54 protein-coding genes (2 of these 54 cut by a window edge) are annotated in these 57671 nt (G+C 53.0%); 17 read left to right on the top strand and 37 right to left on the bottom strand.

The annotated features are described in order from the left end of the window. The 5 genes from O3S85_RS15725 to O3S85_RS15705 form a co-directional block, all read left to right on the top strand. Positions 1–1744: the 3' portion of a copper resistance system multicopper oxidase gene (locus O3S85_RS15725; protein ID WP_269541643.1), read on the top strand. 104 nt of this gene lie to the left of the window's left edge; the window shows 1744 of its 1848 coding nt (coding positions 105–1848); the start codon falls outside the window, past its left edge; it ends in the stop codon at positions 1742–1744. A 39-nt stretch (positions 1745–1783) separates the two neighbouring features. After that, complete coding sequence (locus O3S85_RS15720) at positions 1784–2674, top strand: copper resistance protein B (protein WP_269541641.1); 891 nt, start codon at positions 1784–1786, stop codon at positions 2672–2674. A 143-nt stretch (positions 2675–2817) separates the two neighbouring features. Then, positions 2818–3369 (top strand): DUF3347 domain-containing protein, encoded by a 552-nt coding sequence (locus O3S85_RS15715; protein ID WP_269541639.1) that lies wholly within the window; start codon positions 2818–2820, stop codon positions 3367–3369. Then, positions 3341–4219, top strand: a complete 879-nt coding sequence (locus O3S85_RS15710; protein WP_269541637.1) for a DUF2231 domain-containing protein — start codon at positions 3341–3343, stop codon at positions 4217–4219. The genes O3S85_RS15715 and O3S85_RS15710 overlap by 29 nt, the downstream gene beginning before the upstream one ends. Positions 4220–4317: 98 nt before the next feature. Then, positions 4318–4719 (top strand): hypothetical protein, encoded by a 402-nt coding sequence (locus O3S85_RS15705; RefSeq protein ID WP_269541635.1) that lies wholly within the window; start codon positions 4318–4320, stop codon positions 4717–4719. A 115-nt stretch (positions 4720–4834) separates the two neighbouring features. On the opposite strand, the gene O3S85_RS15700 is transcribed toward O3S85_RS15705, so the two are convergent. Further along, positions 4835–5371 (bottom strand): JAB domain-containing protein, encoded by a 537-nt coding sequence (locus O3S85_RS15700; protein ID WP_269541633.1) that lies wholly within the window; start codon positions 5369–5371, stop codon positions 4835–4837. Positions 5372–5733: 362 nt separating this feature from the next. Here O3S85_RS15700 and mobF point away from each other — a divergent pair, with 362 nt between their 5' ends. Continuing rightward, a complete protein-coding gene (gene mobF / locus O3S85_RS15695) occupies positions 5734–8562 on the top strand; it encodes a MobF family relaxase (RefSeq protein WP_269541631.1) in 2829 nt (942 codons plus the stop codon). 561 nt (positions 8563–9123) lie between these two features. Here mobF and O3S85_RS15690 read toward each other — a convergent pair. The 18 genes from O3S85_RS15690 to O3S85_RS15605 form a co-directional block, all read right to left on the bottom strand. Next, positions 9124–9339 (bottom strand): hypothetical protein, encoded by a 216-nt coding sequence (locus O3S85_RS15690; RefSeq protein WP_269541628.1) that lies wholly within the window; start codon positions 9337–9339, stop codon positions 9124–9126. Positions 9340–9377: 38 nt separating this feature from the next. Continuing rightward, positions 9378–10334: a cysteine synthase A gene (cysK, locus tag O3S85_RS15685; protein ID WP_343218960.1), complete on the bottom strand. Its 957-nt coding sequence runs from the start codon at positions 10332–10334 to the stop codon at positions 9378–9380. A gap of 598 nt (positions 10335–10932) precedes the next feature. Beyond that, a complete protein-coding gene (locus tag O3S85_RS15680) occupies positions 10933–11730 on the bottom strand; it encodes a cation efflux transmembrane domain-containing protein (RefSeq protein ID WP_220622086.1) in 798 nt (265 codons plus the stop codon). Between the two features lie 4 nt (positions 11731–11734). Continuing rightward, complete coding sequence (locus O3S85_RS15675) at positions 11735–12163, bottom strand: ArsR/SmtB family transcription factor (protein ID WP_220622085.1); 429 nt, start codon at positions 12161–12163, stop codon at positions 11735–11737. 27 nt (positions 12164–12190) lie between these two features. Next, positions 12191–15301 carry an efflux RND transporter permease subunit gene (locus tag O3S85_RS15670; protein ID WP_220622084.1) on the bottom strand — a complete coding sequence of 1037 codons (3111 nt, stop codon included), beginning with the start codon at positions 15299–15301 and terminating at the stop codon, positions 12191–12193. Between the two features lie 21 nt (positions 15302–15322). Continuing rightward, entirely contained in the window at positions 15323–17248 is a 1926-nt protein-coding gene (locus O3S85_RS15665) for an efflux RND transporter periplasmic adaptor subunit (RefSeq protein ID WP_220622083.1), read from the bottom strand. A gap of 16 nt (positions 17249–17264) precedes the next feature. Then, positions 17265–18590, bottom strand: coding sequence for a TolC family protein (locus O3S85_RS15660; protein WP_269541622.1), 1326 nt, complete (start codon positions 18588–18590; stop codon positions 17265–17267). Positions 18591–18931: 341 nt separating this feature from the next. Further along, positions 18932–19891, bottom strand: a complete 960-nt coding sequence (locus tag O3S85_RS15655; RefSeq protein ID WP_269541620.1) for a permease — start codon at positions 19889–19891, stop codon at positions 18932–18934. A 150-nt stretch (positions 19892–20041) separates the two neighbouring features. After that, positions 20042–20968, bottom strand: coding sequence for a cation diffusion facilitator family transporter (locus tag O3S85_RS15650; protein WP_269541618.1), 927 nt, complete (start codon positions 20966–20968; stop codon positions 20042–20044). Then, the gene (locus O3S85_RS15645; protein WP_269541615.1) at positions 20934–21440 is read right to left on the bottom strand and encodes a hypothetical protein; all 507 of its coding nucleotides are present in this window, start codon (positions 21438–21440) and stop codon (positions 20934–20936) included. The genes O3S85_RS15650 and O3S85_RS15645 overlap by 35 nt, the downstream gene beginning before the upstream one ends. Continuing rightward, positions 21433–21816, bottom strand: coding sequence for a P-II family nitrogen regulator (locus tag O3S85_RS15640; RefSeq protein WP_269541612.1), 384 nt, complete (start codon positions 21814–21816; stop codon positions 21433–21435). The genes O3S85_RS15645 and O3S85_RS15640 overlap by 8 nt, the downstream gene beginning before the upstream one ends. Continuing rightward, positions 21803–22291, bottom strand: a complete 489-nt coding sequence (locus tag O3S85_RS15635) for a hypothetical protein (protein WP_269541611.1) — start codon at positions 22289–22291, stop codon at positions 21803–21805. Before O3S85_RS15635 ends, O3S85_RS15640 begins: the two co-directional genes overlap by 14 nt. An 8-nt stretch (positions 22292–22299) precedes the next feature. Further along, the gene (locus O3S85_RS15630; protein ID WP_269541610.1) at positions 22300–22566 is read right to left on the bottom strand and encodes a hypothetical protein; all 267 of its coding nucleotides are present in this window, start codon (positions 22564–22566) and stop codon (positions 22300–22302) included. Between the two features lie 38 nt (positions 22567–22604). After that, a complete protein-coding gene (locus O3S85_RS15625) occupies positions 22605–22931 on the bottom strand; it encodes a P-II family nitrogen regulator (RefSeq protein ID WP_269541609.1) in 327 nt (108 codons plus the stop codon). Position 22932: 1 nt separating this feature from the next. Beyond that, positions 22933–26040: an efflux RND transporter permease subunit gene (locus O3S85_RS15620; RefSeq protein WP_269541608.1), complete on the bottom strand. Its 3108-nt coding sequence runs from the start codon at positions 26038–26040 to the stop codon at positions 22933–22935. Between the two features lie 18 nt (positions 26041–26058). Beyond that, complete coding sequence (locus tag O3S85_RS15615) at positions 26059–27156, bottom strand: efflux RND transporter periplasmic adaptor subunit (protein WP_269541607.1); 1098 nt, start codon at positions 27154–27156, stop codon at positions 26059–26061. Between the two features lie 40 nt (positions 27157–27196). After that, the gene (locus O3S85_RS15610) at positions 27197–28468 is read right to left on the bottom strand and encodes a TolC family protein (RefSeq protein WP_269541606.1); all 1272 of its coding nucleotides are present in this window, start codon (positions 28466–28468) and stop codon (positions 27197–27199) included. A gap of 94 nt (positions 28469–28562) precedes the next feature. Further along, a complete protein-coding gene (locus tag O3S85_RS15605) occupies positions 28563–29006 on the bottom strand; it encodes a hypothetical protein (RefSeq protein WP_269541605.1) in 444 nt (147 codons plus the stop codon). 269 nt (positions 29007–29275) lie between these two features. On the opposite strand from O3S85_RS15605, the gene O3S85_RS15600 reads away from it, so the two are divergent. Together O3S85_RS15600 and O3S85_RS15595 are read left to right on the top strand one after the other, a co-directional pair. Continuing rightward, the gene (locus O3S85_RS15600; protein WP_269541604.1) at positions 29276–29650 is read left to right on the top strand and encodes a hypothetical protein; all 375 of its coding nucleotides are present in this window, start codon (positions 29276–29278) and stop codon (positions 29648–29650) included. A gap of 25 nt (positions 29651–29675) precedes the next feature. Then, a complete protein-coding gene (locus O3S85_RS15595) occupies positions 29676–31199 on the top strand; it encodes a type IV secretory system conjugative DNA transfer family protein (RefSeq protein WP_269541603.1) in 1524 nt (507 codons plus the stop codon). Between the two features lie 20 nt (positions 31200–31219). Here O3S85_RS15595 and O3S85_RS15590 read toward each other — a convergent pair whose 3' ends face one another. Further along, entirely contained in the window at positions 31220–32800 is a 1581-nt protein-coding gene (locus O3S85_RS15590) for a toll/interleukin-1 receptor domain-containing protein (RefSeq protein WP_220622066.1), read from the bottom strand. A 357-nt stretch (positions 32801–33157) separates the two neighbouring features. Beyond that, on the bottom strand, positions 33158–33946 hold the full coding sequence (locus tag O3S85_RS15585; protein WP_220622065.1) for a hypothetical protein: 789 nt from the start codon (positions 33944–33946) through the stop codon (positions 33158–33160). 146 nt (positions 33947–34092) lie between these two features. Here O3S85_RS15585 and O3S85_RS15580 point away from each other — a divergent pair, with 146 nt between their 5' ends. After that, positions 34093–34509, top strand: coding sequence for a hypothetical protein (locus O3S85_RS15580; protein ID WP_220622064.1), 417 nt, complete (start codon positions 34093–34095; stop codon positions 34507–34509). A 14-nt stretch (positions 34510–34523) separates the two neighbouring features. Here the strand turns inward: O3S85_RS15580 and O3S85_RS15575 are convergent, their stop codons facing one another. Further along, the gene (locus O3S85_RS15575; RefSeq protein WP_220622063.1) at positions 34524–35834 is read right to left on the bottom strand and encodes a tyrosine-type recombinase/integrase; all 1311 of its coding nucleotides are present in this window, start codon (positions 35832–35834) and stop codon (positions 34524–34526) included. A 591-nt stretch (positions 35835–36425) separates the two neighbouring features. On the opposite strand from O3S85_RS15575, the gene O3S85_RS15570 reads away from it, so the two are divergent. From O3S85_RS15570 to O3S85_RS15555, 4 genes are all read left to right on the top strand, one after another. Beyond that, positions 36426–36770, top strand: coding sequence for a helix-turn-helix domain-containing protein (locus tag O3S85_RS15570; RefSeq protein ID WP_269541599.1), 345 nt, complete (start codon positions 36426–36428; stop codon positions 36768–36770). Beyond that, a complete protein-coding gene (locus O3S85_RS15565; RefSeq protein WP_269541597.1) occupies positions 36770–38029 on the top strand; it encodes a type II toxin-antitoxin system HipA family toxin in 1260 nt (419 codons plus the stop codon). The genes O3S85_RS15570 and O3S85_RS15565 overlap by 1 nt, the downstream gene beginning before the upstream one ends. A gap of 51 nt (positions 38030–38080) precedes the next feature. Continuing rightward, entirely contained in the window at positions 38081–39562 is a 1482-nt protein-coding gene (locus tag O3S85_RS15560) for a sulfatase family protein (RefSeq protein ID WP_269541595.1), read from the top strand. A gap of 407 nt (positions 39563–39969) precedes the next feature. After that, the gene (locus O3S85_RS15555) at positions 39970–40338 is read left to right on the top strand and encodes a hypothetical protein (RefSeq protein ID WP_269541593.1); all 369 of its coding nucleotides are present in this window, start codon (positions 39970–39972) and stop codon (positions 40336–40338) included. Between the two features lies 1 nt (position 40339). Here the strand turns inward: O3S85_RS15555 and O3S85_RS15550 are convergent, their stop codons facing one another. Then, positions 40340–40672 carry a cupin domain-containing protein gene (locus tag O3S85_RS15550; protein ID WP_269541590.1) on the bottom strand — a complete coding sequence of 111 codons (333 nt, stop codon included), beginning with the start codon at positions 40670–40672 and terminating at the stop codon, positions 40340–40342. 118 nt (positions 40673–40790) lie between these two features. Between O3S85_RS15550 and O3S85_RS15545 the strand changes: the two genes are divergently transcribed. The 3 genes from O3S85_RS15545 to O3S85_RS15535 all read left to right on the top strand — a co-directional run bounded on the left by O3S85_RS15545 (position 40791) and on the right by O3S85_RS15535 (position 44396). Continuing rightward, complete coding sequence (locus tag O3S85_RS15545) at positions 40791–42941, top strand: LPS-assembly protein LptD (protein WP_269541589.1); 2151 nt, start codon at positions 40791–40793, stop codon at positions 42939–42941. A gap of 85 nt (positions 42942–43026) precedes the next feature. Further along, a complete protein-coding gene (locus tag O3S85_RS15540) occupies positions 43027–43488 on the top strand; it encodes a type II secretion system protein (RefSeq protein ID WP_269541587.1) in 462 nt (153 codons plus the stop codon). Between the two features lie 47 nt (positions 43489–43535). Then, positions 43536–44396 (top strand): segregation and condensation protein A, encoded by an 861-nt coding sequence (locus O3S85_RS15535; RefSeq protein WP_269541585.1) that lies wholly within the window; start codon positions 43536–43538, stop codon positions 44394–44396. Here O3S85_RS15535 and proB read toward each other — a convergent pair. From proB to O3S85_RS15495, 8 genes are all read right to left on the bottom strand, one after another. Then, positions 44393–45535, bottom strand: a complete 1143-nt coding sequence (gene proB / locus O3S85_RS15530; RefSeq protein WP_269541584.1) for a glutamate 5-kinase — start codon at positions 45533–45535, stop codon at positions 44393–44395. The genes O3S85_RS15535 and proB overlap by 4 nt on opposite strands. Before the next feature lie 110 nt (positions 45536–45645). Further along, positions 45646–46206, bottom strand: a complete 561-nt coding sequence (frr, locus tag O3S85_RS15525; protein WP_269541583.1) for a ribosome recycling factor — start codon at positions 46204–46206, stop codon at positions 45646–45648. 83 nt (positions 46207–46289) lie between these two features. After that, positions 46290–46556: a hypothetical protein gene (locus tag O3S85_RS15520; protein WP_269541582.1), complete on the bottom strand. Its 267-nt coding sequence runs from the start codon at positions 46554–46556 to the stop codon at positions 46290–46292. A 3-nt stretch (positions 46557–46559) separates the two neighbouring features. Next, positions 46560–47303: a UMP kinase gene (pyrH, locus tag O3S85_RS15515; RefSeq protein WP_269541581.1), complete on the bottom strand. Its 744-nt coding sequence runs from the start codon at positions 47301–47303 to the stop codon at positions 46560–46562. 76 nt (positions 47304–47379) lie between these two features. After that, positions 47380–48468 carry an ATP-binding response regulator gene (locus O3S85_RS15510; protein ID WP_269541580.1) on the bottom strand — a complete coding sequence of 363 codons (1089 nt, stop codon included), beginning with the start codon at positions 48466–48468 and terminating at the stop codon, positions 47380–47382. Next, entirely contained in the window at positions 48458–48928 is a 471-nt protein-coding gene (locus tag O3S85_RS15505; RefSeq protein ID WP_269541578.1) for a response regulator, read from the bottom strand. The genes O3S85_RS15510 and O3S85_RS15505 overlap by 11 nt, the downstream gene beginning before the upstream one ends. Beyond that, entirely contained in the window at positions 48921–51131 is a 2211-nt protein-coding gene (locus tag O3S85_RS15500) for an ATP-binding protein (RefSeq protein WP_269541576.1), read from the bottom strand. Before O3S85_RS15500 ends, O3S85_RS15505 begins: the two co-directional genes overlap by 8 nt. Next, positions 51128–51727 (bottom strand): biliverdin-producing heme oxygenase, encoded by a 600-nt coding sequence (locus O3S85_RS15495; RefSeq protein WP_269541574.1) that lies wholly within the window; start codon positions 51725–51727, stop codon positions 51128–51130. Before O3S85_RS15495 ends, O3S85_RS15500 begins: the two co-directional genes overlap by 4 nt. A gap of 278 nt (positions 51728–52005) precedes the next feature. Between O3S85_RS15495 and O3S85_RS15490 the strand changes: the two genes are divergently transcribed. Then, on the top strand, positions 52006–52431 hold the full coding sequence (locus O3S85_RS15490; RefSeq protein ID WP_269541572.1) for a hypothetical protein: 426 nt from the start codon (positions 52006–52008) through the stop codon (positions 52429–52431). A gap of 36 nt (positions 52432–52467) precedes the next feature. On the opposite strand, the gene guaA is transcribed toward O3S85_RS15490, so the two are convergent. The 6 genes from guaA to rpsM form a co-directional block, all read right to left on the bottom strand. Continuing rightward, positions 52468–54009, bottom strand: coding sequence for a glutamine-hydrolyzing GMP synthase (gene guaA / locus O3S85_RS15485; RefSeq protein WP_269541571.1), 1542 nt, complete (start codon positions 54007–54009; stop codon positions 52468–52470). A gap of 369 nt (positions 54010–54378) precedes the next feature. After that, on the bottom strand, positions 54379–54924 hold the full coding sequence (gene rplQ / locus O3S85_RS15480) for a 50S ribosomal protein L17 (RefSeq protein ID WP_269541568.1): 546 nt from the start codon (positions 54922–54924) through the stop codon (positions 54379–54381). A 40-nt stretch (positions 54925–54964) separates the two neighbouring features. Next, positions 54965–56011 carry a DNA-directed RNA polymerase subunit alpha gene (locus O3S85_RS15475; RefSeq protein ID WP_269541566.1) on the bottom strand — a complete coding sequence of 349 codons (1047 nt, stop codon included), beginning with the start codon at positions 56009–56011 and terminating at the stop codon, positions 54965–54967. A gap of 87 nt (positions 56012–56098) precedes the next feature. Beyond that, positions 56099–56707 carry a 30S ribosomal protein S4 gene (rpsD, locus tag O3S85_RS15470; protein ID WP_269541565.1) on the bottom strand — a complete coding sequence of 203 codons (609 nt, stop codon included), beginning with the start codon at positions 56705–56707 and terminating at the stop codon, positions 56099–56101. A 183-nt stretch (positions 56708–56890) separates the two neighbouring features. Beyond that, a complete protein-coding gene (gene rpsK / locus O3S85_RS15465) occupies positions 56891–57445 on the bottom strand; it encodes a 30S ribosomal protein S11 (protein ID WP_343218954.1) in 555 nt (184 codons plus the stop codon). Positions 57446–57462: 17 nt separating this feature from the next. Next, positions 57463–57671: the 3' portion of a 30S ribosomal protein S13 gene (gene rpsM, locus O3S85_RS15460; protein WP_269541564.1), read on the bottom strand. Its footprint extends 163 nt past the window's final position; only the last 209 of its 372 coding nucleotides appear in the window; its start codon lies off the right edge, out of view — the gene reads right to left on this strand; its stop codon occupies positions 57463–57465.

Raw genomic sequence — 57671 nt, 5'->3', positions numbered from 1 at the left:
CGCTTTCGCACAGGACACGTTTGGGCGGAGCATAATAGCCCCTGATTCCTCGGGAGTCATTGATTTGAATATAGCTGCGACCGAAATCATGATCGGCGGTAAGCGCGTGATTACCACGACGATCAACGGCACTGTTCCAGGGCCTCTTGTTCGCTTGAGGGAGGGCACTGAAGCGGTGATTCGCGTGACTAATAGTCTAAAGGAGGACACGTCTATTCATTGGCATGGCATAATCCTCCCCTATCAAATGGATGGAGTGCCTGGCCTCAGCTACGATGGCATTCAACCAGGAGAAACTTTTGAGTATCGATTTCCGGTTACGCAGAACGGCACCTACTGGTATCACAGTCACACTGGGCTTCAGGAACAAACCGGACTGTATGGACCGATTATCATCGACCCAGCTCAGCCTGAGCCATGGCCTTATGATCGCGAATACATTATCGTGCTGTCTGACTGGACCTTTGACGATCCACACACCCTACTAGCCAAGCTTAAAAAGCAGTCGGATTACTCGAACTATCAGCAACAAACACTAACGGGATTTATTCGCGATGCACAACGGGACGGTTTCGTGCCAACGGCAAAGGACCGTTTGATGTGGAGTGAAATGCGGATGATGCCAACCGATATTACCGATGTGACGGGCCATGACTACACATACCTAATGAACGGTCGGGCACCTGAAAGTAATTGGACGGGACTCTTCGAAAAGGGTGAGAAGGTTCGTTTACGCTTTATTAATGCAGCTGCGGGCACCTACTTTGACGTTCGCATCCCAGGCTTACCACTGACTGTGGTGCAAGCTGACGGCCAAAATATCACTCCAGTCGAGGTAGACGAGTTTCGCATTTCAATCGCTGAGACCTATGACGTCATCGTTGAGCCCAAAGCCGATCAGGCATACACTATTTTTGCTGAGACCATGGATCGCAGTGGCTTTGCGCGAGGCACATTGGCACCACGCGTTGGGATGACTGCGGCGATCCCACCGCAACGAGAGCCACCACGTCTAACCATGAAAGATATGGGCATGGATATGAGCGAAATGGAAGACATGGAGGGGATGCAAATGTCCTCTAAGGACGACAGTGAAATGGCGGGGATGGGTGCCGCGAATACAATGTCGGAACCATCAGCAGCCTCTTCACCTCACGAGGGCCATCGTTCCGAGCCAAGCATGCAACAAAACAAAGGTATGGTCACTGAAGAAGTTTATAGGCATGGTCCGAACACCCATGGGCCAGGGAACACAACCGTCGCCACGGTCTCGGAAAGCCGTTTGGCCGAACCGGGCATCGGCCTTGAGGATACTCCATGGAGAGTCCTCGTTTACACCGATCTCAAATCACCTCAACCAGGCATCGATCAACGTCCGCCACGCCGCGAAATCGAGCTCCATTTGACCGGTAACATGGAGCGGTATATGTGGTCCTTTGATGGTGAAGAATTCTCTGAAGGAACGAAGCCAATCCGCCTCGTTCACGGCGAACGGGTCCGTTTGACCTTTGTGAACGATACCATGATGAACCACCCGATACATCTACATGGCATGTGGATGGTTCTGAACAATGGCAATGGACAGCACAATCCGAGGAAACACACCATCAACGTGAAGCCCGCCGAACGACTTTCAGCGGACGTTACGGTCGATGCAACCGGTAACTGGGCCTTCCACTGCCACATTTTGTTTCACATGGAGATGGGCATGTTCCGAGTCGTCTCAGTTTCAAAGCCGGCCTAACGACTAATGCATACAAGCAAAAGTAACTTTATACGATCCATGAAAACGCCCCTGATCGCTTCATTTACACTTATACTTGGCAGCGTTTATGGCGAAGATCCAAGCTCGGCGATGCTGCACCACCATGCAGCCGAAGCCAACACTACGATTCCGGATGCCCATGAAGGACACACCTCCATGGCTATGCCCAGCCAGGTCAGTCCAGACCAAGAGACGCTACCCCAACCAACACTCGATCCAGAGGACGCGGAATACATCCCCTATGATCTCAAAAGCATGGATGCTGGGCTCTTCGGGATGTTGTTAGTTGATCAACTAGAAGCTCGTCTGAACGATAGTGAAGACTTGCTGCGCTGGGATATCGAAGGGTGGTATGGCGGCGATTTTAATCGATTTTGGTTTAAGACAGAGGGGGACCAGAGTATACAAGGGCCAAGCGCCGGTTATGCCGAATTCCAAGGCTACTACGGACGCTTAATCGCACCATTTTGGGACGCGCAGATTGGAGTGCGTTACGATCAGTTATGGGAACCAGGCAACGATCCCTCACGCTTCTTCGCGGCTATCGGACTTGAGGGTTTGTCACCCTACGAATATGAGGTGACGCCCACTTTGTTTATTAGCGAGGACGGTGATTTCTCGGCCCGGTTGACCGCAACTAAAGAATTACCTATAACCCAACGCTTGATCGCTCAGGGACGGTTTGAGACCGAAATTGCGGCACAGAGCGTTCCAAAGTTTGGCGTTGGGGAAGGGTTCAACTACGTCGAGCTTGGTTTACGGCTACGATACGAAATCCGACGCGAGTTTGCTCCCTATATCGGCGTTAATTGGGAACGTCAGCTTGGAGAGACAGCAAACCTCAGTCGTCAGGCTGGGGAAGACGCTGATGTGCTCTCGTTTGTCGCGGGCGTCAGGCTCTGGTTCTAGTTCTAGTTCTAGTTCAAGTTCTAGTCACACACCTGCAAAAAAAGCTGAGGGTTTTGAGCCGTTTCTGCGTTTAAATTAGTGAACTCTTCAAAAGCTCTGGAAGCGGGCAAAAAACCAAGGGCTTCCATAATCGAAAAAATAACATGAAAAAACTAGCAAGTATGGTCTTAGGACTGTCATTCGTGCTTACTGCTGCATTGCAGGCCCACAGTGAAGCATTCAAGCCAAACTTCGTCGACACGTTAGTCGATCCTTATCTGGCCATCCAAAAAGGATTGGCAGATGACAACTTGAAAGCCGCCCAAACGGGTGCGAATAGCTTCCTCGAAGCAATGAAGCAGGCCCCACATCAGGGAGAAGCCCATGAAGAAGCGGCGGATCTTACCACTCCAGCCAAAGCAATCGTTGGAGCCTCCGACATTAAGGCGGCGCGCACTGCATTTCTCGGTTTGTCCCAGGAAATGACGTCCCTAGTCAAGCACGTAGGAACGACCAAAGACACGCCACTATACGTAGCCTATTGTCCGATGGCATTTGGCAATAAGGGTGGGAGTTGGATGCAGTCCAGTAAGACTGTCGCCAATCCTTATTATGGCTCCATGATGCTCGGCTGTGGCAGTATCAAAGAGCAGGTTGCCGGGGTGAAGTCTAATTCCAATAACAGCCATGCCCACACTGACGGTCATCAGCATTGATTCACCTTTTATGCCGCCCGAGCCCACAAAGCCGGGCGGCTTTTATTTTCCACACATGAAAAGTAAAATTAATTCCGTATTGCAGCTCCTCTTTTTCATTACGTTGGTGGCAACCGCCTCCGCTTCTGAAGTCATCAATCAGTTTTGTCCAGTTACCCCGGAAGAACCAGCTGAATCTTCGATCACGACCGAATATAAGGGGCAAACGATTGGTTTCTGCTGCAAGTCATGTCTTCGCAAATTCAACGCCAACTCGGAGGCATACCTAGCCAATCTATCGCTCGCTAAAACAGACCAGCAAACCAGCAATGCGGAAATCGAAACTGTGCATCTAGATCTCCATGAACACAACGAGACAGCGACTCCGAAGCAAACTGGTGAGCATGACCACTCAACGGATCATGCTCATTCAGAGGAGTCGCCAGCAGTGATATTTCTCGGGAAACTTCACGTTTTAAGCGTTCACCTGCCAATTGCACTGCTTCCCATTGCGGCGATCCTGGAAATCTTGAGTATCGCCTTTCGATCCCACCGCATGAAATTCGCCGCTCGCACGAATTTCGTCCTTGGTGCTCTGTTTGCAATCGTTGCGGCAACGCTGGGATGGATCGCTGCAAGCCAAAGTAACTATCCCGGAGACTTGGCTGAAATCCTTACCTGGCATCGCTGGCTCGGTGTCTCGGTAGCCTCCCTCAGTCTGGTTGGACTTCTTGGAATACTCGTGATGCGTAAGTCGGAAACATGGGGCGTATATATTTACCGGGGCACTATTTTTATCTTGCTGGTTTTGGTTCCAATTGCCGCCCATTTTGGGGGATCGCTTATATATGGAAAAGATTATCTTTTCTGATTTATGGAGAAAAACTTTAAGGGTTATGCTTATGAGATGCGTTTAATTATTTGAATGTAAAACACAGCATTCGAAACCCTCGATAAAAAGGAATAGACATGAAAAAAATCGCATCAGTATTAGTAGCATTCATGACACTCGCCAGCGTAACACTTTTGGCTGGTCCACCCGCCGGAGGATGGCACAAGGAAAAGACCTTATCCACGCTTGATGACTTCGCAGCTCTTGTACCCGGCGACCAAGTCGCTCAGGTATGCAAGAAATGCGATACCGTTTCCGTGGTGGATATTCAGTCAAAGGAACAGGCAATGGACTTCTGCGAAGAAGGTGCAACTATCGACTGCCCGTCCTGCGGTAATGCCTCAAAGGTTGTTCGCTCTGCCCCCCCTTCTAGAGGGCTGCAAAAGATTAAGTTCGTTGATGATCACGGAGAAGCCTGTATGTTCATGGCAAAACTGGAGCCGAAGACTTCTTCCGATTTCCAGCATGGTCATAAGTAGTAGGTCAAACAATCTTTTGTTAGCGAAGCGATGGCTCGAAAGGCCATCGCTTTTTCTATTGAAATGGCAAATTTTGCGAGAATATGAAGTTTATTGCTGAGTCATTGACCAGCTTTCAGCATAGTCCATTCTCATTGAATGAGTAGTAACCGATTCCTTTGGGGTCGGATTTTGGATCACCGCAAATGATGTGGTCGAGCAAGGGAATCTGCATCAATTTTGCACACTCTCCGAGACTGCGGGTCATACTAATATCCTGCGTTGACGGATAGGGATCGCCACTCGGATGATTATGCGAGACGGCAAGGTTGGCGGCGTTCGCGAGAATCGCCACCCTGAATACTTCCGCCGGGCTGACTAGCGCTCCGCTGATCGTTCCGAGTGAAATCATGGTCCGGCTTGTCGGTTGATTTTTGCGGTTCATACAGATGACCCAAAAGCTTTCCTGCATGGGATAATTATCGAATGCCCCCTGCATGTATTGATAGATCATCGCCGGGCTGTCGAGTGGTGTGCTCTGGCATTCCGAGACCAGTGAATACTTGATCGAAGCTTCATAGATTTTCATTTTCAAACCTTTCTTTTGAAAGGCTTCCGGCCCCTCAGAACCAATGAGGGTTTGAACTGGAAACCGTTCGCGCTTCGCGCTCACGCGAGGTCAAGGTGGAGGCGCAGCACTACCTTGAGCCGTGTGACACCATTGGAAAAAACGGGGACAGTTTCTTTTCCGGCGCGGCCACGTGCGCCGCAATTTTCGCCAGATTTCGAGCGTCATTTTTGAGCGCGAATGCGCTCCGTTATTTTGCCCAATTTGAGGGCGATTCGCGCTCCGAAGGCTCCGGCGATGACAGGCGCCAGAATTGGGAAATCAGACCTTGGGCAACTTCCCTATTAAGCGGGCGAATCCTGCGATATCATAGCCTTAGCTCGTAAGGGGTAAGGCGTCCCCCACCTAAAGAAACGCCCCAATGCGTTTCACAACATAAATAACACCGGGAAATCCCGCCCATAACCGTGCTCAGTCCTAAGCCACAATACAACCTGCGCAATGCCAAGGAATACTTCCGGGAACACTTGCAGGTAGGCGACTACTACGCCCAAGAAAACGAGGTGCAAGGCGAGTGGTTTGGGCAGGGAGCGGAGAAATTGGGACTGCAAGGTACCGTAAAAGAACGCGAATTTGTCGCGCTATGTGAGGGCAATAATCCCGCCAATAATGAGCGCCTAACTGCGCGCAAAAACACGACGCGAACCAAGGACGGCAAGGAAGTCGCCAACCGGCGCATCTTCTACGACTTCACGATAAGCCCGCCGAAAAGCGTGTCGATTGCCGGGCTCTATCAGGACGTACGCATCGTCCACATTCACAATAAAGCAGTCCAAACAGCGATGCAAGAAATGGAGAAATTCGCCATGACCCGCGTTCGCAAAAACGGGCGCTCCGATGACCGGACAACCGGCAACGTGATCGGCGCGGCCTTCCGTCACGATACCAGCCGGGCGCTTGATCCGCACTTGCACACGCACTGCATCGTCATGAATGCGACCTACGATCCCGTCGAAAATCGGTGGAAAGCGTTACAAAATTACGAAATGCTTAAGGCGCAAAAATTCGTCGAAAATCTCTACTACCACGAGCTTGCTAAGGGGCTCAAACAATTGGGCTACGTGACCGAAAACAATGCGCGTGATTTTGAAATCCGAAGCATCTTGCCCGAACTGATTGAAAAATTCTCGAAGCGTCATCAGCAAATTGATGCGGGCGTGCGAGAGCATTTATCAAACGGAAATCGGCCCAAGAATTTGAAGGAATTGCGGGCGCAAATTGCGCACGAAAAACGGGACCGCAAAATCAAGGAATCGTCGGCGTCGAACCTGCACGCTCACTGGAGTGGGCAAATGACGCCTACCGACATCGCCTCGCTCGCGCCAGAAATCGCGCCTCATTCCGTCGATAAAACTACGCCGAATATGGGGGCCATTGTCAGTTGGGCCGATGAACGGGTATTCGAGCGCAAGTCTGTGGTCGAAGATTACCAGCTCAAGGCGGCGGCGTTGATCCGTGGTCGGGGCGAGGATTTCACCCTCGAAAAATTGAACGCCGAAATCGCTCGCCGAAACTACCTCAAAAATGAGCGCGATCATACCATTACCACCCACGTTGCACTCGACCGCGAATTGCAAATCGTGGAAACCGCCAAAAATGGGCGCAATCAGCACGCGCCATTTTGCGAAGATTATCAGCCGTCAATTGCGACGATAACCGGCGAACAAAAATCCGCGGTTGAGCGGATCCTTGGGAGCCAAGATTATGTGACGCTGTTCCGGGGCGGCGCCGGGACCGGCAAAACCTTCGCTTTACAGGAAGTCGCTAAGGGCTTGGAAAATGCCGGTCATTCCGTCGTCGTTTTAGCGCCGCAACGCCAGCAGGTTATCGACCTGCAAAACGACGGTTTTGCAGCGCAGACCGTCGCCCGGTTTCTGGCGAAAAGCGATCTGCCTTCCAATGCTGTCGTCGTGATTGACGAGGCTGGGCAGATTGGCGGCAAGCAAATGTCCGACCTTTTCACGACGCTGAAAGCGAGTGAAACGCGCATCATTTTGTCGGGCGACACGCGCCAACATGGCGCCGTGGAAGCCTCGGACGCGCTCCGAGCCATTGAAAAGCACGCCGGGCTTCATCCCGCCGAGTTGACCGCGATTCGTCGGCAAGACCCGGCCAAGGGTCGCGACGAAAACGAGCGCGTTTTCATTGGCGAATACCGCGAAGCGGTGAAGGCTGCTTCCAAGGGTGAAGTCGTCGAGTCGTTTGAACGACTCGACTCCCTTGACTGCGTGATCGAAGTCGATGAGGCGAACCGACAGGCGACTTTGGCCGATGATTATTTGCAGGCGCGGCAGGCCGGAGAATCGACGCTGATTGTCGCTCAAACTTGGGACGAAATTCACGCCGTTAATGACGCCGTACGTCAGCGCCTCAAGGAAGCGGACTTGTTGGGGGCGGAGTCCAAGCTGGCTTTCTACGAAAGCCGCGACTTGGATAATGCGCAAAAGCGCGACGCGCGTTTTTACGAGCCCGGCGACCACGTTTATTTCATCAAAAAGTACGGTCGTTTTGGTAAAGGCGAACTTGCGAAAGTCGAACGCGCCAGCGAGCAAGGTTTTTCCCTGCGTAAAGATGGCAAGGTGACGACGGTCGGCTTCAAGCAGTCCAAGCACTTCGTTGTCGCTCGCCAGCGCGAGCTTGAACTGGCGCCGGGTGATCGTCTCCAAATGAAGTTCAACGGCAAGTCCGTTGATGGCAAACCTATTGTCAACGGCGAGCTCGTCACCGTCAGCCGCATTGCCAAAAACGGCAACATTGCCGTCATCGATGACCGGGGCCAGCGCAAAACTTTGGCGCCTACGCAGCGCCTAGCCAATCTCGGTTACGCCGTCACCTCGTACGCCTCGCAAGGCAAAACCGTCGATACGGTTTTATTCTCCGACTCGCAAAACCGGGCGGCGACGAACCGCAACCAGTGGTACGTGTCGATTTCGCGGGCGCGGCGAAAGATCAAGATTTACACCTCGGACAAGGAAGCTTTACGCGAAAACCTACTGCGCCTCGGCGAGCGCACCTTGGCGATGGACTTTATGGAAGCCAAGCGAAAGGGCGGGCAACTGATCCGGCAGGGAATCGACCATGCCAAACGCGCCCGCGAAATCATTTTGCAGGAAGCCAGGCAGCAATTGCTCAAGAAGCAGCGCTTGGCACCGCCTGCACCGCGCCAAGCCATCAAGCCACTCCGCAGCCCATTAAGGCGGCGCCAACAAAGCAGAGGCATACGACAATCAATGTAAGGCTAATCGATTTGGAAACCGGGAACATCACTGAGGGAATGAGGACGCCGGAAGGCGTCCTCAGCGCGTCGCTCAGCGAAAGCGCTTCCACGCTGCTCATTAAGACGCAGGACGGGCTGCGCCAAATATTCCCTTAGATTCATTTCATTAATGGACTGGTGGGCGAAGGCAAAGCGCAAGCGGTAAGTGAATGTCATACTTACGATCAACGATGCCAACGTGCATCGTGGGCTATCTCAGCTACTTCACGAGTTCCAAAATTGCGGAGGTGTCCTGCTCAGAGGAGCCGTCAACGCAATGTAGCTGCCAAAGTTATATACTTTGCCTGTGATAGTTCAGAAATACAGATCGCCGTAACCTGCCTTTCAAGTTCACCTTTCTCGTGGCTAAGCGCAAAAAAAATCGGATCTTCATGGTGATAAACGAATCTGCTTATTCAATAATTCTGAGTAAGTCTCATCAAATTTTCTGTTGGAAACATTTCTTAAGAGACTCGGATTTTGCCATAAATTTAGATCAAATTCTATCCTCAACTCCTCCGAACGAGCTCTTTGAATCAAACTAAAAGCAAATCACATTGGCGGCCAAAGCCAAAGCAGCCACTAGAATCAACGTTTTGAAGTTCGGCATCACCTCCGAAAAGAAGAACCGCCGGACAACTTCCGAAAAGCCGACAAACGCCAACAGCATTTGGAAAAGGCCACTGATTTTAGCGACCTTCTTCTTGGTCGTAACGGCGGTGCCCACAGCCATCAAACTGAGAACGCCCCGGCTCAAGGCCGGGGCGTCGATAGACCCTATTGTGCGTAGACATTTTAGGCTGTTTTCGCAGCCATTTCTTCGCGGGCTTTTTCAGCTAGTGGTGTGCTTAGGTAGCGTTCGCCGAAGCTACAGCCGACAGTGACAATGGTCTTGCCAGCCATTTCCGGACGCTTCGCCAGTTCCATTGCGGCCCACACGTTAGCTCCGGTCGAAATGCCGCCCAGTATTCCGTCTTTTTCTGAGAGAGCTTGGGCTGTGGCGAAGGCGTTTTCGTTGCTCACTTTGATAATGTCGTCAATCACATCGGTGTTGCAGTTCTTCGGAATGAACCCGGCGCCGATGCCTTGGATTTTATGTGGCCCAGACTGTCCGCCGGAAATAACCGGGCTTGCCTCCGGTTCGACGGCCACGCTGTAGAGTTTTTTGCGAGATTTAATCACTTCCGAGACTCCAGTGATGGTTCCGCCCGTGCCGACTCCAGCTACAAATGCGTCGATTTTGCCTCCAGTCGCCGACCAAATTTCCTCGGCGGTCGTCTTACGGTGAATCTCTGGATTCGCCGGATTCTCGAACTGTTGCGGCATGAACGCACGCGTGCCTTGCTCCTCGACTAATTCAATTGCCCGGGCGATGGCACCCGACATGCCTTTGGGACCGGGAGTCAGGATGATTTCCGCGCCGAGCATACGTAGGAGCACACGGCGTTCGAACGACATTGTCTCCGGCATAGCGAGAATGAGTCTGTATCCCTTGGCCGCGCAAACGAAGGCAAGAGCGATGCCAGTGTTCCCCGAAGTCGGCTCAATGACAATGCTGTCCGGCTTGAGTTTTCCGTTGCGTTCAGCGGTCTCAATCATTGCCCTTCCGATGCGATCTTTTACACTGGCGAGCGGGTTGAAGAATTCGCACTTGAGGTAGATGTTTGCATCTATGTCCTCTGTAGTGCGGTTAATTTTGACGAGCGGCGTGTTACCGATGGTTGCCGTAATCGAATCGTATAATTTGTTCATAAATATTCTGTGGTTTGTTTTAAGAGAAAAGATAATTAGCGAATCACCGGACATGGTACGCGGTGAAACATGGCAACAGTTCGACTGAACCGCTGCCCAACTTGGCAAATTCATCTCCTCAAAGCCGCAGCACAATAACGCGGCTGACCAATTCAGCGGTGGACTCCACATGATTTAGTCTGCGGATAAGACCCCATGACCCCGGCATTTCAGGAAGGAAGCTCGTTACTGGAGTTATATGCCTCCCGCGAGTAACCTTCGTAAATAGCACATCTCCCGACTTTAGTGTTACGGGACGTACCAATAGCCAGTCCGCCGATTTCAGCAATAAGTCTGTGCAAGACGGATATTTCGATCCGAAGATTGGCATTTCCGGAACCACGCATTCCACACTAGCTTCAGAAGAATCATGGCTCAAAAGTTCGACAGGTGGCTGCTGATCTCCCTCAGGATAAAAGCAAATTACGACCCCATTGACCGTACCCAAAACAGAGCCTAAGGCGATCAGCAATGCCAAGCTGATTGCGGCTATATGTCGTGTATGTCGATGATGGGTCATGGATTAGGCTAGGTCAAATAACACACTCAATTGGAAAGTTTATTTCGATAATTTTAAGATGCGCATCGCTCCCCGCATGACGAATCCGAAAACAATACCGCCGACGATGAGGTCGGGCCAGGGGCTATCGAGCGAGTATACGAGTAAACCGGCGACGATGACGCCGCCGTTAACGATGATATCGTTTGAGGTAAATATGGCGGACGCCTGCATATGAGCCTCTTCCGAACTAGCTTTTTGAATCAACCAAAGGCAAATCACATTGGCGACCATGGCAAGAGAGGCCACGGCGATCATCGTCCTGAAGTCCGGCATCGCCTCTGAAAAGAAGAACCGTCGAACAACTTCCGAAAAGCCGATAAGCGCCAACAGCATCTGGAAAAGCCCGCTGGTTTTAGCTACTTTCTTCTTGGTCGTAACGGCGGTGCCTACAGCTATCAGGCTGAGCCCGTAGACGATGGTATCGGCCAGCATGTCGAGAGAGTCTGCAATCAGCCCCATAGAGTTCGATAACAAGCCGAATCCCATCTCGATGACAAAGAACGAAGCATTAATGCCGAGCACCCACCACAAAATCTGTTTCTGAGTGATCTGCTCTTCGCCGGCGTATTTTTCTACTTTCTCAGAAGCCTCAAAACGTGAGCCCAATCCCAACTCTGCGATTGCCTCAGTGATTAACTCCGCATTGCCCTGATGAATGACATGCACTGTTCGCTGAGGAATATCGAATGACAGACCAAGAACGCTCTCAAGCGGTTCGATTTTGAGACGCACCATCTGCTTTTCCGAGGGGCAGTCCATTTTTTCAATGTGGTATGTCGATTTAAATAGCAGCATTTGATTAGCCGTGAGAAACACGTGGGGAATCACTGCTCACAGTCCCTCCGTTTTCTGTCTGGACCAAACCAATTTTGCAGCGTCCATCCTCGCGTAACTGCATGCGCGCTTCGACCCGCTTTTGGTCGCTCGTGAATAGGTCAGCTTTGTCTTCGATCATCGCGACGCCGGTGTAGATAGAATCTAGAAGGCCTTTCTTATTTTGTTTGAGCCCATAGTAAATCCAGCGGCCTTCTTTGTTGCTTTCGAGAATGCCTGCCGACTCCAGAATCTTTACTTGTTTGGAGACGTTGTATTGTTTCTCATTGAGGGCATCGACTAACTCACAGACACACATTTCTGTTTGATTGACGACGAGTAGCCGGACGATTCGCAGTCTCGTCAGGTCGGACAAAGATTTGAAGATTGCGGAAGCGGATGTTGGATCAATCATGGGATGAAATTCGATTTAGAGGGTTTGTCATGCATCAGTGTCTTCGCGTTGGGGATCACCGCGACTACCGAACAGTTCATAGAGAAGCGGCAGAACAAGCAGAGTCAACAAAGTCGAAGTCAGGATGCCACCGACCACGACGGAAGCCAGTGGCCGCTGAATTTCCGAACCGACACCAGTGGATAAGGCCATGGGTAAAAATCCCGCAGCCGAGGTCAGTGCCGTCGCCAACACGGGGCGGAGGCGTTGGCAGGCGGCCTGTGTGACGGCTTCCCGCAGGTTGGCGGTGCGCTCGCGGTAGGAACGAATGGCCGAAATCAAGATCTGCCCGTTGAGAACGGCGATGCCACTTAAAGCGATAAAGCCGACGGCGGCACTCACACTGAAAGGGATACCTCTAAACCAGAGGGTGAGGATACCGCCAATGAGGGCGAGTGGGATGCCACTGTAAATGAGCAAAACATCGCGCATGTTCTTCAAGCTGAAGTAGAGCAGGAAGAACACAGCCGCTAATGTAACTGGCACCACAATGGCGAGGCGTGTCTGAGCGCGTTCGAGGTTCTCAAACTGACCGCCCCAATCGAGCACGTAGCCCTCGGGCAGTTCCAGTGATTCATTGATCTTGGCCTTAGCTTCGGCGACGAATGATGAAACGTCACGGTCGTCCACGTTGACCTGAATACGGATCAAGCGGCGGCCCCATTCACGGTTGATCGTGGCGGAGCCATCTTCGATCCGAATGTCAGCCAGCCGATGCAGGGGCAGCTGCTGGCCTTCGGCAGTCGGAATGATCGTGTTACGCAAGGCGTCGATATCCGTGCGCAAAGCGTCCGGCAGGCGCAGCACGAGGGGGAAGTTGCGTTGCCCCTCAAATACTTGCCCGGCCCGTGTCCCCCCCACGGATTCGACAATGCTCATGACATGGCGAGCGGAAATGCCGTGCTGTGCGATGACATCCTGCCGTATGTCGATCTTGAGGGTCGGCTGCCCGGTCAGTTGGTCGACGGAAATGTCGCCGCTACCTTCGACATCGAGCAGAATCCGCTGCACGTCGTCACTCAGTCGCACAAGTTCGTCAAACTCGTCGCCGTAGATCTTGATTCCCACGTCGGAGCGGATGCCGGACTCCATTTCGTTGAGCCGCATTTCGATGGGCTGGGTGAAGGCCATGTTGAGTCCGGGCAGTTCGGCCACGGTCGCTTGCATGGCGGCGACCAACTCCGTCTGGGTTTTGGCTTTCGTCCATTCTTCACGCGGATTCAGAGAGATGAAAATATCGGTCAGTTCCGTCCCCATCGGATCGGTGGCGACCTCGGCCGAGCCGATGCGGCTCCAGACGTGGCGGATTTCATCCGGGTAGTTTTCCAGTAAGAGCTGCTCGATGCGCGTGTTGTATTTGACGGATTCGGGAATCGAAATTCCGGCAAGTCGGATCGTATTGATCGTGACCGCGCCTTCACTCAGTCGAGGCACGAATTCGCCGCCCATTTTCGCACCAGCCCATAGCGTCAGCGCGAAGACAACGGCCACCGCCGTCAAAACAAACACGCGGGCGCGCATGGCGAAGCGCAAACAGGCCGCGTAGGCCTTGGTCAATGTCCCCGCAAACCAGCCCGCCTCTTCTTTCGCACTGGGCTTGATGAAATAATAGTTGAGCACGGGCGTGACGGTCAGCGCGTAGATCAGTGCGCCTGCGAGGGCGAAGATGAAGGTCAGCGCCATCGGGCGAAACATTTTACCCTCGGTGCCTTCCAGCGTCAGTATCGGGAAAAACACTACAATTGTGATGCCCATTCCGAAAACGACGGGGCGGGCGACTTCCTTGGCCGAGCTGATGACGATCTCAAGGCGCTCCGCCTTGGTCAGTTCCCGCCCCAACTCGACGCGTCGCTGCCCCAGCTTGCGCATGTTCGACTCGGTCATCACTACGGAGCCGTCCACGATCATGCCAAAGTCAACCGCGCCTAGACTGAGCAAACTGGCCGCGATGCCGAAGTAGCTCATGCCGAAGGCCGAAAAGAGCATGGAGATCGGAATGACCGAAGCGACCAACAGGCCTGCCCGGAGATTTCCCAGCAGCACGAAAAGGATCGCCACGACGAGGATGGCACCCGCCGCTAAGTTATGTTGAACCGTGCCGATGACCTGGCTGGTGAGTTCGGTGCGATCATAGACGACGTTCACGACGACGTCTTCCGGCAGTGACCGGCGGAGGCGATCCAGGCGTGTCTTGAGTTCTTCGGTCACGACCATGCCGTTTTCCCCCATCAGCATGAAGGCCAGGCCGAGCACAATCTCGCCTTGCCCCTGTGCGGTGACAGCGCCCCGGCGGATTTCGTAGCCGATCTTCACCTCGTCGGCCACATCGCGGATGCGCAGCGGGCTGCCCGCGTAGGAGGCGATCACGATGTCCTCGATCTCTTTGATCGACTCCACGCGCCCGAGGCCGTGGATCAGCAGCGACTGCCCGCCGCGTGTGAGGATGCCGCCACCGGCGTTGCTGTTGTTCGCCTGTAGCGCTTCGGCTACCTCGTCGAGGGTCAGCCCGAATTTGACCAAGTTCCGGGGCGAGACAATGACGTGATATTGCTTTTCGTAGCCGCCCCACGAGTTGACTTCGGCGACCCCGGAGACTTTCCGCAGCTCTGGTTTGATCACCCAGTCATGCAGTGTCCTCAGCTCCTCCAAGGAGTGCTCGGGATCGGTGGAGCTGAGAGTGTAGTGAAAGATTTCGCCGAGTCCGGTCGAAATGGGGCCCAGCTGTGGCCGTTCGATATCCTCGGGCAGTTCGACCGTGGAGAGCCGTTCGGAGATATATTGCCTCGCCTCGGAAATCTCGGTATTGTCCGAAAAGGTCGCGACGACTTGGGAAAAACCGAACTTGGAAACCGAGCGGACGCTTTCCAGCCCGGGCAACCCGCCCATCGCCAGCTCAACCGGCAGGGTGATCTGTTGCTCGATCTCCTCAGGATTGAGCGCGGGTGCGACGGTGTTGATTTGCACCTGAACGGGCGTCGTGTCGGGAAACGCATCCACAGGGAGCTGAAATAATTTCCATGAACCGACACCGATAAAGAGAGCCGAAAGTAGCAGAACCAAGAGCCGATTCTGCAATGAGAGTTTTGAAATGGATTCCATGAAGTTTGAATCGCAAGCGAGTTAATCGTCGACGCAGCCTGCACCTAGACGAGACTTGAGAAACTCTGACATGGCGATAAAGGCCCCCTCGGTTACGACCAGTTCGTCTGGACTGAGACCTTCCATGACGGCAACCGTATCGCCTCCTGATTGTCCGAGCCTTACGTGTCGTAATGCATAAAGATCAGCTGCTTCTTTTACGAAAACATAGGGTCGGCCTTCGTGATGCTGAATCGCATCACTTGGCAGCAAAACGGCGTTACCCGAACTCGTGAGCGCCAACTCGGCATGCCCAAACATGCCTTGCCGTATGGTGCCTTGCGGATTCTTTATCTCGGCGCGGGCTTTAAGCATACGGTTTCGCGTATCAATGGCGGCATCCACCCAGGTGACCACTCCGGTATATTCAACACCTTCAGGTCCACCGTCGAAACGCGCTGTCACGATCTGACCGACTTGCACGGAATCGGCATGCTCCGGGCTGACTGATAAATCCAGCCAAAGGGTCGATAAGTCAGTTACCTTGAACAGCGCTTTGCCTTCGGATACGGCTTCCCCCACAACGGCCTCACGAGCGACGAGCGTTCCCGCAAACGGCGCACGCAGTCGGATAATGGAGCTGCTGTCCTGCTCTTTGGCGATTTGTGCAATTTCCTCAGCCGTAAACCCGAGGTTCAGAAGCTTTTGCCGCGCCATTTTGCTCTTTAAGTGTGCCACTTCATCAGCCGCCTCCGCTTCCAGGAAGTCACGGGTTGCCGAGATCTTTTCTTCTTTCAGCTTTTTCTCCCGCTGATAAGCAGTTTCCGCAATACGCTCCTCTACCCGGCGGGTGAGGAATTCCGCCTTTGCCGAGGCTACTTCGTCGGAACTGATCTCGACGAGCACATCTCCCTTGCGGACAGATTGCCCCACGTCCGCATGAACGGCGCGAACAATCCCATCGGCGAGTGGTGTCACGAGCGCCAACTTGTTTCGGTTGTAGCTCACTTCGAAGAAAGCCGACACCGATGGTTGCGCAATGCCTTCGGTGGGATATGAGGTTGCAATTCCCGCCTTGGAAGAGGATTCCGCCGAAGCAAAGCGGACTTTTACACTTTTGCCCGGTGCGAGTTGGCCGGCGAGTTGAGGCTGACAAATACCACATTCCAATTCGGCAACATCGTGCTCCTTGCACCAGAGAGCAGGGGCGTCCGATTGCTTGGAAGAATCTTGCTGTGTGCTATGAGTTGCCCGAGCCGGGTCGCAGTAGAAACATTCGTCCTCGTAGAGGCTGTGTTCTTCGCACCAGAGGCGACCCTTGTCTTCCAACTGTGGCTGGCATATCCAGCAACGGTCTTCATAGCGGTCGTGCTCACGGCACCACAGTCGCCCCTTGTCTCGTTTGGACGGGTCACAAATATAACAGAGATCGACAGAAACCCCGTGGGGGTCGCAGGTTTCCGAGGAAAGTGAAATACTCGCTTGCGCAGACGCGGTAGAAGCGGTCGCGGGGGTGTTGTTTTTCTCGCTTACCTCTGGATGGCAGTAGAAGCATTCGTCCTCGTAGAGGCTGTGCTCCTTGCACCACAGGCGATCCTTGTCTTCCAGTTGTGGCTGGCAAAGCCAGCAGCGATCCTCGTAGCGATTGTGTTCCTTGCACCACAAGCGTCCTTTTTCACGTTTGGACGGGTCACAGATATAGCAGAGATCCTTGCTGACGCCATGCGCTTCACAAAGCTCAATCGCACTAGAAGTGTGGCTCGTGGTAGCCTCGCTTTTTGCCTTTTCGCTCTGACCTTTAGGTATGTCCGTTTCACAGAGAGTGCATTCATCTCCGTTATCCTGCTTCTGCACCTCGGCTGCGCCATCTGCGCTTCCAATCAGAGGCACTAATGACAGAATAACCGTTAAGAGGACTACGACGCTCCATCTGGAGCGATTGAACTGGGCATGATGATTTGTTTTCATTTTACTTCCTCCTCCTTTAATTGGAATTCGTTTCCGGTAATGTTTGCTGAAAATTAGAAAGTGACTGGCCGATCAAGGCCTCGATATCCACCGCGATCTGGTGGTAAGCAGCCTGTGATTCATTGTAGCGCAAACGAGTGTCGAAGAGCATGCGCTGGGCATCAATCACTTCGAGGTAGTTCGCTTTGCCCTCCTCGTATGCCCTGCGTGTGTCATCGTAGACTCCTTGCGCGGTGACCAGTAATTCCGTTTTGATGGCCGCAAGCTCTTCGTGCAGCATGGTCAACTGCTGATAAGCATTCGTCAGCGAAGCGTAAATCTGAACTTCGGTTTCACGCTGGCCTTGGCGGGCTCTTTCGAGTTCGCGCCTGGCTTTTAAAATATTCCCCTGATTTCGATTGAATACTGGAATTGGCACACTGACTTGAATTACCGCAGATAGGTCGTCGTTTTGATTCAAATGCTTTAAGCCGACCCCAACCGTTAAATCAGGTATCGCTTCAGATTGCTCCAAGCGAATCGCTGCCCGGCGCTCGGCAAGTTTAGCCGCCCAGCGAGCGATCTCCGGGTGCTGGTTAATTTGTGTGTAGAGGGTATGAATATGAGGTAAATTATCATGAGCTAAAAAAGCGCCCCTTACCTTTGTAAACTTCGGATTACTGCTTCCCCACAATGCCGCCAATCTGATTCGCGCACCGTCAAGTTCGCGTTGCGAGCGTTGCACATTGATCTTTTCCGAAGTCACGATGGCTTTTGACTTGGCTTGTTCCAGGGGAGAGGCGGCCCCGGCTTCAACGCGCTTGTCTGCAGCGACGAGGGCTTGCTCTGCAAGTTCGAGATTCATCTGCATCAGCTGATGACGTTCCTGAGCGGCCAGCACATTAATGAATGCCTTCGACACATCAGCGAGGATAGCCACGCGTGTAGCTTCATACTCCAAACTCGTGATGTCTTCATTCAGCCGCGCAACTTCAGAGCGGTTTTGCCGTTTCTGTCCAAGCTCAATGAGCTGGCTGATAAGCACCGTTGATTCAGCGCCATCAAAACCAGATCGATCACCCGATCCTGCAAACTCCTCTACATCTATTCCAATCTGAGGATTGGGCAAAAGGCCGGCCTGCAAGGTCTCAGCTTCGCTTATCCGCACGGACCATCCGTATTGCGCCAGCCTGGGGTTATTGAGTAACACGGCAGCAAAGGCATCAAGGAGCGTGATCTCCCCCTCAAGCTCCTCAAAGATGTAATCAGATGAGGGCGTATATTGCGGCTCAACGCTTTTAAGAGCCTGCAACTCTCCACCAAGGCTGCCATCCGACAAAGCCACAGTTTCTCCTTGGAGCAAACTGCTGGTATGCAGAAATAATGGCCATGCCACCCTAAGAGTTCGTTGTATTAGTCGGTTGCTCATTAATAGTCGCATATATGCGCATGTTGGCATTTGATAATCAGAAACTGATGAAGTCAAGAGTTGTTTTTTATGAGGCCACTAAGACTCGTGGTTCTGGTGTTTCTGGCTGTATGAAAATATACTTGTCGGGTTTATTAACGGCGGCCCGGCAATTCGTGATGGCGTAGCGGATGCTGCTCATCGCGGATCAAGACTCAGTGTTAATTAGTTTGCCCGCTCTGCTTTCGCAGTAAAACTTGGCTGTCGCTTCTATGGAGTGAAAGCATCGTTTTGAGCTAGCGTGAAAGAAAAGGCTCCAATTCATTCAGTAAATAACCTGTGGCAATAATAGCGACTGCGGTGATGCCAAAAAAGATGGCGATGAGAGGTAGTTTGATGACACGCCGCAGCATGATCGCTTCCGGCAAACTGAGCGCTGCCATGGCCATCATAAAGGATAAGGCGGTTCCCAGCGGTATGCCTTTCTCGAAAAGAACGACGGCAACTGGAACGATGGCGGCGCAATTGGCATACATGGGCACGCCTAAGGTGGTGGCGATTGGAACGGAAAAGACGCCAGTTGCCTCGATAATACGCTCCATGGCTGCTTGGGGAACGTAACTGTGGATTACGGCTCCGACAGCGACACCAAGCAGAATCCAGTGCCAGATTTGCCGGAACATTGTAACCGCTTCACCCCATCCGAAGCGCAATCGCTCGGCAATGGTGTAGCGCCGAACCGACTCTTCTTCAGAGGCGCCCCTCATAATATCAAGTTCGAGATAGCGCTCCAATTTCATTTTACCCATCAGCGCACCGGCCAGAATCCCAATGGTCAGGCCGCAGACGATATAGGCGAAGGTGATCGGCATTCCGAATTCGCTGGCCATCAACACAACGAGGTATTCGTTGATGATGGGAGAGGTGATGAGAAATGAGAAAGCAACTCCAAGTGGAGCTTCCGCCTTGAGGAGGCTGATAAATATCGGAATGCCTGAGCATGAGCAAAAGGGTGTTACGGCGCCCAGGAGAGCGGCCACGGTGTTGCCCCAGATCCCGCCACGATTGATCCACTGTTTCAGACGCTCTTGAGGTAAATAGGTGCGGGCGATGCCGATAATAAAAACCAAACCGAGTAGAAGCAGAAGTATCTTTAACGAGTCGTAGACAAAAAAGTGAATGGCTCCGCCCAGCCGGGAATCAGGAGCGAACCCTGCCCACTCATAAATTAGCAAGTCGACTAGCTTCAGCAGCATTTACCGTCTTTAGGGTCCTTCTTGCCGCAACAACTATCATTTTGACGCTGCGCGTCAGCCTTTTGCTTCATCGCACAGTCAAGACTGGTTATGATGCGCTTTAGCAGTCCCGGCTTTCTCACCGGAACTTTGTTTGTGGTGGTCTCAGTATTATTCATGCTCGATCAGGTTATTTGTTGAGGAACCACAGGGATCGCCCGGATATTCGAGTTCGAGCGTGCAGTGTTGGATGGAATGGCGCTCTTGCAATCGCTGTTTTAGTGCTCGGCGAATATTCAATTCATGGTCGTGATCGGCCTGAGATCGTTTTACCACGACGTGGGCTTCCAAAGCCTGATGGTGTTCATCCAACTCCCATACATGCAGATGGTGAATACCTTCGACTCCAGGAACATCCATCATCGTTGCTTGCACTTGCTCCATGGATAAATCAGGTGGAGCGCCTTCCATGAGGATGCGGCAGGTTGTTCTCAGCATGCCTATGGACATGTAAAGGATGTAGCCTGCGATCAAGAGCGTGAGGATTGGATCGACCCAGTCCCAATCCCAAAAATAAATCGTTGCTCCGCCTACTAATACTGCAACTGAGGCGCCTGCGTCTGTTAGGTTGTGAAGGAAGGCTGCTTTTAAATTCATACTGCCCTTAGACATTGACCACAATAGCCAAGCGGTAACCACATCAACAAATAGCGCGACGCCTGCCGCTGCCATAATCCAACCGGCTTCAAGTGGTTCGGGACTAAAAAACCTTTTGGTTGCTTCATAAATCAGGTATAAACCAACGAGGACAAGCGCAGTTAATTGGATCATCGCACCAATCAGTTCGGCTCTCCGGTAACCGAAGGTGAATTTTTTATCTGCGCCCTTTCTTGATACCTTTCGGGCGATATAGGCTATGAGTAACGCAGCCGCATCGTTAGTGTTGTGCAATGCGTCCGCCATGAGTGCGACGCTTCCCGCAATCGCTCCGGCGATAAACTCGAAAACGGATAGACCAATATTAACCAAAGTGGTCCATAACAAAACTGTATCACTGACTTGCTCAGTTCCGTGATCGTGATGATGATGTTCGCTCATTGCTTAACCTTTCTAAGGTAATCCGATTAAAGAATTCGTCCAGATAGACATTCAAACAAGCTTCGAACTCTTTTGCACCTGCATAATATTCAACGCAGAGAAAGCCGTGGCCATCGATGGTAACAAAGCTTGTTCCAGGCATGGAATTGACACCTAGCAGCAGATCCACTTTTTGTTGCTTGGAGAGTGTTTGGTAAATCGCCCAATAAGCATGCCTATGGGTTCGAAGCAGATGGTCGCCAGCTCGCTTGGCGTGAGTAACCAGAGTAGATCCGGCAACATAATGGTCATTATAGGCAACCTGCAATTCGTAGGTTTCTATTTGATCTTTAGTCACAGGAGTAACGGCAATTTGAACAAGGTGCGGAAAGAGGTGGTGCATACGTTCCACCAATCGATGAACGCAAGGGTCTTCGATCAAGGAAACTCCTGGTAATACTTCAGCTTGGTTGATGATCATGGTTTTAATCATGGTCGCAAATAATCCCTTGCTGTTCTATGGCCTTTTCTCCCCTAGCACCGGTTTGTATTCTAATTACGTCATCAATTGGAAACACAGCTATTTTTCCGTCACCCGCCTTGCCGGTCCTCGCGGCGATTTCTATCGCTGAAACTGCACTCTCCACGACATCATCCGTACAGATAATCTCAATTTTCGTGTGCGCCTCTGCTTTTATAGCTGTCGGGTTAGGCTTAAGCCTAGGCGTCTCCCCAGGCGCAACCCACGTATGGCATCCGTAGCCTCGAACAGTGGACATGGTCACGCCAGATAAACCAGGCACCATTTGTAGCGCCTTGAGAACAGTCTGAAGCCGTGACGCTCGTATGATTGCGTTAATCTTTTTCATGGTCATCAAGTGCTATCGAATGGTCAGTGTGTTTCTCTGAATGAACTGTAATTTCCACCACCGTAATATCTTCACGATGGCTTCCTATCGATGTGTTGATATTGGCAGGAAGAAAGCTTCCATTTGGGCTAACGTTAAACTGATGCGATCTCAGTAGCTCAGTCTTCGATTCGATTAGTCGGTTGTCTTGCCCGTAAACTAATAAGTCGAGGTGTGCACCATGAGGAAGTCTTCGATAGCTATCGCGAACCACTCGCATTGATATCAGCGTATCTTCTTCTCTGGCAATAGCCACGGCACGTCTAACTTCCACTACCGTTCCCTCATTTTTTAAAATTAATGAGGGCCGAGATGAGGCTGGGCTCTCCACTCCCATTTCTCCCGCGAGAGGGCTATCGGAGCTAGCCCATACTTCATTGTTTGTGCAAGCTGCTTGCATAAGAGCTGCGCATGCAATAATTAAGACATTTTTCATTTTGATGATTAATATTTAAGCCAGTCTATTACTGCAAAGGAGGCGAAGAGGACGAATAAAGCATCAAATGCTACTAGCCCAACCGGAAAATGAATATGGCCGTATGGACGAGAAATTCTTACGGTGATTAACACGGTCCCGACTATAAATACCAGTGACATTATCAGTAATGACAACGCTACTTGTCTGCGCTGTATTTTCTCTTTTGCATGCAAAGCTTCCTGCCTAAGCTGCTTCTTAGACTTTTTCCCTGGTTGCTTTGCCTTTGAGCTCATGAGACAGTGGCTTTTGAGATCACATTAGTTTACATGGATTAAGAAGGCTTACTTTGAATCCGCACATCACGTTCAATTGAACTGACAAAGATGCGCCCGTCACCGCGCAGCCCAGTATGGGCCGCGTGATGAATTGCACTGATGACGGAACCGACAAGGTCTTCCGTGCAGACGACTTCAACCTTGACGTGATGCACATAACCGGATGGATCGGTGTCAGGCTTATAGCCTGAACTCTGGTCTTTTCCTCGTCCAAACCCGAGCACTTTGGAAAAACTTGCTCCGGTGAGTCCGGCGATTTGATGTAGGGCACATGTAACTGCGTCTTGTCTGGATTCTTTGATGTAGGCTTTAATTTCTTTCATTTTACTGTTCCTGGTTGGGGTTGACGGAAAACCATTTGTATAGAGCCGGCAGTACTAGTAGTGTTAGTATTGTCGAAGAAACCAGCCCGCCGGTCACGACGACTGCAAGTGGCCTTTGGACCTCGCTTCCCGTGCCACTTGCCAGAAGTAGTGGAACAAGACCGAGAGCGGTTGTGCCAGCGGTCATGAGAACGGGTCGTACTCGCAGGCAGGCTGCCTGAATGCTGGCATCGTTGATACTTAACCCTTCTCGAAGGAGTTGATTGAGATAGGTGACGAGGACCATACCATTCCCCAGCGCTATACCGAAGAGAGCAATGAACCCAATACTAGATGGGACAGAGACATTTTCACCGGCAATCCACAATCCGACTATGCCGCCGACTAATGCGAGTGGAATGTTGAGCAGGATTAGAACCGTATTCTTGATGGAACCGAATGACATGTATATCAGCAGAGCAATCAGCGCCAACGTTACCGGAACGACTACAGCCAATCTTTTATTAGCCTCCTGCTGTAGCTCGTATTGGCCTCCCCAAGTTACATAGTAGCCGGGGGGCAGATTGACTTCGGCATCAATCGCTTCTTGGGCGTCGGCAACGAAACTACCTATATCCCGTCCAACTACATTAGATTGGATTTGCAGGTATCGCTGCGTGTTCTCTCTGACTATAGAAAGCGGACCGGTGATTTCTTTAATGGTCGCAATCTCATCGAGAGGAAGCAGTGTCCCTTCTGAGGTTTGAACCACCAAATGTTGCAGGTCTTCAACCGTGTCGCGAGCTTGCTTTTGATAGCGCACATAGATGTCGAATCGTTGAACGCCTTCATACACTTGTCCGGCCTCTACACCGCCAACTGCGGCTTCGATCAAATCTTGAACCTCGGAGAGGTTTAGCCCATGACGAGCGATAGCCTCACGGTCTGGGCGAATTACTATTTGCGGTGCACCCGTAATTTGACCGGCTTGTACGTCTGCGGCACCCTTGACTTGACGGACAACGCCGGCAATGGCTTCACCCTTCTCTTTCAGGATATCTAGCTCCGGTCCAAACAGCTTAATCGCAAGCTGGGCCTTGGTGCCTCCGATCAATTCGTCCACGGACAATTGGATCGGTTGCGTCATATTAACCAGCACACCTGGCATGCCCTCGAGCTTTTCACGCATGGCATTCTCAACATCTTCCTGAGTGTAGCCTTCCCGCCATTCGTCACGCGGTTTAAGCACAACCATCATGTGGACGGTGTTAATCGGGTCGGCATGTGCGCCAACCTCACCACGTCCAATGCGAGAAACTGCTTGTTCAATTTCCGGGATCTCAAGCAGTCGCCTTTCTGCTATCATCGTGTTTCTTTGTGTTTCATCAAGAGAAACAGATGGCGCCATAGTGAGATTCGCGATAATATCACCCTCCATGAGTCGAGGAGTAAATTCCGATCCAAGCCTCGGGAATACCCACACTCCAACTGCGAGCAACACGATTGACAGAATGACCGATAAAATACGGAAACGTACGAAGAATGTTACTATTGGCCGATAGACGACAACCAATGCTCGAACAATCCATATCTCACGATTCTCTTTACTTGAGTCATCGTTGGCCTTTTTAGGCCGTTGCATAAGGAGTGCAGCAAAGACGGGCGCCCCAAATAGTGCATAGATTAACGAGCCAAACATGGCCAGTGAAACGGTATATGCTAAGGGGCGGAACATTTTACCTTCTACCCCTTGCAGCGTGAACAATGGTATAAACACCAAGACGACAATCAGGATAGCAAAAGTAATTGGTTGCGCTACTTCTTGGCAGGCGCGTGCGATGAGGCGCATCTTGCTTTCTTGACCATTGGAGGCCCGCAATATTCTATCTGCGTTTTCCACCATGACAATGGTGCCGTCCACCATCATCCCAATCGCGATGGCAAGCCCACCCAACGACATTAGATTAGCTGAGATGCCCATGTAATACATCGCTGTAGTCGCAAACAGCACAGAGAACGGGATTGATAGCGCAACTACTACGCTGGGGCGAAAACCTCCAATGAATAGGAGTAGAATAAGAATGACTAAGCCTATTCCCTGGACAAGTGCACTGGTAACAGTGTTCACAGAAGCCTGTACGAGGGTCTTTTGCTGATAATATGGATCAATAGTTATTCCTTCAGGCAAAGCCGTTTGGATTTCCATCAGCTTAGCTTCCACGGCGCTGATTACAGTGGATGAGTTGGTTCCGTATAACTTGATAACCATGCCTGATACCACTTCGCTTTTGCCATTAAGGGTCTGAAGTCCCTGGCGTATCTCACCGCCAATCTCAATATTGGCCAAGTCACGCAAATATACTGGAGTCCCGTCCTCATGACTAACTACAATGTTCTCAAGGTCTTCGATTCCAGCGGCTAGACCCTCAGAACGAATAATGAACATCTCCCCGTTGCGTTCAAGGAACTGGCCGCCAACATTTTCGTTGTTTTCCTCGATTCGTCGGATGACTTCTTCCAGTGGAATATCGTAACGCAGTAGTGAATCGGGGTCGATATTAACTTGAAACTGCTTCACAAAGCCTCCAATGCCTAGCACTTCGGTCACGCCGGGCACTGTTTGCAGATTGTATTTTACTACCCAGTCCTGAATCGAGCGTAACTCTTCCAAACTGTATTGGCCTGTAGTGTCGATCAGGTTGTAGTATAGCACAAGTCCTTGGCCGGTGGAGATCGGTCCCATTTCAGGTTCGCCAAACCCTTCCGGGATAGCTTCACGAGCTTCACCCAGACGTTCTCCGACCACCTGGCGGGCAAAGTAAATATCCGTCCCTTCCTCGAAGTAGATACTAACTACGGATAATCCGAAGTTCGAAACCGAGCGTATTTCGGTTACTTTAGGCAATCCGCTCATGGACGCCTCGACGGGGAAGGTAACGAACTTCTCTACTTCTTCCGGTCCTAGGCCGGAAGTGACAGTAAACACCTGCACTAGCGCCGGAGAGACGTCAGGAAACGCATCAACCGGAAGCTTTTTGTAACTCCAATAACCTCCAGCCATTACGGCAAAAGTCAGAAGTACTATGATCAATTTGTTCCGTAGAACTGATTCTATTAGTCGATTCAACATGTTATCAGTCCTATGAAATTAATGATTGTGCCCGCCGAATGAGCCTTTGCCCATTTCTGCCTTAACTGAGATCGGATTCTCCACGACGATAGTCTCACCTGGTTTGAGTCCAGAAATCACCTCCCAGGATTCAGCATCGCTGCTTCCCAATTCCACAGGGCGTGGTTCGAAACCATCTTCGTCCTGGACAAAGACAACAGCTTCATCACCGATTTTCAATACGGCTGAGCGGGGAACCAGCAGTGCCGCTTTTTGTTCATCAGTGGATATGATGCCTTTGATGAATTGTCCTGGCTTCCAATGACCATTGGTATTGTCGACAACAATTCGTGCCAGCCCGGTGCGGGTATGCTCGTCAACTGTAGGTGCCACATAGGCAATATCCCCGGTATAGCCGGATTCGAGATGCCCGCCTTCAATGCGCGCCTTTTGTCCTCTATGGATTTCGGCGATATTACGCTGATAGACTTGAAGGTCAGCCCAGACAGTTGAAAGATCAGCAACTGTGAATAGAGGTAATCCAGCCTCAACAGTTTGTCCTTGGGTTACATCGTATGCGACAATTACTCCGTCGAAGGGAGCCTTCAACTCGAAGGGGCGCAGTGTTTCTGTGCTCTCTAGCGTGGCCAGCACATCACCTTTTTTTACTGCATCGGCGAGCCGTGAATTTATCGACAAAACTGTGCCTTCATAGCGCGGCGTTACATATGCGATCGCTTCCCGGTTGTACTGAATTTCTCCAGGCAATACGACAGTTTCATGGAGGGTGCCGGGACCAGCTTTTCCAACTACAATACCGAACTCGCGCATAACTGAAGACGACATGTTGACTGGTCCTTCCTCATGTTCACCGTGCCCGCCATGCTCGTCGTGTCCCGTATGTGTTTCATGGGATTCCCCATGTTCTTTTTCTTCTGAGTGTTTGTGCTCTTCGCCTGCTGCCCCCACTGTACTGCCGTGCGAATCGTGCTCCTCGTGTTGGTCATGAGTCTCCCCATGGCCAGTCTCTTCCTCATGGCTATGGCCTGCATGCTCTTGACCGCTCAATGTTGCGGACAGTCCGAGGGCAAGAAGCCCGATGATAGATAGTTTTAGGTAATTTGAAGGTGTTTTCATAGAAATGATTAGAAATTAGAATTTAAGAACGGTTATTCGATTAATGCGTCAGGTTTGCCGGTCGCGTCAGAGCCTCAATGGCAGCTTGGGCGGTGGCGTAACGTTGTAGCGCGTCGAGATATGCCTCACGGACTTCAAACAGAGCTTCTCGACTTTCTAAAACAGCGAGCTGAGTGAATTGACCGCGCTCATACCCGGCGTTGGTGTCGAAGAGTGTTTGCTCCGCACTGGGAAGAAGGTCTTTCTGCACGGAAATTACTTCTTCATGAGCACTGGCGAGTGCCTGATAGGCACGGTTGAGCTGAATTAGCATCTCACGTCGAACAGCTTCCCGTTCGTATTCTGTTGCTCTCACTTGAGCACGAGCTGTGCGAATATTCCCCTGATTCCGATCAAAAAGAGGCCATGGAATATTGACGCCCGCAACAAATCCATAGTTGCCCATGTCTTCGTTATAATAACGAGCGCCACCAAAGACCTCCACGTCAGGTACTGCACGCGCTTTTTCGAGTTCCAGTGCTGCTTCACGGCTCTGGAGTACAACTTCATACTGGGCTAATTGCGCTGTGCTTGGTAACCGGGAAGCCAGTTCGGTAAAACCAGGTAGATCTGAATCTAAAACGACTTTGCCTTCAACTGTGTAGGGCTGTTCGGATTCGGTCCCCCATAGAGCTGCGAGCATGGTTTTAGCAGTTGCCAAATCACGTTGCGCCCTGTCCAAGGCAAACTGCTGTTGACGAACTGCAAGCGTAGCGCGAGTCAGTTCAACCTGCGGCGAACGGGCGGCTTCGACTAGCCGGGTTGTTTCGTCCTCGCTCTCTTGGGCCAGTGCCAGCTGCTCATTGCGCAGAGCGACAAAGTTCTGAGCGAGTAAGACATCGACGAAAGCTGCTCTGACGTTAGTTTCTAATTCGGTTAGCAAGACTTCACGCTGCCAGTCGACCAGAGTCCGCTCTTTTCTGGCCAGAGCGGTTCGCAGTTGTTGCTTGTCCGCCGTCTCAATGACTTGGCTAATCCCTAATGTGAGTTCCAGTCCTTGGACTCCAGTGATCGGTCCGGTTCCCAAAAAGTTTTCTGCCTCAAAGCCAATAATCGGATTTGGCGGCAAATCTGCTTGATCAATCTGTCCCTCAGCGGCTTCAGCTACAGCAGAGTTTAGATTGAGTCGCGGATCGTTGTCGATTGCCCGATGTAAGGCTGTCGTGAATGTAACTGGCTCCAATTCAGAACCGGCGGGCGTTTGCGCCAATAATGTCCCCAGTGGAACAGAAAAAATAAGTGTATATGTGGATAAGTATTTAGAAATGTACATAGAAAATCCTGATGCTAGTTGGTGTCTGCATGCCTGAATGGAGGCATACAAAGAGCGGCTCCCAAAAGGAGTCGCTATCAACGTTGATCAGGATTCAGATGAGAAGGACAACGGTCTCCGCCACTAGAAGGCAGACGTTGACGCTGTACGGGGGAGCCCGAGTAGGATTCGGACCGAGCTTGTTTTCAGTTTTCCAAACAAGCTCAGGAATCGGGACAATTACTGCTAAGTCGGTGGGAAGATTCTTCAGTAGAGTATCGCTATCACGCGACGCAAGCATATCGACACTGCTCAGCTCAAGATCATTGCAGTTGCTGCACTGATGGATTGAAGCTTCATCTGTGCTATGGCAGCACGCCTTTTCAGGGGCAAGGCTGGCAATATGTAATGATCCAGCAGCGTGCAAGCACATCAATAGTCCATCGACTCCACCCAGAACACCGTTCCAAGCAACTAGGCCGATTAATAGGGCTACGATTTTCTTTTTGGCACGCACTAATTGGATTTCAATGGAAAAAGAGAAGATATTGTCAAGCACCTTTTCAATTTAACCCCATCCTATTGGATGACGGTTTTGATCTACTAATCGCCCGAATCGACAATTAGTCTTCGCGAGTAATTGGTTCGTCAGGGAATAAATCACGTCCAATGCGCCTCGAAACTTATCATAAAGGAACTACAACAGAGAATGCTTAAGAAATTGCACGTGGTGACGTCTGCGCCCCGTCAGTCAATTAAACCGCTCTGCAGTCCACTTAGACGGTCCCAAGGCGGGGGCATGCGACAATCAATGTAAGGCAAACCAATATGGAAACCGGGAACACCACTCAGGAAATGAGGGTGCCGGAAGGCGTCCTCAGCGCTTCGCTCAGCGAAGGCGCTCCCACGCTGCTGATTAAGACTGAGGACGGGCTACGCAGAATATTCCCTTGGATTCATTTCATTAATGGCGTCTATGAAAACCTGAAAGAGGTTGAGCGAATTACGCTTCATTATTTATCGCATGAGGTCTGTCTGGAGGGCGTTCGTTTGGAACCTCTGTTTGAGCGGATCGCGAAATTCAGCGTCGAGTGGATCAAAGCGAACGATAAGCGCCTCAAGTCGCGATGTCCGCAAGGGGCGCCATTCATTGAGAAAATCTCGGTGTCAGAGAAAAGTAACATCCAGCTTCCATCCGAGTGATTTCGAGCTGAAAACCTTCTGATTTATGCCCTTCGGCAACCTCATATTGAGCATTCTTACCGGCTCCATTGCCTACGTCTTGCTGTGGAGCCCAAAGGAAGTCCTTACGGTCTCCGCCTATGCGTTTGGCGCACTGGCTACATGGCAATTCTACTGCGAATGCAGTCGATTGCATGTCGAGAGCAAGCCAGCGGTTGTTGACAAAAACCCGGTGATATTTCAGTTCGGGCGCTTCGCCTGGCGCCAATCCGAAGCGTGCCGCCACTGGTTTGTTTCCGGGCAAACGGGCAGCGGTAAAACCTTTTTCTTTCGGCGGGTGATCTGGCAACTATGCCAGAATACGCCGAATTGGGGCGGGCTTATTCTGGATGAAAAGGGCGCCTTTATTGAGGTCTTGCGAGGCATCTTTAAAAATCACCCCGCCAAAGATGAAGACGACTTAATTGTCCTGGAGGTCCGTCCCGATGGCGCGCCTACGGACTGGAAGCCCAAGGTCACGTTCAATTTTCTAGAAGTGCCGGGTATTCCGTATTCCAACCATGCGAAAACGATTGTCGATGTCGCAGGCTCCTTGCTCAAAAAAGGCAGCGAAAATCCGTATTTTCCGCAACAAGCGACGATTCATATTGAATGGGGATTTCGTTTCCTGAAAGCGCTAGGCCAGCCTGTTACAATCCTCAATTGCTTCGATCTGCTGACTGACCTTGAGCACTTAAAAGAAATGGGCGAGCTGCTTGCTAAGTTTGATACAGTGGAATCAAAAAAAGTGCTCGACCACTTTCAGAATAATTATCTTGGACTGAATGAGGAAACCTTCAAGGGCGTTCAATCGACCATAGCAGGCTATCTAGGCTACTTTGCCAGTCCTGAAATCGCGGAAGTATTCTGCTCCGAAGAACCGTCATCGTTTACTTTTTCCGATCTGGACAAAGGTAAGGTTGCGACGGTCGCTATGCCTCAGAGATTTGCAGTCGAACGTCGGTACATCTATACGCTACTCAAGCTGAGCTTCTACAATCACGGTCTACAACGCTTCGATAAATCCGCCAAGGAACGCGATGAACTTAACCTACTGGTCGGTCTCTTTGATGAATTCCAGAAAACGGCGACTGCCAACGAAGCGGGATTGAGCGATTACAACACCGTGGACACTTTGCGGGAAGCGTGCGTCATGATCATGACCGGCACGCAGTCCACGCAAAGCTTGGTTCCTCCAATGGGCGCAGATAAGGCCAAAGTGTTTATCGCCAACATGGGCAATCGGGTGATCTTCAAGGCTGCCGATGAAGAAAGCGCCAAAACCGCCGCAGACTGCGTAGGCAAGCGGGAAGTCTGGCGCAAGTCGCAAGGCGTCTCCGGGGGTAAACATTCGTTTAACAAGCACAAGGAAGATCGCTACATCATCCAGCCGTATGAATTTCGCAAACTGCGGAAGTTTGAGTGCGTGGTACAGCACTGCGAACAGGGTTGGAAGAAAATGACCGTGCCGCCCATTGGACTGGACGGTAAGATTTGCGACTGGTGGGCGAAGGCCAAGCGTAAGCGGTGAGTTAGTATTTGATTCAGAAATCAGCTTAATAAATTGGGTAGGAGGTCTTTAAATCCGCCTAGTCGAGCATCGCGGTAAATTCCGATACGATTCAATTTGGCATAGTAATCCAACGATCGTTTCACCCATACAATCCAGTATTCATTGAGCTTTCGAATATCGTGTCCTGACAAAATACATTCCCTGATTTCGACTTTGCTCCGATAAAGGTACTGAAGACCACGCTCTAAGTTGTCATGCCCTAGAAACATTGTCGGTATGCCATGATGGTAGGTCTCAAGATTCGGCTTTTCATCTAGAAAGTGCAGAAATTCATTTACGGATAACAGGGCATAGTGTGCGCATACGAGCCCCTTAAGCGATTTGCCATCGAATATTTTTGAAATCCATTCGACTTCGGCGTGTAGGCGCATGAGGAAATTCCATGCGTTAACACAATTCCGGCCAAGTGTTTCCGGCCAACCAATGTGATTTGTTTGCTGCCATAATGTTGTGCTGTCCGACTGGAATCTCCGACTAACTGGCAAATTCGCCATACCAAATATGATGTGTGGTTGCTCGGATTTGACGCTCATTGCTCCGGCCAATGCTTGAAAGCAAAACACAAGTAATTCGGGAATCGAGCGAGTAACAACCGATCCAGCCCAATCCCAATCGGGTGGGTCAACTAACTCTTGTATCAGTGAAGTTTGGCGATTGAATCCCTGATTCGCTGCTTCGATGCCTGCTAAACCCATGCAGAACACTTCTTTGAATACTGCTAAAGATTCAAAAGCTATTTGGGGAAAACTTTCAGGTTCCCAATCTTCTTGTGTGTATTGCGCGCGATCCCAAGACTCCCTGAGCTCAAACAGCTTCATGAACGCGATCTTAATTCTTGAATCAAGTTGGCGACGCCAGATTGTGCGATTCCCAATGGTCGCGTAGTTCAAGGCGTCCTCGTAGAATTCTCCTGTGGCATCTGACGGTTCAGGAAAGACAGGGATTACGCCGGGGGGCTCTTTTGAATAGGGCTGCAAAACATCAATCTGACCAGGTGGCTCCTTGGTGTAGTTTGGACTCACTTGTACTGGTTTTACCGTAGTAGGGGATGTTATTGCATTACTCTTCTTTGGTTTGGGACCTCCGCCAACTGGTGGAATGTCGGGAGGGATTCCATGCAAACAGTTTACCAACTGCCGAAATGCCTCTTCACGATCAACGGAATTGTGGAAGTTTACGCCAAAACGGGTCGATAAAGAATCTGGCGCACGACATGAACCGTCGGATAGACGGTATATGGGAATGAACTTCTTCGTTTTGAGGTCACGAATTAGCTCACCTTCGACGATGATAGTCTCATATCCTGCGCCTCCTGTTCTCGAATTCGCCTTCTCAATGTATGGGTCAGTGCAAACAATCAATATCCACTCAGCCTTGCCGATGGCCTCTCTCATGAAGTAGACAAAATCATCACCCGGCCCTAGGTGCAATTGATCCAATATGGCATCGACTCCGTGGCTCAGACGTAGTTCAGTCACGAATTCGCTGACCCACTGCTTGTGTTCAGGGGAATCGTGAGAATACGATATAAATACTCTTGGGGCTGCTTTGCCGTCCATGCCTAAATTAGGCTCTCTACAAAGCTGATTTCTGCAAGTACGAACGTTTTAGCTGCTGTAAAATATCGGGAAGCAAGGAAGTACAGCCTATGTGTCAGATGTTGATCGCCTGATTCCAGCATTTGGTTAGCAGTAATTCAAAATCATTATTTCTTACTTCCTCCCTTATATCTTTACCAGTAATTGGAACAATAAGAGTCTCCTCCCGACTCCTGCGGCCCCTAAACGGAGTAATTGCCAAGCTTACTTACCATAGGCGCTGGCCAACTTATCAACAGTGGACAGATGCAACTCGGGGCTCGGTCTGCTGATCGCTGCCGGAGCCACATGGCTTTTTTTTGCAAGTGAACGGAGCGGCTACGTGCTCACTTTTTTCGGTGCGCCGGGAGTGGAATCCAAGGAAATGCCGTTTGATCGGCAAAACGCTCGAATGGTTTTTGCGGTCGGCATTTCATTGGCACCCACTTCACGCTCAAAGTAGGCTCCAAACTCCCGTATCGTGTATTTTTCTTTTGGATGCTCTAAGATGTAGAGCAGCAAATGGAATTGCCAAAACTGTCCGGGGTCATGGTCCCACCGACCGTTCTCGCAAAATTCGCCGTCTTTGAGGAATTCGAGGATGTCAGCGGTATCACGGAAAAAATCCGCACGGTTCTCAATGATCGCTCGCTCGATATAGCTTAGCGTCAGTCGCTTTAATCGGAAATCCGGCGAGTTATCGGAACTGTCGGTATGCCTTTTCCAAGCTCGAATCAATAAATAGGTCCCCGGGTCACGCCTGCCAATTCTGTGCCTATCTAGCAATATCAACAATTCTTTACGGCTTAGCCCGCCGTAGGCGCAGGTTAGACGTTTTTCGACTTCGGGCGCAATCTTCGCAAAATCCGTTAAGGCCTCATTGCCCCCATCGCTGCAAGTAGTCTTAAAAAGTCTGTCGCGTGATTTTTCGGTTGAAGCGCTGCCAGGCGGGGGCGATGCGTTGTCGATAATTTCATTATCAACAATCTGTCGTATCTGCCTCCTAAGACTCTCTGATGATCGCCAAAGATCATAAAACGCAGCTAATCTTGCCTCGGACTCACTGCTCATTAATTCATGTATAAAGTCCTCGCTGGCCACCAGTGGACAATTATCAACTCCAGACATTATTTTCAGAAATTAAAATTCATCATAAAACGGACTATTGGTCGGATGCACCAATCCGTCAAAAAATTCCATCGTCCTGATAATTCGGTAATACTCCCTCAGCGAGATTCCCTATTCTTTCCAGAGAAATGCGATATACTCTGAACATGGATATGAAATTGCAGAGCGACACTTCGGGATTCTTGAGTATGCTGATTCAACACCCCGCAATTCAAGGCGACATCGCGAGTTTTGCTTCAGCAATTATTAGGCAAGCATTGACAGATTCAAGTATCCGCAGGCAAGTTATCGACTCGATTCCTAAGTCTGAGATTATCGAAATTATCGGGGCGAATGCCCCGGTCGAAAAATCTGAAAAGTCGAACGTACCCGAAAAACTTGGAAGGCAGCAAATTAGCGGTAGGGACGCAGCAAGGATTCTAGGCTATAATCCTCGCTACTTCAGCCGAAGGGCCAAGGATTGGGGCTTAACAAAGATCAGGATGTCGAGAACATCATGTCGGTACTATCTGGATGAAGTGAACCGGATTGCCGAGGAGCGCGGGATTCGCAAAGCGACCTGAGTTCAAATGTGACCTCAAAAGATTGCCAGGCTTTTGTGGCCTTTCTTCTCTAGGTAACTCCGGGCTGTTGTCGTTACTTCAGAATGTCCAAGTGCTTTTGAAGCGACGTAGATGCCAAATTGCTCCGTGAGCTGCGAACCAAATTCCTTGCGCAATTCGTGGATCGCATTTCTTTGCGTGATTCCCTGAGTGTGCAACCAAGCGATAAGTCGCTTGAAATGATGGTCGCATCGATAATAATGGTATCTCACGGAAGGTTTTGGTTTGCGATTGCTTTCAATCACAAAGCTACCGGAGGCCTCTTCTTTAAATTTCGCGAGTAGCTCCACGACGGTTGCATCGACATCAATCACGCGTTCGCTCGATGCTCCTTTTACGTCCCCATACTCGGTTGCTTCGACGCGAATTTTATTCGATTTAAAATCGACGTTGGTCCAGAGCAGGGTATCCGCTTCGCTTCGCCGCATTCCGCACCCCAAGCACAGCAAGATTATCTTAAACTGCTCACGTTTTGATAGTGCTTTATTGAGAGCGATCGTGCTTTTCCGCATCTGTTTATCGTCAATAGCCGGAAGATCAGACAGTTCCGCGTACAGCTCTTCTTTCGCCTTGTTTGCCAAGGACATGAAATCGACCTCAGACTTGTACTGTCGAGTCGTAGAGCCACCGATTACGAGTCCATCGAAAGGGTTTTGAGGTAGCTTAAAAGTGAGGTGCTTAACATACTTCGGACTAAATAAAGCTTTTGAGTTGCGTAGGAGTGATGTCACGGTGGCCTTCCCCCGTCTTTGGGCAATGGGGTCTTGCTCTAGTCCATCAAGATAGTTCGCCCTCCACTGCATTATTCTGCTAGCGCTCAAGTCCGATATCTTTATCGAGTCAACCCTGTTGCGCCACGCTTTAACAGCCTCGCCACGGTGATAGCACCGTGATTTGTCCGCAGGGATACGAAAGACGCCGCTGACTACGGTTCGGAATTTTCGCGAATAGTCGGTGAAAGTTGTCTGTTTTATTAGCCGAAGGCGGCCAATTTCTTCCAGAAATTGGCCAACGGTTGGATCATCAACCGCCACAGTCTTTTTTTGTTTGTACTTTTCAAGAGTAGCTTGGGCACCGTTAGCACGGTTGTACATGTAGATTTCCAATGCTTTCTCTGCGGCAACCTCTTTGTTGCCTGTACCCAATTTGAAACGCTGTTGCTTGCCTCCGACGGACATATAAATCTCATACTCTGGGCTGGTGTAGGTGGAGCCATCTGTACGTTTGAACGAATTCTTGCGGATACGGTCATACCAATAGTCTAGTGTTCCTTTGGACGATTTCATGTATTCAATCTTAGTATTTCTCGTCGAGGCAAGCAAGCCTTAGTTGCTTATTTGTTGCTTAAATTGGGGGTGCTGAGTCCTGCCTAGATATGCCAAGCTCAGAATTCAAACTTCATCAATAATTTCATAAATCGCTAATTAACATATATTTGAATAACAAACCTGTCAGAACATGAAACAACTAGGCATACATAAGCAGAGGACTGAAAATCCTTGTGTCCCGTGTTCGATTCACGGTCTGGCCACCATTTTCCTTCAAGGGCTTACGTGATTTGCGTAGGCCCTTGCTATTTTACGGGGTCTAGCCTTGAATCGCTGGTAGGTCGCCTGATCGGCTCCCACACTCGCTGCGCTCGTAGACACGGTCTGGCCACCATTTTCCTTCAAGGGCTTACGTGATTTGCGTAGGCCCTTGCTGTTTTACGAGACAAAGTAGGCAATAATGGATAATATATTAGCTATTTTTCCATTAAAATGCCATTTAAAGCTAATATATTAGCCAAAATAGCTTAAAACCCATTCTCGATTCAAAAGACAATATATTAGCTATTTTGTTGATTTTAGTCATACTTTAGCTATTATTTTGTCTAAATGAGTTTCACCTTTGACGTCGACGAGTTTGAGCAGACACCGCAAGAGGTGTTGGCGCAGCTCGTGCAGCGCACGCGAGAGGCGCGGGAAAAAGCGGGCTTGTCCCGGCAGGCGCTGGCGGACCGCACCGGGATTTCCATGTCGACCTACAAGCACTTTGAAGAGACCGGACAAATCTCGCTGGAGCGGCTATTGATCGTGGCCGAAGCACTCGGCTGCCTCAGTGATTTCGGTCAGCTATTTGCTCCGCGAATCACGCCCAAGCCCAGCGAATTTCCCTCCCTGGACCAAGTTGAGCAGGCATTTGCATCGAAGAAACCCGCCAAGCAACGGAAGCCCAAATAATGCGCCTCAACGTCCATTATCACGGGGAACGCATCGGCGAGCTATTGGAGCTGGAGCAAGGCGCGTGGTTCCAATACGACCGCGAATGGCTGAGCCGCGGCCTTGAGTTGTCGCCGATTAAATTACCCGCCACGAGCGCCGTCCTTGGCCCCTGGGAAGAGCCGGAGCAGTATTATTTGGCAGGCCTGTTTGCCGATTCCCTGCCGGACAATTACGGCTTTGCGGTGATCATTCGGCGCTTCAAAGAGGCCGGGCTCCCCGACCCTACTCCGCTGCAAATGCTGGCGTTTCTCGGCTCGCGCACGATGGGTGCCCTCACCTACGCCCCCGGGACGGGCGAAGTGGATAAGAACCGCACCGTCGATCTAATCGCCGCCGCAAAGGCCGCCCGCCAAGTCGTCGAATATGACTACTCCCAGCAGTTGGATACCGACGTGATCGCCTCCGGTGGCTCGGCGGGCGGGGCGCAGCCAAAGATACTGATCGCCATGGACCCGCAGCAAAAACGCATCGTGACCGGCTCGGACCAGATCCCCCAAGGCATGGGTGCCTGGCTGCTGAAATTCGACCTCGATGCCGGTCAGGGGCCCGGGCGCGCCCGAGTCGAGCACGCCTATTTCCAGATGGCGCGCGCAGGGGGGCTCAATACGCCGGAAACCGCGCTCGTGCCGTCGTCGGATGGTGGGATGCATTTTGCGATCCAGCGCTTCGACCGCCAGATCGACAGGCCCAACCACCGCATACACAGCCACACGCTATCCGGGCTGTTACACCGCGGCTTCAAGCGCGACGGCTGGGACTACGACCACCTACTAAGGGCCACGCGGGAGCTGACCTCCGACATCCGCGAAGTCGAGTCCGCCTGGCGGCAAATGGTCTTCAACGTCCTTGCCCACAATCAGGACGACCACGCGAAAAACTTCTCGTTCCTAATGGATGATGACGGTCAATGGTCGCTCGCGCCGGCTTACGATTTGACCTACGTCAGCAGCCTTCACGGTGGTCAGGCGCTCAACATCAACGGCAAGCGCCTGTTCACGGCCAGTGACATTGTCGAGCTGGGGCGCAAGCATTCAATCGCCGTCAATCGCATGCGGGAAATACACGACGAGGTCGCCAATGCAATCAACCGATGGCCGGAGTTCGCCGCGTCCGCCGACGTCCGCCCGGGCATCCTGAAATCCTATCAGGGCGGCATGGAATCGGTTCGCAAAAGCCTGCGGCTCGACGCGGCGCTCAGCCCCGGTGCCAAAAAATAAAAGCGCAAAAGGACTTTTCTCCGCTGAACAAAACGTGTTAGCGGTTTAAACATGAACCAGCGCCCCAACATTGTCTTTATCATGTCCGATGATCACGCAGCTCAAGCCATCAGCGCTTACGGGCATGGGATCAACAGCACGCCAAACATCGACCGCCTGGCCAACGAGGGCATGCGCTTCGACCATTGCTACGTCACGAATTCCATCTGCGCGCCGAGCCGGGCAACAATTCTCACCGGCATGCACAACCACCTGAACGGCGTTTTCGGCCTGCATGAGCACATCGATAACCGCCAACCCAACGTCGCCAAATACCTCAAGCAAGGCGGCTACCAAACGGCGATCATCGGCAAGTGGCACCTCGGCGAAGGCCCTGGACATTGCCCCACGGGCTTTGATTTCTGGTCGGTCGTGCCCGGCCAGGGCGACTACTACGACCCCACCTTTATCGAGGCCAGCGGCGAGCAAAAAGACGAGGGCTACGTGACCGATATCATCACCGACAAGTGCCTTGGCTGGCTAGACGAGCGCGATGCCGACAAGCCGTTTTTCCTCATGTGCCACCACAAGGCACCACACCGCTCCTGGCATCCCAAGGCCGAACACCGCAGTCTTTACACTGACCCGATCCGCGTCCCCGACACCTTTGACGACGATTATAAAAACCGCGCTGCCGCCGCCATGAACGCCCAAATGCGCGTGAGCCACGACATGAATTACAAGGACCTCGACATCGAGCCGCACGAGGGCAAAGGACCGCGCGACCTCATCCCCTTCCCCGAGGATGTTACCGGCTTTGAGCTGACCTGCTCCGTCACTGGCGAGGTCTTTACCTTCGCATCACAAGACGAGCTGAAGCGTTTCAAATACCAGCGCTACATGCAAAAATATTTGCAGTGCGTCCACTCGATCGATGAAAACGTCGGCCGCCTGCTGGACTACCTCGACGAGCAAGGTTTAGCCGAAAACACCCTTGTCGTCTACACCTCCGATCAGGGCTTCTTCCTCGGCGAGCACGGTTGGTTCGACAAGCGCTTCATCTACGAGGAAAGCTTTCGCATGCCGTTCCTGGTCCGCTACCCGGAGGGCATCTGTGCGGGGACCATTTGCACAGATATGGCGAGCAATGTCGACTTTGCCGAGACCTTCCTCGACTACGCGGGCTTGCCCATCCCCCGCCACATGCAGGGCCGCAGCCTGCGCCCGCTCCTGGAAGAACAGACGCCCGACGACTGGACCGAAATTGCCTATCAGCGCTACTGGATGCACCGCGACGACGCGCACAATGCCTACGCCCACTACGGCATCCGCACCCACGACCACAAGCTGATCTATTGGTATAACGAGGGCATGGGCGTCCAGGGCACCCAACCCGGCGGCGAAACACCTGAGTGGGAGTTGTTCGATCTAGAGAAAGACCCGCTGGAGCTGTTCAACGTCTACCACGACCCCGCCTATGCCGACGTCGTCAAAGACATGACCCGCCGACTCGACGTCCACATGCTCGAGATCGGCGATGTGCCAGCCCACTGAGGCGTGCGATCAAGAAACCTGGCGCAAAGAAGGTGGCGGCCGATGTCCCCATCGGCCAGAGGATGAGACGGATAGATTGAATCGGTCCGTGCCTGGGCCATATCGGCAAATCGCGCCTCTTTGATAACCAGACTTTGACTGCCGCGATTCTGGCCGATGATACATCGGCCGCCACCTTTGACTAGCAATGGGTCAATCACCCAGCCGGCCACCACACCGCCAGCCAAACGGTAGGCTGCGCTGGGTAAAGCATCGCGATAATCAAAGTGATATCATGAATACATGGGAAAACAGATCCCATCATGCCGCACTCTCGAATATTTCTACTTTAGCCAAAAAGAACCATGCGAATCCTAACTCTATGCATCGTTCTTTGCGGATGGCTCGCAGGCTTGATATTTCTAAATATGGCCCATGCCGACCTATTTTTATTCGGCAAAACATTGGTCTTCTCAGTCATTCTAAACCTCCTGTTTTTCGGAGCCACATTGGTGACTTCAATCTGGGCTTTCAGGCAGAAAAAGAAAACGTGGCTGCCGGTATTACTACCAATAACCATATGGCTAGTGCTCGCAGTCATTCTCGGCCTGCCCGCCTATATTCTCGCGTTTTTCGGATCGCCTTCAACTGAATCGATTCAAGCAGCAGCCAAAATTAAAGAGATCGACCCGGAATGGATTGATAAGGCCGTGTTGGGACCGCCCGTTTCAGCAGCAACACCATATCAGCACGATGCCTATACCTGGAGTCTCTATCTTGAAGTTCTGAGCGATTGACCTATGCTGGCCACCATACCGCCAGCCAAACGGTAGGCTGCGCGGGGTCGGTCCAGTCGACGCGGTGGCGTTGGTGCGCAGGGAGGAAACAATGGTCACCGGCGTGGAGCTCCAGCTTGCGGCAAGAGTCGTTTTCCTCGATCTCCAACCGGGCCGCGCCAGCGAGCAACAATACCCACTCGTTTTCGGCCTGGTCATACCAGTCACCGGGTGCCGAGCATTGGCCGGTGGAGACGATGCGCTCGATGCGCACGCCATTGGCACAGACGAGGTCTTCCATCAGCTCAGCGGGCAGCGACGTGGGGAGATTGGCGAGGAGGTTTTCTGGCGTCACGGCAACCAGTTAACGGAAAGGGTCGCAAACATGCAACAAATAGCCTTGTGAAACGCGCCACGCCTGCCCTATCGTCGCCCGCGTGCTGACTAAACTGAGAGCTGCCTGCCCTGTGCTGATGGGCGTAATTTTCACGAGCAGCCTTGGCGCTCAATTGCCCAAGGTCGACGCTGAGCTTCCCCAGTTGGAATCCGATAGCCAGGAATACGACGCGGACACCAACTCCATGGTCGCCAAGGGCAATGCCGAGCTCAGCCACGGCAACATCGTCCTGAAGAGTGACGAGATTATCTTCCTGCAGGACACCTCCACGCTCAAGGCCAATGACAACGTCCAGCTGACGCGGGGCTCCTTCCGCATCCTCAGCGACACGGCGGAGTATGATTACTTTCACAGCAGCTTTGCCGCGGGTGATTTCCGCATGGGCCGGCACCCGCTCTTCTTGCAGGGTGGCAGCATCTCCGGCAACAACGAGGAAATCGAAGTCACCGACGGCACCATCTACTTCCAGGAGCCCGACGCCTACGCGCTCAACATCAAGGCCAAGCGCTACCTAGTAAAGGACAACGAAACGCTGGAAGTTTACGACGCCACCTTCCGCCTCGGATCGTTTCCCATTTTCTACATGCCCTACTTCGAGCAAAACATCGAAGAGGACTCCCCCATCGATTACCGCGGCGATGTCGGCTACCAGGGCAATCTCGGTGCCTATGTGCAAAATCAGGCGCTCGTGCGCGTGTTGCCGGAGCTGAAAATCGGGGCCAATATCGACGGCTACTCCGAGCGCGGCTTCCTGGGTGGTCCGGTGGCAAAATACAACTGGCAGTTGGGCGAAAATGGTGACAACGGCTACCAGTCTGGCTACATCAACACGGGATTCATCTACGACCTGGGAGACAGCAGCGAGCTTGGCCTGGACACACTGGGTAACCCCATCCGCCGCAGCCGCGACTTCATCGAATGGCGGCACCTCGGCGAAGTAGGTGACAATATCGACATCGCCAGCACCCTCAGTTGGTGGTCGGACTCCGAGGTCACGCGCGACTTCCGCGAGGAGCTTTTCTATGACAACCAAATCCCGGACAGCTGGGCATCCGCGAACTTGCGGGGTGATAATTTCGTTTTTGGTGCCTTCATGCGCTACCAGCCCAACGACTGGGAGCTCGTCGCCCAGCGCATGCCGGAAATCAGCTTTAACCTGCTGCCCTCCGAGATTTTCGAAACCACCGTTTACCACCGGGCCAGCGCAGACTTCGTCAGCCTGTCGGAGAAGTCCCCCACCGGCCTGTTTGCGGAAACCACCTCCAATCGCTTCAACGCCTACTACGGCCTGAACCGCCCGACCAAGCTCAACGATTGGGCCACCGTCACCCCGGTCGCCGGCGCGATGCTCACCAACTACTGGAACACCTACAACCACAACGGGGCCTACACCCGCGTGCTGGGTGAAGTCGGTATGGATTTCGAAGCACTGATCACCGGCCACTGGAACGTCAAAGACGAATTCTGGGGCATAGATGGCCTTCGCCACGTGATGAAGCCCATTGTCCAGTATCGCTACATTCCGGCCGCGGACGCGGGTAACACCCTGATCCCCAAGATCGACACCAGCTCCCCCTTTGACACCTACCTCGACCCCCTAGGCCTCGCCAACAAGCGCAACATCGACGACCTCTATGCGGAAAACACCATCCGCTACGGTCTGGAAAACTCCCTACAGACCCGCGCCAAGGGCTACGGCTCCTACGACATGGCCGAGTTTAACATCTACCACGAATTCCGCTTCGACCAGCGCCCGACAGAGGTCATTATCAACCCGCCCTACCGTCCATTTGTCCGCCCGGGTGATCGCTTTGCATCAGATATTTACACCGAGCTCACCGTCCGCCCCGCCTACTGGCTGTCTTCCTCTATCTTTGTCCGCATCGATCCCAATTCGCCCTCCGTCCCACAAGTCAGCACCCGCACCACCGTGGTCGACGGCGAGGAGTGGCAAGCCTACGTCGGCACCAACATGGTCACCGACATCCCCGGCTCAAATATCAACCAATTCCTCATCGGCGGCGAATACCGTGTCAACGAACGCAACGCCCTGCGCGCCGAATGGCGCATCGATGCCGAGCTGAGTGAACTCGTCGAGCAATACTACAGCTGGCAAACGCGGTTCGCCAACTCTTGGGATATCGAGTTCGTGATCGGCTACCTCCAGGGCGCTACGCGCGAAGATGGTTTTCAGGCGAAAGTTCGCGTTCGTTTGTTAAGTTTTTAAAGATTTAGCTCAAATACCAGGGATTAGACTGGACAAGAATACGGAATTCACCTTAGTTTCAGACCGAAAATCTAGGAACTAAGCGATGAATACATCCCTAAAGCAACCACACCGCGGCTTCACCATTTTGGAAATTATGGTGGTAGTCCTGATCATTGGTGTGCTTTTGGCCATGGCGATTCCCGGATTTCAGGCTGTTCGCGAAAGAACTCGTGTTGCTGCCTTCCTGAATGATTTTCGTGCGGTCACCGAAGCCGTGAACCGCTACAACTTGACTGAGGGTGTTTACCCGGTAGGCACTGGCAACGGTCCTCCAGCGGACTTTTACGACTACATTCGCGCCGACGTCATCACCAACACCACCGTCATTGGCGGTAATTGGACTGTCGATGCCTCGAATTATCAGTTTGCCATCGGCATCAGCGGATACGAAGCGAGCGAAAACGTGATCGTCCAAATCGATCAAGCGGTGGACGACGGCAACCTCGCGACCGGCCAAATGATTGAGTCTGGAGCAAATACCTTCCTCTTCATTATTGAGGAGTAAGCGCTTTCCGATTGAACTTTAGGCGGGGATCATTTCCACTGCCAAACGTGACGGATACCAGCCCACAAATTCAGGATGGTGCCTTGGGCCCAAGCCAGGAACTCGCCATTCGATTGCCCGTTTTCGAAGGGCCGCTCGATCTTCTATTGTTCCTCATTCGCAAGAACGAGATCGACATCTACGACATCCCGATCGAGCGCGTGACTCGGCAATACCTCGACGTGCTCAAGTCGATGGAACAGCTCAACCTCGAGATCGCGGGAGACTTTTTTGTCATGGCGGCGACGCTCATGTACGTCAAAAGCCGCATGCTGCTGCCGACCAACGAACAGGTGAAGCAGGCCGCCGAAGACGAAGAAGAGGCCGACCCGCGCTGGGAACTGGTCCAGCAACTCCTCGAATACAAGAAATTCAAAGAGGCCGCCTATCAGCTACAGGACCTCGTCGAGCAGCAGCAGGACCTCATACCGCGTATTTTCCGCGAATCCAACGACCAAAAAGAAGCGCGACCGCTCAAGCCGACCGATAAAATCGAGGTCTGGAATTCCTTCAACCTCGTCCTTCGCCGCCTGGCCGAAGGCATGCGCTCCGGCGAAATCCACGACGAGCAAGTCTCCGTCGCCGACCGCATGGAGTATATCCTGACGACCCTGGAAACCCGCGACCGCTTTAACTTCACCGAGCTATTCGAGGGCAAGTCTTACGGTATCAATATGCTCGTATCGACCTTTCTGGCAGTGCTGGAGCTGACCCGATTGAAAAAGCTCATCGTCGAGCAGGACATCACCTACGGCGACATCCGCTGCGAAAAGCGCATCGAAACACCCGAAGATGCCGAGGTCTTTGACGACGAGGAAATCACCAGCGAATTCGACGAAACCCCCGCCGACAGCGAGCCGACCAACTAGCGCCGCATCAGCACCAGCTCGTCGCGGTGGATAATCTCCATGCGGGTCAGGTCCGGGTGAGCCGCGGCGATCTCCGCGTTGCTCTTGCCCAGCAAAGGCTGCAAGGTTGCCTGGTCGAAGTGGACCACCCCGCGCGCGAAGACCACGCCATCCGGGTCGGCCACGCTGACGACATCGCCCACGTCGAACTCGCCTTCGGCGGCAATAATCCCCTTGGCCAACAGGCTGCTGCCTTTCTCCTGCAAAGCCCTCGCCGCACCGGCGTCGACCTTGAGCAGGCCGCGCGACTCCTGAAAATGGGCGATCCAGCGGTGCCGCGCATTGAGCAACTGATCACCCGGCGCGAAGATCGTGCCCACCGCTTCGCCACCGAGTAGCTTCAGCAGAATATCCGGCTCCTTGCCATGCCCGATGAAAACCGTGGCTCCGGCCATCGTCGCAATGCGCGCGGCCTCCAGCTTGGTAACCATGCCACCGGTGCCGGTTGCGCTCTCCGAGCCGCCAGCCAGCGCCTCAATCTCTGCGGAAATCCGCTCAATGTAGGGAATAATTTCGCCACTGCCCAACCGATCAATCACACCGGGCGCAGTGGATAAAATCGCGAGCAGATCGGCTTTCACCAGACTGGCCACCAGCGACGAAAGCACGTCGTTATCGCCAAAGCCCAGCAGCTCCAGCTCGGCTTTGCTGACGGAATCATTCTCATTGATGATCGGCACGATGCCCTCGCTGATCAGCTCTTCGAGCAGGTCGCGCACCGCCACATGGCGACGGCGGCCACGCACGTCATCCCGGGTGAGCAATAGCTGAGCGACAATGATGTTATGCGGCGTAAAAGCACCCTGCCAAGTCTCGGTGAGTATGCTCTGCCCAACTGCGGCGCAGGCCTGCTGCGCGGCTAAACGACTGGGTCGTTGCGTGAGCCCCAGCCGGCCCATGCCCAGACCCACTGCACCAGAGCTGACCACAATTACCTCCAGCCCGCGCTGCTTGAGCTCGGCAATCTGCGCGGCAATCTGCTCCAGACACGCCGCATCCAGGCAGCCCACCGTCGAGGTGAGGATGCCCGTGCCCAGCTTGACCACCACCCGCTTGGCATTGCGGATTGCGGATTGCGGATTGCGGAATGGTTCAGACATGAATGACAGCAACTTGGCAGCTTACTTTGCGCCAAGCAGTATTTAAAATGGCATGCGGCATCGAGACGAATTGCAAAAATCCGCAATCCGAAATCCAAAATCCCCAATCGTTACACTTTCAGAAGCTCGGCTTCCTTGCTCTTCAGGTGCTCCTCGATGTCCTTGGTGTATTTGTCAGTCTCGGCCTGGACTTCCTTTTCGTAGAGCTTGCGGTCGTCCTCGGAAATTTCCTTTTCCTTCTCGGCGGCCTTGATCGCGTCCATCGCGTCGCGGCGGGCCGAACGCACACCGACCTTGCCCTGTTCGGCGAGGTTGTGGCACATCTTGACGAGGTCCTTACGGCGCTCCTTGGACAGCTCGGGCAGCGGGCAGAAAATCTTGTCGCCCATGATGTTGGGCGTGAAGCCGAGGTTTGCCTTGAGCAAGGCAGACTCGACGCTTTTCAGCACCGTCTTGTCCCACGGCTGCACGCTGATCGTGCGCGCGTCGGGCGTGGTGATCGCGGCGACTTCCTTGAGCGCCATCATACTGCCATAAGCGTCGACTTGCACCGTTTCCACCATGGCAGGCGACGCCTTACCAGTGTGAATCGTGCTGAATTCGTGCAGCGTGTGGTCGACAGCTTTTTTCATGCTGTCGCTGGCGGTCATCAAAATTTCATCAGGGTCCATAGCGTGAATTTCAATCGGTTATTCAATCGGTGTAAAGCGAAGAAGGCAGCGACTCGAAATAACGCCAAACAACTGTCGGGCGATTAGAAAATCCCCAGCACCAGCACACCGACAACCGCAATGACCCACCAGGCGGCAGAGTTTTTCGTCTTGATCAACGCCCAGAAGAAAAGAAGTGCCATCGCGGCATACGTCACCGCCGATACAAGCATCGCGAAAATTGGTAAGCCGCTGATCAGCATGAAAAACAGCGCAACGACAACATAAATCACCGTGCAGGGAACCGGCGATTTCATCTCCAAATTGAGGCGCACGAGGGCGCACAAAATGATGATGTCCAGCAGAGCCATTTTTTAGCTAACCAGCGTGCCGATCGGCTCGCCCTGAACGGCGCGGAGGATACTGTCGGGCTCGTTCATGCTGAAGACGATGATTGGCATCTCGTTGTCCAGGCAGAGCGAGAACGCCGTTGAGTCCATGACCGCGTATTGGTTTTTGAGCGCGTCAATGAAGGTGATGTTGTCAAACTTTTCGGCATCCGGGTTCTTCACCGGGTCTTCGCTGTAGATGCCGTCTACCTTGGTTGCCTTCATGATGACGTCGGCACCGATCTCACTCGCGCGCAGTGCGGCAGTCGTGTCGGTGGAGAAATACGGGTTGCCGGTGCCGGCGACAAAGATCACCACGCGGCCTTTTTCCAAGTGGCGAATCGCGCGGCGCAAAATGAATGGCTCGGCGACTTCCTCGATATGTAGCGCGCTTTGCACGCGGACCGGGACGCCGTTTTTCTCCAGGCAGTCCATCAGCGCCAGGCCATTGATCATCGTGGCCATCATGCCCATGAAGTCGCCCGTGGTGCGGTCGACCTTCTGGTCGCTGGCGGCACCCAGCTTACCACGGAAGATATTGCCACCTCCGACGACGAGGCACACCTGCACGCCGAGATCGTGAACTTTCTTTATCTCCACCGCGATGCGTTGGAGGATTTCGCCACTGATAGCGTCACCAGAGGAACGATCACCCAAGGCTTCACCACTGAGCTTGAGCACGATGCGCTTGTATTTCGGGGAGGAGTTTCCGGAGTTTGCGTCAGCCATAGCAGGGCATGTTTAAGCCGCAAAGAGCGGAAGCCGTCAATCACTTTGCCACATGGAGGAAAATTAGCCCCGCCTGCTACACCAGCGCCGCCTCAGGCTGCACCTGCGGAAGCGAAAAATAAAACGTGCTGCCCACGCCGACCTCTGAGTCCACCCATAGTTTGCCGCCGTGCTTCTCCAGCACCCGCCGGCAAAAGCCGAGGCCGATGCCCTTCCCCTTGCTCGAACGGTGGCGGTAAAACATGCTGAAGATTTTCTCCCGCTCTTCGCTGGAGATGCCCTGCCCGTTATCACTCACGCAAATACGGTGGTCGTCGTCGTTGGATTTGCTGAAAATCTGAATCTTTAAAAATTCCTCACGGCGGTAGCGAATCGCGTTAACCAACAGGTTTTGCAACACCTGCTTGATAATGGTTTCGCAAGCCATCACGCGCGGCAAATCGCCAAGGATTTCGATGGAATAATCCTTCGTCGGGTGCAGCAGCAGGCAGTATTGAATCACCTCTGTGGCGACGTGGTGGAGGTCCACCCAGCTAACGCGCTCCAAGCTGTCCTCCGTAGTCAGCTTGAGCAAATCACTGATCAGCTGGCGCAGGTGATCGCCGGATTTGACACCCAGGTTGATGGCGTCGAGCACGTCCTCGTTGCCACTGCGGGATAAAGCATCTTGTGCCAGCCAAAGCGCGGTGGCCATCGTCTGCACCGGATTGGCGATCTCGTGCGCGAGTAAACTGCCAAAGCGCTCCAGCTCTTGGTTTTTATGCGAGAGCTGACACAGGATCCGCTTTCGTTCGACGGCATGCGTGATGGATTTCTCCAGCGTGTTGCTGTCCAGCGAATATTTGTCGATGTAGTCCTGAGCACCCGCGGAAAGCGCACGCTCGATCAAGTCGTCCTCGGAAAGCGAGGTCAACACGATGATGGCGGTATTCGGCGCAAAGGCCGTTGCCAAGTCGATCGTCTCCGCTGGCGAGCTGTCCGGCAGGCTCAGGTCCAGCAGGATTACGTCAAAATTGTTCTCCTTAAGCACCCGCTCGGCCTCATGGGAGGACTGCGCGCGCACTAGCGAATTCACATTCATTTGGTTCGCAGAAAGCAGCCCCTTAATGATGTTGAAATGATCGTCGTTATCTTCGACGACGAACACGTTGTATTTACTTCTCATAGTTCGATTGATCAATCGGTGGGACTTGATTCCAGACACCCCAGTACAAACAGAGGGCGCTAATCATTTGCTTAAAATCGGTGAACTCCATGGGCTTTTTCAGGTAGGAGCTTGCGCCCAACTCATAGGCAAGCTGCACATCGCGGTGAGCGACCGAGGTGGAATACACCACCTTGGGCAACGCGGCAAAGCGCGGCAATTGGCTGATTTCCTCCAGCAGCTCCAGACCACTCACACCCGGTAATTTCAGGTCGAGCAACAGCAGATCGGGCGGTTCCGCCAGGGCGAATTCCCCCTGCCGGTTCAGGTAATCCAGCGCCTCGCCGCCATCGCGCACACGCGTCAACTCCACGGGGATCGGTGCACAGGCCAAGCTACGCTCGACGAGGCACGCATGGTCGTCCTCATCCTCCGCCAGCAGCAGCATGAAGCAGCGGCCATCTGTCGCAAAGTCATTCATCGCCCAATGGTAGTTTTACCCAGAACTCCGCGCCCTGCCCGGGCTCCGAGGAAACGCCGCAGTTGCCGCCATGGCGCTGGGCGATCTTCAACACCGACGCCAGCCCGACGCCCGAGCCTTGCGTCTTCGAGCTCAGCCGCTGGAACAGCCGGAAAATCCGCTTATGGTATTTCTCCTTGATGCCGGCACCGTTGTCGCGCACGCGGTAGATGCAGAAATCGCCATCGACCGCGCCAGTCACTTCGATGCGGGGCTTCTCGGCCGTGCACCCGTATTTCAAGGCATTGTCCAGGAGGTTTTGGAAAAGACGCGACACCTCGCCATGGCAGCCTTGGCAGTTTGGCAAATCCGACTGACAGACGATTTCGGCCCCCACCTCGCGGGTCATCACCTCAAGATCGAACCGAATCCCTGCCAGGAGCTCATCCATATTAATCGCCACCATCTTGCCCTTGGAGCCGATGCGCGAAAAGGCCAGTAGCTCTTCGATGAATTCCGCCATACGATCGCTGGCACGCTGGATGCGCAGCAAGTTGTCCTGCGCGCTGTCGAACTGCCCCTTGCCAATGTCTTCCATCAGCGCGCCAGAAAATGCCTTGATCGTCACCAGCGGAGATTTCAAATCGTGCGACACCGAATAGGTAAACTGCTCGATCTCCTCGTTTTTCGAATGCAGTTGATCGTTAAGGCGGTTCAGGTCAGCGTTACGCTTGATGACAAACGTCATCAACCAGGATTGCAAATCCTCGACAATGGAAACGTCTGCCGACGACCAGGCCTCGGACAGCCCTCGGACCATTTCCTTCCATTCCTCGAAAGAGTTGCGCGGGGTCAGCGGCTTGGCTTCACCAGACTCGTCCGGCCGCCCGGCCCAGCGAATTTCCTGCACGCGCTCCACCCGGTAAAAGACCAACTTCCAGTCCGTGCCCAATGGCAGCATTGCCAGGCCCGCGCAGTCACCCGCCAGGTCCGCCGCACCGGGGAAATCCGCCACGATGCTCTGAGAAAATATGGCCGCACCCTTCTCCGGCTGGCACACCAGCGCATCGAGAAATCCGGCTTGCGGCGACGTTCCGATGGTGAGCGTTTCGTCTTCGGCAATAAGCGTAAAACCGTCCGCGCGGACCGCCTTAAGCAGGGCCTCGGCATTCATCCGTAGCGCCTCCGTTAGCGAGCTGCTATCGGAGATGGATTTGCCCAGGGCGATCAGGCTATGTCGGCGGTGTGCGACTTGCTCGGACTGCTCATGCTTCAGCTTGGTCACCATTTGCGCGGACACCAGCTGCCCCAAATATACGCACGATAAGCGTGTGGTGTAGGGCACAAACATCGGCCCCGAATAATGGTGGCAAGCGATCAGCCCCCACAACTCTTGACCGTTCATCAGCGAGACCGACATCGAAGCGGTCACGTCCATGTTTTTCAAATACTGGATGTGCACGGGCGACACCGAGCGCAGCACGCAGTCGCTCATATCCATCGTCGGCATATCGGCTGGCAGCAGCGGCGCAGGCTCGGCACCGATATCCATAATCAGCCGAATCCAATTGCGCTCATAAAGTTTACGGGCCTGCTTGGGGATGTCGGTCGCTGGGTAATGCAGGCCCAGAAACGCCTCCAAATCATCACGCTTGGCCTCACCCACGACCTCGCCATGCCCCTCGGGTTCAAAGCGGTAGAACATCACGCGGTCAAAGCCGGTCGCCTCACGAACCTGCTTGCAAATGAAATGCGCGGCGTCGACCATCGTTTCGCATCCCGTGATGTAAGACAGGCATTTCTGCGTCAGCTCGTAGTGCTCGGAAAAGCCCTGCGCATAGTAGTGGGCGCGCTCACCAGGGTTCTCGAACTCCAGCACAATGTCGCCATTGACAAAGTGACCAATGCAGTCGAAAGACATTTTACCCGAAGGCAGGTTGAGCGTCACCCCCATTGGGTTGGCGTAATTGCGGGCCGCGTTCGACAGGCGATCAACCAAGTCGTCGCGGTTCGCGTCTTCCACGTAGCGCAGCATGCACTTGCCCAACAACGTTTCTGGCTCGATGCCAAACACGGTCGCCGCGCTCGCCGACACGCGCAAAATCCGGTAGTCGCCGGCATCCAGCACCACCATCACCCCGTGGGGCTGCACTCCGCCCAAGAGGTGGATCGGCTCTTTATCGCAATCGGTCAGTAAATTGGGGTCCAGCTTGGTATCCATCATTTCGCGAATTGATACCAATCGAGGAAAATCCGGTACGCCTGCTGAGCGGCGGCAGTTGCGGTCTGCGCGTCGCCATCGACCACGTTTTCGTCGAGCCAACCGTAGAACGCCATCAGCACGCCGCGGCACGCCTTGGGGTCGTCCAACATGAAAAACGCGCCACCGGTTTCAGGGGTGAGCTCCAGTCCATTGCGCAACTGTGTGGCCAGCACCTGCGCGCCGTGAATCGAGCCCGCCCACACGTAGGCCAACCCGTAAATCGAGGACGCGGCGGCACTAATCGATGTAAAATCCGCCAAGGTCATCGCATCGGGTTGAAATTCCTCCCCGTATAGATGCGCCAAATCCCCACGCATGCGCTCGGTACGCAGCAGGCTTCTCAGTGACGGCTGCTCCGCAAACAGAGTCGATTCAAGCAAGCGTTGCTCCATCGGAGTCCACAGAGAATACAATTCCAGCAACCAACGACGATACCCCCTCAACTCGGAACAATCCAATTGGGTAGACATGATTTGCTCCAATTCATCATGAGACTCACGGGTTTGCTGGCGGACGAATTGGATGAATCGGATCGAGGCAGGCTGAGCTATTGGCATTAAGGAAATAGGCAAATGCTGAATATTTGATCAAAGCGAATTATCGCTATTCTGACCAATACCGAAAGAAAAAATTGTAGAAAATTTGCCCCTGCAAAGTGCAATATGCCGCTTCGTCAAGAAAAATATATTGCATTTCGCACGACAACAACAACCAACAAAAGCCTTATTGCATTCACAATCAACGGCTTACAAAACTCGAAAATCTAGGGTCTGAAATTTGCAATACTGAGGTCATGCTACCGATCATTAGTATCCAAACGCTCCTAAGCGAAATCATGTCACTGTATTCCCTCGAATGCAGTTTGGTAAAACTCGACGAACTCACTGACGACCAAATACACAACCGCGACGCATGGGAGACCTTTATCGACAATGGTCGGGCCCGTCGCGAGATCCTGAACTTCGCCATCCGCGAGGCCAAGGAGTCACTCGATGACCAAGCAATGAAATCGGTGGCCAGCCACATCCCGGAAAAGAAATTCCTTAGCACCGATCGCACCAAGACAATCGCCCGCTTCCAGTTGGTTTACCGCGAAGTGCTGAAAGATTGTGAGGCTCTCGGCGACCAACGCCTGGCGCGCAAGCTACGCCTTGCCGAATCCCTGATTCCACGCGCAGAAAGCGGGGCGACTCACATCATTGAAGCGCCCGATACACCACTGAGCAAAGAGCCGAGGCTCGAGCAGCTGAAGATCGCCTGATAGGCGATCACAGCTCGCGTTAAGATTCGGCTGGGATTATTCCCACTCGATCGTGCTGGGCGGCTTGGAGCTGATGTCCAGCACGACGCGGTTCACGCCCTCCACCTCATTAATAATGCGGTTGGAGATCAGGCCGAGCACGTCATGCGGGATGTGCGCCCAGTCAGCGGTCATCGCGTCCTGGGATTCCACCACGCGCAGCGCAACGACGTAGTCGTAGGTGCGCTCGTCACCCATCACACCGACCGTTTGCACCGGCAGGAAGACGCAGAACGCCTGCCACACCTTGTCGTAGTAACCGGTGCGCTTCATCTCTTCGAGGAAGATGGCGTCAGACTCCTTGAGGATCGTGAGATACTTTTTCTTGATCTCGCCCATCACACGCACGCCCAGGCCGGGACCGGGGAACGGATGGCGCCAGATCATTTCCTTCGGCAAGCCAAGCTCTTCGCCAAGCTTGCGGACCTCGTCCTTAAACAGCTCGCGCAGCGGTTCGAGCAGCTTGAGCTTCATGCGCTTGGGCAAGCCGCCCACATTGTGGTGACTCTTGATCAGCGCGGCCGGATTGCCATCGATCGCAACGGATTCAATGACGTCCGGGTAAAGCGTGCCCTGAGCGAGGAAGTCGACGTCGCCGATCTTTTTCACGGCGTCATCAAAGACATCGATGAAGACCTTGCCGATAATCTTACGCTTCTTCTCAGGATCGGTGACGCCCTTGAGCGCCTTGAGGAAAAGATTGCCCGCCTTGACTGTGCGCAAGTCGATATGGAAGTGGCCCTTGAACAGGTCTTCGACCTTCTCGCGCTCATTCTTGCGCAGGAGGCCGTTGTCCACGAAAACACAGGTCAGCTGGTCGCCAATCGCGCGGTGAATCAATGCCGCAGCCACGGATGAATCCACGCCGCCGGACAGGCCAAGGATCACACGCTTGTCGCCGACTTGCTTGCGAATTTCCTCGGTGGCCATCTCGATGTAGTTGGCCATTTTCCAATCACCCTTGAACTTGCAAATGCCGTGCAGGAAGTTCTTCAGGATCTCCACGCCGCGTTCACTGTGGTGTACTTCCGGGTGGAACTGAATGCCGTAGAAATTGCGCTTCTCGTCGGCAATCACGGAGTTTTCGCTGTTCTCGGTGTAGGCAATGACCTCGAATCCATCCGGAATCTTGGTCAGTTTGTCACCGTGGGAATTCCAGACCTTGAGCGTCTTGGGCAGGCCTTTGAGCAGCTTGCCCTTCTTCTTAACCGTCATGGCACCGCGACCATACTCGCGACGATCACTGCGGGCGACTTCGCCGCCGAGCAGCTTCCCCATCAACTGGACGCCGTAGCAAATGCCGAGCACCGGCACACCCAGGTCGAACAGCTTCTTATCGGGCAAAGGCGCACCCTTGGCCAGCACACTGCTGGGGCCACCGGAGAGGATGATGCCGCTAACGCCGTCTTTCTTCAGCTCCGCCGCAGTGACGGAATACGGATAGATACGCGAGTACACATTACACTCGCGAATGCGGCGGGCAATGACCTGCGTGTATTGGGAACCAAAATCGAGAACGGCGAGTGTCTGCTGTGACATAGTTTTATGGACAGTAAGGTAGTTAAAAATCAGGGAATTAAAATTTCAGTTTCTGGTTTTCGAAACCACAGTTGGGGCAGTTGGCGACTTCAGCACGCTTGCGGGCGGAATAGACCCGGCCACACTTGATACAGTGGAAGGCCACTCGCGCGCGTTCGCGTTCGTAGAGGTGCTTGTCTCGCCAATCATAGTAAAGCCATAGTCCGAATACCGTAAGCAAACCCGCTGCCACATAGAGCAAAGTGAACCAGGAAAAGCCAATTTCGATCATCTGTGTCGCGGCGCTTCAACGGAAATTCAAACAAGATGGCGCGCCCTGCTGGCAGGTGCGCGCCGATCCGTAAAACTCGAGTCTCTTGCGAGTTGAAATTAGTCCTTCTTTTCCTCTTCGGATGACGCGTCGCCTTCGGCGGCTGCTTCTTCAGCAGCAGGCGCTTCTTCGACAGCAACCGGAGCTTCCTCGGCGGGCTTTTCAGCCTTTTCCTTTTTGGCAGCTGGCTTCTTGGCGCGCTTGGACTTGGTGTAGCCTTCGTCATCGCCAGAGATCAGCTCAATGATGCCCATGGAGGCACCATCGCTCTCGCGCTGGATCAGCTTGTAAATGCGGACGTAACCACCCTTGCGGTTAACGAATTCGTTAACGCGCTCGTCGAAGAGAGCCTTGACGGCTGCCTTGTCGCGCACCTTGGCGATCGCCTGGCGACGGTAGTGCAGCTTGCGGCTGGCGTCGTCGGTAGCGGCTGCCTTCTTGGCGAGGGTGATGATCTTTTCGGCGAACGGACGGAGAGCCTTGGCCTTGGCCAGGGTGGTCTCGATACGGCCGTGGCGGAAGAGCGCTGCGGCGAGGTTGGCCATGAGAGCTTCACGGTGCTCCTTCTTGACGCCGAGGCTGTGACGGTGTGAACGGTGACGCATTGGTCTAAAGAATTATAATTGGTTAAAAACAGCGGGGCGCTTATTCGCCGATGCCTTCCAACAGGCGCTCGTCGAGCTTCATCCCCAGGGACAGGCCGAGCTGCTCCAGCTTTGCCTTAATTTCGTTAAGCGACTTCTTACCGAAGTTGCGGTACTTGAGCATTTCTTGCTCGGACTTCATCGCCAGCTCGCCAACGGTCGTGATGTTCGCGTTGTTGAGGCAGTTTGCGGCGCGGACGGAGAGCTCGATTTCGTTCACGGACATGTTGAGCAGCTTGCGCAGACGGTTCTGCTCTTCGCTGATCTCCTTGGTCTCGTGGTCGAACTCAACGGTTTCCTTGCTGACCTGGTCAAACACGTCGAGGTGGTGACGCAGGATCGCGGCGGATTCCTTCAGTGCATCGTCCGGAGTGACGCGACCATCCGTAGTGACCTCGAGGATCAGCTTGTCATAGTCGGTCATTTGGCCAACGCGGGTCTGCTCCACGTGATACTTCACGAGGCGAACCGGGCTGAAAAGGGAATCAATCGGAATAAGGCCGATGAGTTGCTCTTCCGGCTTGTTCTGCTCGGCAGTGGCATAACCACGACCGACGCGAACTTCAAACTCGGCCAGGAAACGCATGGGCTTGTCCAGCGTGCAAATGACCTGTTCCGGGTTGAGGACTTCGACATTGCTGTCCGGCTTGATGTCACCAGCGGTAACGGCACCTTCCTTGTTCACGTCGAGCAGGAGCTTCACGGGCTCGCGCTTGTGGGAAACGAGGAGAACCTTCTTGAGGTTCAGGACGATGTCAGTGATGTCTTCAACGACGCCTTCAAGGCTTTGGAATTCGTGGTCGACATTGTCGATCTTGACCGAGCTGAAGGCAGCGCCTTCGATGGAGCTCAGCAGGATGCGACGCAGGCTGTTGCCAATGGTGTGGCCATAGCCGGTTTCAAACGGCTCTGCGGTAAACTGCGCATAGGTGTCCGTTGCCGTCGACTCGTCTTTAACGAGACGTTTCGGCAGCTCGAACTTGCCCAAGCGCTTGGTGCGCGAGGTGAAATTAGTGTCGGTGGCTGGTGCTTCTTCGACAGTGCTCATTATTTCCGGATTAATTTGTGTGATAGTGGCCGCGGGCGAGTAAAGGGGAAAAGGGGAACGAAACGTTCCCCCTGTGACTGGTTGGTTTTATCGGCTGTAGTATTCGACGATGATCTGCAGGTTGATGTCCTGCTCCATCTCGTCGACGGCCGGTTCCCGGCTGACGGTGCCGCGAATCGCGTCGCGCTCCATCGTCATCCAGGCTGGTACCGTGCGAAACTGGGTTTCCTCCAGGCAACGGGTGGCCAACTGGCGGGAAGAGGTGCGCTCGCGCACTTCAATCACGTCACCGGGCTTGGTTGCGTAGCTGGGGATGTCCACCTTGTGGCCGTTCACCTTGATGTGGCCGTGGTTGACAAACTGACGGGCTGCACGACGGGTCTTCGCCAAACCAAGGCGGTAAACCACGTTGTCGAGGCGGGTTTCGAGCAAGCTCAGGAAAATTTCACCCGTAACACCCTTTTGATTCTTCGCCTTGGCGAAGGTAAGGCGGAATTGCTTTTCCGTCAGGCCGAACATGTAGCGAAGCTTCTGCTTCTCGTTCAGACCGATTGCGTAATCGGATTGTTTGCGGCGCAGGCGTGGTCCGTGTTGTCCAGGGAGGTACGGCTTGCGCTCAAATGCCTTATTGGGGGCGTAGATCGCCTGGCCAAAACGGCGGTTGATGCGTGTTGTTGGTCCGGTATAACGAGCCATAATGTTATCTTATCTTGGTGGCAGTCTCGTGTTAAACGCTTTCCGGATTGCCATCACCGGAAAGCAAAGAAAAAATATGGAATTATCAGTAGTCGATTTTCAATTTTCAGTTTTCAATGAGTAACGCTCTTGTATAGCGCCTCACTGACAATTGATAATAGACAATAGATAGTTGAAAATTGATTAAACGCGGCGACGCTTTGGCGGGCGGCAGCCATTGTGCGGGACCGGAGTCGAGTCGGTGATACCGGTAACGATCAGGCCGAGGCTTTGCAGCGCGCGGATAGCGGAGTCACGACCCATGCCCGGGCCCTTGACCTTGACGGAAACTTCCTTCATGCCGTGGGACAGGGCTACCTTGCCAGCGTCCTGAGTCACCACTTGAGCGGCGTAGGCGGTGGACTTACGGGAACCGCGGAAGTTCATCTTACCGGCACTGGACCAGGAGATGACGTTGCCGTTGGTGTCCGTGAAGGTAACCTTGGTGTTGTTGAAAGTCGCCAGGATGTGAACAACGCCGGAGTGGATGTTCTTGCTACCCTTAGCCTTACGGATCTTGCCAATGCCGAGGTCTTCGGTCAGCAGGTCCTTGGCAGAGGGTTGGCCGGACTTCTTTTCGTCCTCGCCTTCAGCGGCGGGGGCATCGCCCTCGGCAGTGGCTACCGGGGTTTCTTCGTCCTTGACCTCCTTGGTCGCGGCGACGGCTTCTGCCGCTTTCTTTTGTTCTTCTTCGCTCATGGATCTATACTAAAAGGTTACTTCTTCTTGGCAGCCACGGTGCGACGACCGCCCTTACGGGTGCGGGCGTTGGTCTGTGTGCGCTGACCACGAACCGGCAAACCGCGCTGGTGGCGGAGGCCACGGTAGCAACGAACTGCCTGCAAACGCTTCAGGTTGCCGATGACTTCGCGGCGGAGGTCACCCTCGACCGGGTAGCCGTCTTCCTGGATTTGTACGGCGAACT

Source organism: Cerasicoccus sp. TK19100, assembly GCF_027257155.1.
GTDB lineage: Bacteria > Verrucomicrobiota > Verrucomicrobiia > Opitutales > Cerasicoccaceae > Cerasicoccus > Cerasicoccus fimbriatus.
Note: the sequence above shows the minus strand (reverse complement) of the source record. Positions and strands in the feature narration are given on the sequence as shown.

Excerpts from the sequence above, each read along its gene's own strand:
- O3S85_RS15720 (WP_269541641.1), top strand. The coding sequence starts at position 1,784 with ATGAAAACGCCCCTGATCGCTTCATTTACACTTATACTTGGCAGCGTT.
- O3S85_RS15715 (WP_269541639.1), top strand. The coding sequence starts at position 2,818 with ATGAAAAAACTAGCAAGTATGGTCTTAGGACTGTCATTCGTGCTTACT.
- O3S85_RS15710 (WP_269541637.1), top strand. The coding sequence starts at position 3,341 with ATGCCCACACTGACGGTCATCAGCATTGATTCACCTTTTATGCCGCCC.
- O3S85_RS15705 (WP_269541635.1), top strand. The coding sequence starts at position 4,318 with ATGAAAAAAATCGCATCAGTATTAGTAGCATTCATGACACTCGCCAGC.
- cysK (WP_343218960.1), bottom strand. The coding sequence starts at position 10,334 with ATGAACAAATTATACGATTCGATTACGGCAACCATCGGTAACACGCCG.
- O3S85_RS15680 (WP_220622086.1), bottom strand. The coding sequence starts at position 11,730 with ATGCTGCTATTTAAATCGACATACCACATTGAAAAAATGGACTGCCCC.
- O3S85_RS15675 (WP_220622085.1), bottom strand. The coding sequence starts at position 12,163 with ATGATTGATCCAACATCCGCTTCCGCAATCTTCAAATCTTTGTCCGAC.
- O3S85_RS15670 (WP_220622084.1), bottom strand. The coding sequence starts at position 15,301 with ATGGAATCCATTTCAAAACTCTCATTGCAGAATCGGCTCTTGGTTCTG.
- O3S85_RS15665 (WP_220622083.1), bottom strand. The coding sequence starts at position 17,248 with ATGAAAACAAATCATCATGCCCAGTTCAATCGCTCCAGATGGAGCGTC.
- O3S85_RS15655 (WP_269541620.1), bottom strand. The coding sequence starts at position 19,891 with ATGCTGCTGAAGCTAGTCGACTTGCTAATTTATGAGTGGGCAGGGTTC.
- O3S85_RS15650 (WP_269541618.1), bottom strand. The coding sequence starts at position 20,968 with ATGAGCGAACATCATCATCACGATCACGGAACTGAGCAAGTCAGTGAT.
- O3S85_RS15645 (WP_269541615.1), bottom strand. The coding sequence starts at position 21,440 with ATGATTAAAACCATGATCATCAACCAAGCTGAAGTATTACCAGGAGTT.
- O3S85_RS15640 (WP_269541612.1), bottom strand. The coding sequence starts at position 21,816 with ATGAAAAAGATTAACGCAATCATACGAGCGTCACGGCTTCAGACTGTT.
- O3S85_RS15635 (WP_269541611.1), bottom strand. The coding sequence starts at position 22,291 with ATGAAAAATGTCTTAATTATTGCATGCGCAGCTCTTATGCAAGCAGCT.
- O3S85_RS15630 (WP_269541610.1), bottom strand. The coding sequence starts at position 22,566 with ATGAGCTCAAAGGCAAAGCAACCAGGGAAAAAGTCTAAGAAGCAGCTT.
- O3S85_RS15625 (WP_269541609.1), bottom strand. The coding sequence starts at position 22,931 with ATGAAAGAAATTAAAGCCTACATCAAAGAATCCAGACAAGACGCAGTT.
- O3S85_RS15620 (WP_269541608.1), bottom strand. The coding sequence starts at position 26,040 with ATGTTGAATCGACTAATAGAATCAGTTCTACGGAACAAATTGATCATA.
- O3S85_RS15615 (WP_269541607.1), bottom strand. The coding sequence starts at position 27,156 with ATGAAAACACCTTCAAATTACCTAAAACTATCTATCATCGGGCTTCTT.
- O3S85_RS15610 (WP_269541606.1), bottom strand. The coding sequence starts at position 28,468 with ATGTACATTTCTAAATACTTATCCACATATACACTTATTTTTTCTGTT.
- O3S85_RS15600 (WP_269541604.1), top strand. The coding sequence starts at position 29,276 with ATGGAAACCGGGAACACCACTCAGGAAATGAGGGTGCCGGAAGGCGTC.
- O3S85_RS15595 (WP_269541603.1), top strand. The coding sequence starts at position 29,676 with ATGCCCTTCGGCAACCTCATATTGAGCATTCTTACCGGCTCCATTGCC.
- O3S85_RS15590 (WP_220622066.1), bottom strand. The coding sequence starts at position 32,800 with ATGGACGGCAAAGCAGCCCCAAGAGTATTTATATCGTATTCTCACGAT.
- O3S85_RS15585 (WP_220622065.1), bottom strand. The coding sequence starts at position 33,946 with ATGTCTGGAGTTGATAATTGTCCACTGGTGGCCAGCGAGGACTTTATA.
- O3S85_RS15580 (WP_220622064.1), top strand. The coding sequence starts at position 34,093 with ATGGATATGAAATTGCAGAGCGACACTTCGGGATTCTTGAGTATGCTG.
- O3S85_RS15575 (WP_220622063.1), bottom strand. The coding sequence starts at position 35,834 with ATGAAATCGTCCAAAGGAACACTAGACTATTGGTATGACCGTATCCGC.
- O3S85_RS15570 (WP_269541599.1), top strand. The coding sequence starts at position 36,426 with ATGAGTTTCACCTTTGACGTCGACGAGTTTGAGCAGACACCGCAAGAG.
- O3S85_RS15565 (WP_269541597.1), top strand. The coding sequence starts at position 36,770 with ATGCGCCTCAACGTCCATTATCACGGGGAACGCATCGGCGAGCTATTG.
- O3S85_RS15560 (WP_269541595.1), top strand. The coding sequence starts at position 38,081 with ATGAACCAGCGCCCCAACATTGTCTTTATCATGTCCGATGATCACGCA.
- O3S85_RS15555 (WP_269541593.1), top strand. The coding sequence starts at position 39,970 with ATGGCCCATGCCGACCTATTTTTATTCGGCAAAACATTGGTCTTCTCA.
- O3S85_RS15545 (WP_269541589.1), top strand. The coding sequence starts at position 40,791 with ATGGGCGTAATTTTCACGAGCAGCCTTGGCGCTCAATTGCCCAAGGTC.
- O3S85_RS15540 (WP_269541587.1), top strand. The coding sequence starts at position 43,027 with ATGAATACATCCCTAAAGCAACCACACCGCGGCTTCACCATTTTGGAA.
- proB (WP_269541584.1), bottom strand. The coding sequence starts at position 45,535 with ATGTCTGAACCATTCCGCAATCCGCAATCCGCAATCCGCAATGCCAAG.
- frr (WP_269541583.1), bottom strand. The coding sequence starts at position 46,206 with ATGGACCCTGATGAAATTTTGATGACCGCCAGCGACAGCATGAAAAAA.
- O3S85_RS15520 (WP_269541582.1), bottom strand. The coding sequence starts at position 46,556 with ATGGCTCTGCTGGACATCATCATTTTGTGCGCCCTCGTGCGCCTCAAT.
- pyrH (WP_269541581.1), bottom strand. The coding sequence starts at position 47,303 with ATGGCTGACGCAAACTCCGGAAACTCCTCCCCGAAATACAAGCGCATC.
- O3S85_RS15510 (WP_269541580.1), bottom strand. The coding sequence starts at position 48,468 with ATGAGAAGTAAATACAACGTGTTCGTCGTCGAAGATAACGACGATCAT.
- O3S85_RS15505 (WP_269541578.1), bottom strand. The coding sequence starts at position 48,928 with ATGAATGACTTTGCGACAGATGGCCGCTGCTTCATGCTGCTGCTGGCG.
- O3S85_RS15500 (WP_269541576.1), bottom strand. The coding sequence starts at position 51,131 with ATGATGGATACCAAGCTGGACCCCAATTTACTGACCGATTGCGATAAA.
- O3S85_RS15495 (WP_269541574.1), bottom strand. The coding sequence starts at position 51,727 with ATGCCAATAGCTCAGCCTGCCTCGATCCGATTCATCCAATTCGTCCGC.
- O3S85_RS15490 (WP_269541572.1), top strand. The coding sequence starts at position 52,006 with ATGTCACTGTATTCCCTCGAATGCAGTTTGGTAAAACTCGACGAACTC.
- guaA (WP_269541571.1), bottom strand. The coding sequence starts at position 54,009 with ATGTCACAGCAGACACTCGCCGTTCTCGATTTTGGTTCCCAATACACG.
- rplQ (WP_269541568.1), bottom strand. The coding sequence starts at position 54,924 with ATGCGTCACCGTTCACACCGTCACAGCCTCGGCGTCAAGAAGGAGCAC.
- O3S85_RS15475 (WP_269541566.1), bottom strand. The coding sequence starts at position 56,011 with ATGAGCACTGTCGAAGAAGCACCAGCCACCGACACTAATTTCACCTCG.
- rpsD (WP_269541565.1), bottom strand. The coding sequence starts at position 56,707 with ATGGCTCGTTATACCGGACCAACAACACGCATCAACCGCCGTTTTGGC.
- rpsK (WP_343218954.1), bottom strand. The coding sequence starts at position 57,445 with ATGAGCGAAGAAGAACAAAAGAAAGCGGCAGAAGCCGTCGCCGCGACC.